Genomic DNA, 57671 nt, shown 5'->3' on the forward strand with positions numbered 1-57671 from the left:
ACTTCCATGCCGGTTATGAAACCGGAATTGATGATTTTGCCCAGTTTGTCGTGTAGCGTGGCGCCCGGATAGTCACTTTTGTCAACCACATCGATGATGGGCAGCTCAAAGGTCGTGGCGAATGCCTGGTCACGTTCGTCGTCACTCGGTACGGCCATGATGGCACCGGTGCCGTAATCCTTTAACACGTATTCGCCGATCCAGATGGGTATCTGTTCATTGGTGAATGGGTTCAAGGCGTAGGATCCTGTAAACGCTCCGGTGACTTTTTTTACTTCAGCCATGCGGTCTACCTCAGACCGGCTTGCAACATATTCCTGATATATTTTGATCGCTTCAGCCTGGTCAGGAGTGGTCAGTACCGGTACCAGGTCGTGCTCCGGTGCCAGGACCATAAAAGTGGCTCCAAAGATCGTGTCCGGACGGGTAGTGAATATTTCGATCCGGGCGTCAGAATTCTCCACTTGAAAAAACAATTGGGCACCTTCGGACCGCCCGATCCAATTCCGTTGCATGGCTTTCAGGGCATCAGACCAGTCCACCTGATCGATGTCGTTTAGGAGACGCTCTGCATAAGCCGTAATACGCAGGGACCACTGGAGCATTGGTTTCTTTTCGACGGGATAGCCTCCGCGCTCGGACACGCCGTCCTTGACCTCATCGTTGGCAAGAACGGTGCCCAGCGCCTCACACCAGTTGACATAGGTGACTGTCCGGTAAGCAAGCCGGTAATTCATCAATGCATCACTTTGTTCGCGGGCAGTGAATTGCTTCCAGGCGTCCGCTGTGAATTCCAGCCGTTCACTGCTAAATGCCCTGATTCCGGCGGTTCCTGATGTCTCGAAATGGCGGATCAAATCGGCAATTGGCACGGCCTTGTTGGCATCGAGATCATAATAGTGGCTGAATAATTGCAAAAAGATCCATTGGGTCCAGTGGTAAAAATCGGGCTCACTGGTGCTTACCTCGCGACTCCAGTCGTAGTTGAAACCCAGATTTTCCAGTTGACTCCGGTACCGGCTGATGTTATCGGCGGTAGAGACTGCCGGATGGATGCCGGTCTGTATGGCATATTGCTCTGCCGGAAGCCCAAAAGAATCGTATCCCATCGGGTGCAGAACATTGTAACCCTGCATGCGCTTGAAGCGAGCCAGGATGTCCGTGGCAATGTATCCCAGCGGGTGACCAACATGCAGTCCGGCTCCACTTGGGTAGGGAAACATGTCCAGGACATAGAATTTAGGCCGGTCACCGCCATTGGTGACCCGGTAGACCTGGTTGTCTTGCCAATATTTCTGCCATTTTTTCTCGATAGCTCCGGGCTGGTACATGATCAAATTTTTGATTTGAAGCGCAAAATTAAGGAGAATATTGATGGATCAACTGCTTTTGGGGATCATCAATGTGTCTCTGCAAGGGTATTTCTAATAAGGCATCAAGTTAATAACGCAGGAAGATGCCTGGTATCCAATCTTTTGCATGTTTTGTTTACATTTAAATGAGGTAAAAATCTTCTAAAAAACTCGATGGATGATCAAAGTCTACAGTTTCTACATCCTTGCCTTTTTGCCCGTTTTGATCTATGGACAGGATGGATCGACCAATCAGGCGCAGGCCGCCATAGAGCAATTCAGACAGGGATCAGCACTGGTAAATGCTTTTGATAACCGGTATGAGGGAGTTAAGGGCACTCCATTTTATGCAGATGAGTGGCTCCCGGGCAGATTGGAAGTTGCCGGTGCGAAAGATCTTATTTCCGGAGTGCATTTACAGCTGGATGTTTTCAATCAGGAAATTTATGTCAGACCGGATGCGATGCATTCCTTCTTTAAAATGGAAAATGAAATCCGGTCTTTTCAATTGGTGCAAAATGGGGATACCTTGCTTTTTTATCGCGTAAATGCCGATGACATCAATCAGTCCTTGCACAAGAATTATTACCTGAAGTCTGTATGGCAAGGCCATCATCTCGCATTATACCAGCTGCCTTTCAAGATACTGCACAAAGCGGACTACCAGGGCGCTTATGCGACCGGAGATCGGTTTGATGAATTTCAGCCCGGAGATATGTGGTTCTTGTTTGATGGCAAGGATTATCAAAAAGTAAAGCTGAACGCTAAAGCGCTGGTCAAACTATTTCCCGATCTGAAGTCCGATCTGAAAAACAGGGAGATAACCACCGAACAGGACTTCATTGATGTTCTCCAATGGATCGACTTGCAGTTGCACTGAACCAGGCAGGGAAGCGGCTCCGGATATCAGGCCCGGGGACAGGTTCGGATAGGTGATATGTTGTCGATGAGAATATTCCCGTTATGAGTATACTTTTTATCGGTATCGTAGTAAGCTTCAAAGATCAGGTAGCGGATGTTTTTCTCAGGAGTAAATTCAAAGGAGAATAGCTTCCAATCGGTATTCGTTATTGGATCGGTTTCTCCCAGCAGCTGCGCTTTCTCACAGCGCTCATTACCTCCCCACAGGCGGAATTTAATGGGCTCATTGTATCCGGCATATGCTGGAGAATAGGCCAGTTGAAGACTGATCTGATAACAATCATCCTTTTTTAAGGTAGCTTTCAGCCGCTGGCCAATGGCTTCCCAGCTACCATTACTTCTGGTGATCAAACCTATATATGTTTCTCCGTCATAAGGTTGCAGGTAGACACCCCAAAACCCGGGCAGGATGTCGGGCGTGGTGCCTCGTTCACATTCGAGCCAACCAATCGGGGTGGTAGCATCTTTGGGTTCTCCCTCAAAGGAAGGATTGTCTAAAAGGATCTGACTGAATCCTAAATGAGTGATACAAAGGGTGCCGATCAAGCCCCAAAAACGGAGTTGGTGCGTTATCTTCATGGCGGCTAAGCTAGCTGTTTACCATTATTCAATGCAAATGCACATTGAATTATTTGTGAAGATAGACGGCCGTATAAAAAATATAATTAATAAAGCACATATTAACAGGTATCCCGTACCTTTGTGCCACAATCGCAAGCAATGAGTAAAAAGAAAGTAGTAACTACCACCTCTGCATCTGCTGCCAAGGAAAAAATAAAACCTACTTCCTCAAAAGTAAGGACAACAGTCACCAGGCAAACGAACGTTGAACTCACTTTCCACAAAGAAAATTACAAATGGATGGCGATTGGGTTTGGTGTGTTGATGTTGGGTATGTTTCTTATGATGGGCGGAAGCATGCCAAGCGATGATGTATGGGAGCCAGGCCGTATCTATAGTTTTACCCGTACGGTCATTGCCCCGGTTTTCATACTGGCCGGCTTGATCATTGAGATCTATGCCATCTTCAAAGTAAAGTAATTTTCAAATGAATCAGATTTTGGAAGCGGTAGTCCTGGGCATTGTTCAGGGGATTACCGAGTTTCTGCCGGTGAGCAGCAGTGGCCATCTGGAAATTTTCAAGGCTATTTTTGGAGATAATCACCATGGAGAGGCTTCTTTGCTGATGACCGTCGCTTTGCATTTTGCGACGGCATTGAGTACCGTAATTGTATTCCGTAAAGATATTGCTGCAATCCTTCACGATACCTTTCTCAAGAGAGGCTGGGAAAGCAAGCGGCTTGCTGTGCTGATCATTATTTCGATGATCCCCGCAGCACTGGTAGGCATTTTATTCGAAGATCAGATTGAATCCCTCTTTACCGGCAATTTGCTGTGGGTTGGATGCGCTTTGCTGATCACGGGCCTGTTGTTGTGGTTGTCTGACCGGATCAGCCACAGTGATCACCTCGTGGATCCGGTTCGAGCCATAGTTATTGGCATAGCTCAGGCCATCGCCATTATCCCGGGCATCTCCCGCTCAGGAGCTACCATAACGACCGCATTGTTTATGCGTACACAGCGTTACAATGCCACCCGATTTTCGTTTCTGATGGTGATCCCGCTCATTTTTGGCAAAATGGCTAAAGATCTGCTGGACGGCACACTGGAGAAAGTTGCCAGCACCGAGTGGGTACCGATGACGATTGGGTTTGTTGCCGCATTCATTACCGGCATATGGGCCTGTACATCAATGTTGAAATGGGTGCAAAATGCCAGGCTGAGATACTTTGCCTGGTATTGTTTCGTTATTGGTGCAGTAGCTATCCTGTATCATCTATTGTAATATCATGCAAGAAACAGTAATCGAGCCATTGGTTCCTCTAACCTTTAGTGATCTGGAAGAAGGGTGTACTCTCCTGGTGGATAAACCCCTGGACTGGACATCATTCGATGTTTGCCAGAAGATACGGTCGGTTGCGAAATACAAGTTAGGCCTTGATAAATTGAAAGTTGGACACGCCGGTACACTGGATCCGCGTGCTACCGGTCTTTTGATCATATGTCTTGGCAAACATACCAAGCGGCTCTCCGCATTTCAAAACTACAATAAGGAATATACCGGTGCTATCTTTCTTGGTGCGACGACTCCGTCTTACGATACAGAGACAACGGTAGACCGTGTCTATCCAACGGACCACATTTCTACTGAACTGCTCGAGTCAGTACGTCAACAATTCGTTGGCGCGGTGGATCAGATACCTCCAGCCTATTCCGCGATAAAAAAGGATGGGGTAAGGGCATACCAGGCAGCCCGGAAAGGTGAACCGATGGCTCTTAAATCCCGGCTCATCACCATCCTTGAGTTTGATCTAACACGGATTAATTTACCAGTTGTAGAATTCAGAGTGTCCTGCAGCAAAGGAACCTATATCCGGTCTCTGGCTTATGATTTTGGAAGGGCACTGAAAACAGGTGCTTATTTAAAGTCGCTGTGCCGTACGCGGGTGGGGCCTTTTAAGCTGGAAAATGCCTGGAATTTGGAGAAATTAGTCGAGGCCATTGATAATCTTTCCTAGATTTTAGGCGTTAACCTGATAAATATCAATCTTTATATATTCGTTTTAATTTTAATATCTAATGAAAAAGGCATCCATCCTGTTGCTTGGATTATTTTGTTTTGTTCAATTTATTGCCGCACAATCCAAGCAGGATGCTACCACACAAGCTGCAGAAGTTAAACCTGAAATCAAAGACACCTGTAATCCTGCGGATGTCTGGAGTTTTAAGAAGTCCGTATCACTTTTCCTCGCTCAGAATGCATTCAGCCCCTATTTCAAGGGGGGAGGCATCAATTCCATCGCATTGGGGACGCATGATGAATTTCTGTGGGTCTACAAATGCCAGGATCGTTCCTGGGAAAATAAGTTTAACCTGAAGTACGGGATCATCAAATTAGGGGATTTTCCATTCCAGAAGAATGAAGACCTCATTGAAATTGATTCCAAATACAACCATCAGTTTAGCAAACACCTGCGTCTGACCGGGTTGTTCAATATACAGACCCGCATCCACGACCATTATGAGATCAAGAAAACCGGTGAAAGGGGAAAGCTGATCGGTAATTTTTTCGCTCCGGCATTTATCAACCTGGGCACCGGGTTGGATTATGTTCTCTGGAACAAGGCTTTCTCCATTTATTATACCCCGATCAACAGTAAAATTACCATCGTCCATGACCCCGGTTTAGCCGCACAATATTTGCCGGCCGAGTTTGTAAATCGGGGTGTACGTTATGAGCTAGGAACCCTGATCCGGGTTCAAATCAAGAAAGAGATCATGGAAAATGTGGTCTTTGAAACCATTGGGAACTTCTTTACGAATCATCTCAACAGCTTCGGCAATTTTGACGTGGATGTTGAGAACAAGCTGGATTTTAAAATCAATAAATTCCTTTCTGCCAACATCGTCACGAAGTTAGTCTATGACGAAGATATCCTCTTCGATATTGTTGATTCCGAAGGGGTGGAGACGGGAGTTAAAGGCCCGCGTACCCAGTTTCAGGAGCGATTTAATATCGGGTTGTCGCACACGTTTTAGGGACTCCAATTTCAATGCAGACCAACTCCCGATCTGCTACTTTTAACTGATAATATCTACTCTGGTTTACAGCATTGCGAGTAAACCGGATCCAAAAGATGAACCTTAAAATTGCATGGTTTAACACCATCTAACAGATCTTAAGCAGGATTCCTACTAAACACTCTGCCGAGCCTGCAAGATTTAGTTAATTTTTTATGTATAAAATGTTTAAATCAAGACGGTTAAATATTTTTTTGATGGCAAATTCTATTTAACAGGTTTCCTGAACAGGTTGTTTGTTTATATTTACTATTGAATTGTACAACCTCTAATTGGAACAACTGAAATCTGAGACATGACCTACCTGTACCTGATGCCCGTCAAGTGGTTCATTTTCACTTGCTTACTGTTGGTATCTTTGCCGACCCACGTAGGAACTGAAGTACATTCTGGAGATCAAAATGCACCGGAAATCACTAAGCCTACTGCGGAGCTACAAGAAAATAATCAATCTGGTGAACAATTACAATCCCTGGGTGACTGGCTTACCCCGGATGGTAAGCTTAACGTGCCGGAAGGGTTTTCCGGTAGTTTGGATCCGACCGGATTTAAGATGTCTTATGGGCTGGATGGAGCTCCGGTTTTTTTACCGGATGCGATGACGGATTGCCAAAGCGACACCTGTTGGAATGCACTAGGCGCTGGATTGACTAATTCAGTTTGGGCGATTGCGATATCAGGGAGTGATGTGTACGTGGGAGGCGAGTTCACGGATGCGGGGGGCGTAGCAGCTGCGGATTATATTGCCTGGTGGGATGGGAGTAATTGGAATGAACTGGGTACGGGATTAAATAATACGGTCTTAGCGATCGGAATTTCTGGCAGTGATGTGTACGTGGGAGGGCACTTCACGGATGCGGGCGGTGTGGCTGCTGCAGATTATGTAGCAAGATGGGATGGGAGTAGTTGGCAGGCGCTGGGCGCTGGATTAAATAATACTGTTTGGGCAATTGTAATTAATGGAAGTGATGTCTACGTGGGAGGTGAATTTGCAAATGCAGGAGGCGTAGCTGCAGCTGATCATATCGCTCGATGGAGTGGTAGTAATTGGTTTGCACTTGGTTCTGGATTGAACAATGTGGTTTTTTCAATTGCAATAAATGGGATTGATATCTATGTCGGGGGATCATTTACTAATGCAGGAGGGGTTGCAGCTGCAGATAATATTGCCCGTTGGGATGGGAGTTCCTGGAATGCACTGGGTACGGGATTAAATAATTTGGTCTTTGCGATAGCAATTAGCGGAAGTGATGTCTACGTGGGTGGTAAATTTACAAATGCAGGAGGAGTAGCTGCTGCGGATAATGTCGCCCGCTGGGATGGCAGCAACTGGAATGCCCTGGGACCTGGATTGAATAATGAAGTCCGTGCCATTGTGATCTCAGGGAGTGATGTGTACGTGGGAGGGCATTTCACGGATGCGGGCGGTGTGGCTGCTGCAGATTATGTAGCAAGATGGGATGGCAGCAATTGGCAGGCGCTGGGCGCTGGATTAAATAATACAGTCTTAGCGATCGGAATTTCAGGGAGTGATGTGTACGTGGGGGGGGACTTCACAGATGCAGGCGGTGTGGCTGAGGCAGATCGAGTCGCCCGTTGGTCTATTGGGTGTAATATGGATTATTGCAGTTGTTGGGAAACATTGGATTTGGGATTAAATAATGTGGTCAGAACGATCGCGATCTCTGGTAGTGATGTGTACGTGGGGGGGGACTTCACGGATGCCGGCGGTGTGGCTGCTGCAGATTATGTCGCCCGCTGGGATGGCAGCAACTGGAATGCCCTGGGACCTGGATTGAATGGTGGAGTCCGTGCCATTGTGATCTCAGGGAGTGATATATATGTGGGTGGGTATTTTACAAATGCAGGAGGAGTAGCTGCAGCTGATCATATTGCTCGGTGGAACGGTAGTAATTGGTTTGCCCTTGGTTCTGGATTGAACAGTTGGGTTTGGGCAATTGCAATTAATGGAAGTGATGTGTATGTAGGAGGGGTCTTCACGAATGCGGGCGGCGTGGCGGCTGCAGATCGGATCGCACGCTGGGATGGGAGCAATTGGAATGCGCTAGCTTCGGGATTAAATACTACGGTCGAAGCAATAGCAATTAGTGGAAATGATGTGTACGTGGGGGGGGGCTTCACGGATGCCGGAGGAGTAGCTGCTGCTGACTATATCGCCCGTTGGGATGGATCCAATTGGAATGCGCTGGGAAATGGTTTAAATGGTGGGGTCGCAGCAATAGCAATTAGTGGAAATGATGTGTACGTGGGGGGAGGCATTCAATCGATCAATTACATTGGACGATTCACTTGCGGAGGGGATATGGTGCCACCCTCCATCACCTGCCCGGGCGATCAGACGGTCTATGCAGATGGAGCATGCGGCGACATCCTGGGAGATTATACTTTCCTGGCTGTAGTAACCGATGATCAGGATCCCAGTCCGGTCGTTTCCCAGAAACCAATGGCCGGGTCAACCATAATTAGCGACACTGCGGTCACGCTTTATGCGACCGATGCATCGGGAAATGTGGATAGTTGTTCATTTATGGTCATCATGCAAGACACCACTGCACCCACTGCTGTTTGTCAGAATATTACCGTCTACCTGGATGGTAGCGGCAATGCGAGCATTACAGCAGCCGATGTGGACGGTGGCAGCAGCGATAATTGTTCGGTGAGTAACTTATCAGCTAGTTCGACTTCGTTCAATTGTGCAGACCTGGGTGGCAATTCGGTAACCCTGACGGTGACCGATGCCAGCGGAAATATGAAGTCCTGTATGGCCACGGTGACGGTTCAAGATACCACTTCACCGACCGCCGTATGCCAGAACATCACCGTCTACCTGGATGGCAGTGGCAATGCGAGCATCGCAGCAGGCGATGTGGACGGTGGTAGCACGGATAATTGTGGTGTGAGCAACCTATCGGCCAGTCTCACTTCGTTCACCTGTGCAGATCTGGGAGGCAATTCAGTGACATTGACGGTGTCCGATGCCAGCGGGAACATGAAGACGTGCATGGCGACGGTGACCGTCCAGGACACCACTGCACCGATAGCCGTTTGTCAGAACATTACCGTATTCTTGGATGGTAGCGGCAATGCGAGCATTACAGCATCCGATGTGGATGGTGGTAGTGCAGATAACTGTTCGGTGAGTAATTTATCAGCTAGTTCGACTGCGTTCACTTGTGCAGATCTGGGAGGGAATTCAGTGACCTTGACGGTGTCCGATGCCAGCGGGAATATGAAGTCCTGTATGGGCACGGTGACTGTCCAGGACACGACTTCACCAACCGCCGTATGCCAGAACATCACCGTCTACCTGGATGGCAGTGGCAATGCGAGCATCGCAGCAGGCGATGTGGACGGTGGTAGCACAGATAATTGTGCCGTGAGCAATCTATCGGCCAGTCCCACTTCGTTCACTTGTGCAGATCTGGGTGCCAATCCGGCGACCCTGACGGTGTCCGATGCCAGCGGGAACATGAAGACGTGCATGGCGACGGTGACCGTCCAGGACACCACTGCACCGATAGCCGTTTGTCAGAACATTACCGTATTCTTGGATGGTAGCGGCAATGCGAGCATAACAGCATCCGATGTGGATGGTGGTAGTGCAGATAACTGTTCGGTGATTAATCTATCGGCCAGTCCTACTTCGTTCACTTGTGCAGATCTGGGAGGCAATTCAGTGACATTGACGGTGTCCGATGCGAGCGGGAATATGAAGTCCTGTTTGGCGACGGTGACTGTCCAGGACACGACTGCACCGACCGCCGTTTGTCAGAACATCACGGTCTTTCTGGATGGTAGTGGTAGCGCGAGCATCACCGCTGCCGATGTGGATGGTGGTAGTAGCGATAACTGTTCGGTGAGTAATCTATCTGCCAGCTCCACTTCGTTCACCTGTGCAGATCTGGGAGGCAATTCAGTGACATTGACGGTGTCCGATGCCAGCGGGAACATGAAGACGTGCATGGCGACGGTGACCGTCCAGGACACCACTGCACCGATAGCCGTTTGTCAGAACATTACCGTATTCTTGGATGGTAGCGGCAATGCGAGCATTACAGCATCCGATGTGGATGGTGGTAGTGCAGATAACTGTTCGGTGAGTAATTTATCAGCTAGTTCGACTGCGTTCACCTGTGCAGACCTAGGAGGCAATTCAGTGACATTGACAGTGTCCGATGCCAGCGGGAACATGAAGTTCTGTATGGCCACGGTGACGGTCCAGGATACCACTTCACCGACCGCCGTATGCCAGAACATCACCGTCTACCTGGATGGCAGTGGCAATGCGAGCATCACCGCCGCCGATGTGGACGGTGGTAGCACAGATAATTGTGCCGTGAGCAATCTATCGGCTAGTCCCACTTCGTTCACCTGTGCAGATCTGGGAGGCAATTCAGTGACATTGACGGTGTCCGATGCCAGCGGGAACATGAAGACGTGCATGGCGACGGTGACCGTCCAGGACACCACTGCACCGATAGCCGTTTGTCAGAACATTACCGTATTCTTGGATGGTAGCGGCAATGCGAGCATTACAGCATCCGATGTGGATGGTGGTAGTGCAGATAACTGTTCGGTGAGTAATTTATCAGCTAGTTCGACTGCATTCACCTGTGCAGACCTAGGAGGCAATTCAGTGACATTGACAGTGTCCGATGCCAGCGGGAATATGAAGTCCTGTATGGGCACGGTGACTGTCCAGGACACCACTGCACCCACTGCCATTTGTCAGAACATCACCGTTTATCTGGATGGAAGTGGTAATGCGAGCATTACTGGAGCCGATGTGGATGGCGGCAGCAGCGATAATTGCATGGTGGCTAGCTTGTCAGCCAGTCCCACTTCGTTCACTTGCGCAGATCTGGGAGGCAATTCAGTGACCTTGACGGTGTCCGATGCCAGCGGGAACATGAAGTCCTGTATGGCCACGGTGACCGTCCAGGACACGACTTCACCCACTGCCGCTTGTCAGAACATCACCGTTTTCCTGGATGGTAGTGGTAATGCGAGCATTACAGGAGGCGATGTAGATGGAGGCAGCAGCGATAATTGCATGGTGGCTAGCTTGTCAGCCAGTCCAAGTGCCTTTACCTGTGCAGATATTGGAGCCAATTCGGTTATGTTGACGGTTGTTGATGTGAGTTCGAACAGCAATACGTGTATGGCGACGGTAACGGTGCAGGACTCTGTTGCGCCGGTAGCCATCTGTCAAAATATCACGGTCTTCCTGAATGGTGCAGGTACTGCAACGGTTTTTCCGAGTGATGTCGATGGTGGTAGCTCGGATAATTGCGGCATCGGAGGACAAAGCAGTTCACCGGCAGTCTTCAACTGTTCCGATACAGGACCAAATAATGTAACCCTTACCATAACCGATGTGAATGGAAACGATAAAAATTGTATCAGTGTAGTTACGGTACAAGACACGACTGCACCTACAGCAGTTTGTCAGGACATCACAGTATATTTGGATGGGGCCGGTAATGCCTCGATTACCGGAAGCGATGTGGATGGCGGCAGTTTTGACAACTGTTCGGTTAGTAGCACATCAGCAAGTCCTACCTCCTTTACCTGTGCAAACCTGGGAGCCAATTCGGTGACCCTAACGGTTACGGATGCGAGCTTGAACAGCAAGACTTGCACGGCAACGGTCGCGGTGCAGGACACAGTTGCGCCTACAGCAGTTTGCCAGAACATCACCGTCTATCCGAATGGAAGCGGTAATGCCAGCATTACCGGCAATGATGTGGATGGAGGCAGCACGGACAATTGTGCGGTGACTGGTAGAACAGTATCACCTAATAATTTCAATTGTGGGAATCTTACCCCCGTCCCGGTCACCCTTACCATAACCGATGCCAGTTCAAACTCCAGTTCTTGTACTGCGATCATTAGAGTTCTGGATACCACGGCTCCTACAGCTATTTGTAAGGATGTCACTTTAAATCTTGACCCCGGAGGAATCGTTGGTGTGGATGGGTATAACATTGTTAGCAGCAGTACGGACAACTGTTCATTGATCATACCACTTGAAGGTTTTATTATATTTAATTGCAGCGACATTGGAATAAACTCATTGCCATTCTCAGTACGTGATATTGCCGGTAATACCGACATGTGTACAGCCATGATAACTGTTCAGGACAATATCCCTCCTGTTGCTCAATGCAAGGATATTACCATTGAACTGGATGCCATGGGGCAGGCTGTTATTACCGGAGATGACATCGATAATGGCAGTACCGATAATTGTACAATAACGAACAGAACAGCTAGTCCGGATACCTTTACCTGTAGTGATATCGGATCCAATATGGTAACGTTAACCGTAATGGATCAAAGTGGAAATACTGATAATTGCATGAGTAGTGTCACGGTCCGGGATACGACGCCACCTACTCTTCTATGCCGTGATCTGACGATCGACCTGGATAATAGTGGGAATGCCAGCCTTAGTGTCAATGACCTCAATCCCATGGGTTCAACAACCTACACAGTAAATGCCATTACCTACAACCCGATTGATATTCCTTCTGGAACCCAGTTTACACTTGGCGATGATGCCGTTTCAGGTTATTTGCCGATTGGATTTGACTTTATTTTCTTTGGTGAAACGAAATCGCAATTCAGGCTTGGATCGAATGGATTCGTCACCTTTGCGTCCAGCACTGCTTCCGGGTGTTGTTCAGGACAATTCATACCAAACACGACATTTCCGAACGATCTGATTGCTTTGGCTTGGGAGGATCTTGATCCAGGAAACGGAGGCGCTCCTGGTGTTAATCTTCTCCGATACCAAACAGTTGGCACAGCACCTAACCGGGTCCTGGTTTTAGAATTGTATAATGTTGATCATTATCCATCCGGGGATCGTGTTTCGCTGCATTTGCAATTGTATGAAAGCACTAATGTGATTGAAATACATACTACTTCCCAACCGGCGACTTGTTGTAATCATACCCGGGGCATTGAAAATGCTACCGGCACGGAGGCTTATGCAGTACCGGGGAGGAATGCTACCACATGGACGGCAACCAATGATGCCTATTCCTTTAATCCGGTTAATAGTGATGTGGTGTCTGATGCTTGTGGCGTAAGTTCAAGTTATCTCAGTCAAACTGCATTTACCTGCCAGAATTTGGGGGCTAATATGGTTTATCTGATTGCTGTTGATAATAATGGAAATCAGGATTCTTGTTTGTCCAATGTGACCGTCGCTGACCCGAGCAATTTCTGTTGTGACACGCCGAGTATCACGTGTCCTGCGGATATCACGGTGACGGCTGATCCTTTTGCCTGCGAGGTTGCGGTGAGTTACGCGGATCCTACGGTGATGAGCAACTGTACACCAGTGATCACACAGTTTTCCGGCCCAATGATGGACAGCCTTTTAGCTTTTGGGATGTATACAGTTCAATTCGAGGCGAGTAATGGACCCACGTTGAAAGACACGTGCTCATTTACGATCACGGTGCTGGAGAACGGGCGGTCACAACCGTTGCAATCCACAGCGAAACGAGCGGCGGCAGGCCTGGCGTGCCAGGATCATGTGAACATCAGCCTGAGCAGTGACTGCCAGCGTGTGATCACCGCTCGTGATGTGCTGCTGACAGGTAGCGCCGGTTGTATCGACCGCTACAACTGCGAGGTGTTTATACCGGGATCACTGACACCCATCCCGGGAGCTACCCTGACTTACGAGCACGTCGGTCAGACCCTGACCTATGTGGTGGAAGACATCCAGTCGGGTGGCAAATGCTGGGGGACATTGAAACTGGAAGACAAACTGGGCCCACAAATTTATTGTCAGAACGATACGATCAGCTGCCTGCAGATGAGTGAGCGGGAAGACCTGGTCGTGATCACGGATCTGTGCCAGCCGTTCCCGACTACGACGGATATTCTGGAGAAGCAGTGGACGGATCTGGGTTGCGATGACCGCGAGTTCATCGGTTACCTGGCACGGAAAGTTAGAGCCACCGACGTTTGGGGCAACTACGCCGAATGCCGCGATACGCTCTTTGTACGCAAAGAGACGATCGACAGCCTGGTTTGCGGACCGGATACCCTGATCGAATGCACAACCGAAGTGGTCCGCAATGGCAAGACGGTCGAACTGTTGTGGAATGTTGGCAAGAACGGCGACACCTACCTGGATGCCCAGGGTTATGCGCACCCATGGCCGACGAAAGGGAACGGTTATTTCCCGGCTCCTTATCTGAAGAGCACTCAGCCAGGCCAGGCCCCCGGATATTTGATTCCGGTCAAAACCGATGCAGGTCCTGACTTCACCAATACCGGCAAATGCCAGATTGTATTTGATTACGAAGATCATATCGTACCGACCTGTGGCAAGTCTTATAAGATTCGCCGGACCTGGCACATCTATGATTGGTGTGGCCGGCGTGATACGACGTGTGTGCAGTGGTTTAAGATTACGGATACCGAGGCGCCGGTGATAAAAGAAGCATACCTCAACCCGATCGATGATCATGGAGGCACGAGCTGTGAAGAAGTGCCTGCATCCTTGAATCGCCTTGCCCGTGAGAAGGGCGCCCTGGTAGCCTGCGAAGTGTTGAAAGCAGAGGTGGATCCCCACGACTGTAAAGCGACGGTCATCCTGCCTGATCCACGGGCCTGGGTACTGAAAGATTGCGATGATGTGCTGGAGGTCTACTATGAGATCGAATACATCGATCCATCGCATCCCGGCAAGACACTGCTCGAATCGGGAAATATTGCAGAAGGGGAGACTGCTCATGTCTATCTCCCTGAAGGCTGGCATAATGTGTTGTACCACATCCGTGACCGCTGCTGGAACGAGACCTTGTTACTGCAGGGCATCAGCGTCTACGACAACACACCGCCGACGCCGGTGTGTGATGAGATCACGCAGGTGACGCTGGATCCGGAGAAATGCTGGGCCCGGGTTTATGCGAAGGACCTGGACGATGGCAGTCATGACAACTGCTGTGATCAGTTGCATTTTGCGGTGGCCAATATGGACAGTGTAATCTACTGGCGCAATTACTGGCACGAATACTTCCTTGACTGTGTGGGGCACAGCGACTATTATGCCAACCAGGACCGTTACGACACCTTCATTGAAGAGTGGATCAATACGTTTGTGTTTGACGATTACATCGATGTGACGGAATGCGGCAGCGAACAATTAATATTACGGGTCTATGAAGCTTGTGGAGTTCCAGCCTATGATCCACATACGTTTTATGGAGGAGAGCACGAATGGTACTGGTACAATAAATCCTTGTCATTTCAAGCGTTCTACCTGTGGAAGCTGGATGAGTTCATCAATCATGGTGACCCTCGATATAATTTTGGTTGTGTTGAAGGTTCTATAACCCTTGATTTACCATTGTTGGTTGTTGGCCTATTTGCAGAACATGGAGCAAATGATGCTGTTTTAACTGAAAATGGATATCTCGGATGTAATATTTCGCTTTCACCCAGCGCGTCATCTGTTGAATTATTTTTTCCCGAGCTCAGTAAATTGCACGCGCCTTCTCCATCGGCCATGTGTGTATGGCAAATTTTGACGCCTGAAGCTATTGCAGATTGGAAAAAACGCGTCTTTGAACCCTACCGGACCGAAGCAGAGATTACGAAAGCGTTAAATCTTACCAAGATTTATTACACACCGGTTAGGTATAACGACTGCATGATCGAAGTACGCAAGGATGACAAAACCCCTCCGGTGGTGGTAGCCCCTGAAGATGTCACGGTGTACTGTGATGGCGTACCTTACTGGTGGGAGCTGACGAAGAGCTATGCCGGAGGTACCAAAACCGCGACGGTGAAAGGGCATGGAGCCTCCTTTACGCATGATGTATGTGAAGGAGAAGATGCACTAGCTACCTATTGCGCAGATCCTTACATTTACCCGATAGGAAGAAACACTTCAGATGCACCGGTTGAAGTAGCGCAGGTATGCTGCGTGGAGATCCCCTGGGATGGAGGAGACTTCGGCTACTATGGTGGTTCGGTCTGCGGCGAGTACAGCTATGCCGGTGGCGTCAACTGCGATGAATACAGCTACTGGTACCACGATCACAACTGGCAGCCGATCTACTGCCGCTTGTGGCTGATGCTGGATAAATACGACAACCCGAACGGTGGACATCCGAACCCGCAAAGTTACTTTGACGAGACGGCGGAAGACTGGGTGATTACGGACAATTGCTGGGCGCCGGAAACGGAAGTGGAATACAGTGGCAGCCTGAACGAATGTGGGGTAGGGACGCTGACCAAGACGGTGACGGCTACCGACAAGTGTGGTAACACGGCATACGACACGCAGACCCTGTATGTGAAGCCACGCTCCGACTTTGAAGTGATCTTCCCGAAAGATGTGGTTGTGAACTGTACCGATGAAGCAAATCTTGCTGCAGACCGCACGGGAGCGGGTTATCCGGAGATCAGCGACGACGACTGTGAGCTGATCGGGGTGACGTACTCGGATGAGCGCTACGATGTGACGGAAGGCTGCTATAAGATCTTACGGACCTGGAAGCTGATCGACTGGTGTGTTTATTCACCGGACCTGCACAGCCGCTATCCGGATGTGATCGTCGACGACCGGTTGGTAGCGAGTGAGAGCAGATGCTGCATCCACCGCAACCTGAAAGATGATGGCGATGGTTACATGACCTATCTGCAGGTGATCAAAGTAATCGACGACGAAGCGCCGGTGATCGAATGCAATGAGCTGGCCGAAACCTGCATCCTGGACAACAACTGCGATGCAGCAACGGTACGGTACGAATTGCTGGCTTCGGGCACGGACAACTGCGCGGCACCCGAGGAGATCCAATACCGCTACACGGTATTGGCCGGAGAGACCACGCCGATAGCGTATGGACAAGGCCATGAATTAACAGCAGAACTGGCCGTAGGCACCTATGGTGTCTGGCTGGTGGGTAAGGACCGTTGTGGCAACGAGGACAGCTGCTACACGACATTTACGATAAGAGACTGCAAGAACCCTACACCCTATTGTTACCATGGCATCGCCACGGTGGTGATGAGTCCTACGGGCGAAGTAGAAGTATGGGCAACAGACTTCGATGCGGGCAGCTACGACAACTGTACGACAGCCGATAACCTGATCCTGAGCTTCACGGAAGACGGAGAAACACCAAGCATAACCTTCACCTGTGCCGATATTCCGGACGGACGTTCCCAGGAGATTGAGGTAGAGATCTGGGTCATCGATGAAGCCGGCAACAAGGATTTCTGCACGACGACGTTGTTGCTGCAGGACAACACCGGTAATGCCTGCCAGGACAGCAGTCCGTTAACGGAGTCGGGATCCGGAGTAGCATCACCGGGACAAAAGGTAAAAGGAGAAGGGATAAGGACCCCAGAACTCTATCAGAATACGCCGAACCCCTTCAGCGGAGAGACAAAGATTGGCTTCTGGTTGCCGGAGAGCATGACAGCCACGCTGCGGGTAATGGATGTGACGGGCAAGGAGTTGTACCGGCTGAGTGGAACCTATTCAGGTGGTAATCATCTGATCACGCTGGAAGCGGGCAGCATCCCTGAAGTAAAAGGGGTCTTGTTCTATCAGCTGGAAACGGAAAGAGGCGTATTGAATAAACGAATGGTCAAGGTGAATTAAATTCATGCTGACATTACACTAACTTTCGTCAATATGGGATGCTGACCGATGCTGACCGACCAAAGGGAGCGTCAGTAGAGCGTCAGTAGATGCTAATAACGCGCCAGCGTTCGTCAGCAAGTGCCTGGCTGTCCGTTTAGACGGACTATATAACGTAATGCTTTAGGTTCATTAAATCCTGACAATTGTATTTGTCTGGGTCCACCTATATAAAATTAATTTAATATGATTATTTATATATTAAAATAATTCATATCTTTAATCCATTGTAGCTTTCCTTCAATTGTGTTCTGGACTAAAATATTTAAAATAAGAATATTTTACCCCACGATATTTGACGTACCTTGTAGGAGGATTAATAGAGATTGGTCTATAACAACCTATCTAAAACCCTAAATGCCAAGATTATGGAGAGAATTTTTACTCCATTTTACAGAGGGATATGGATGTGTATTTTGCTTGTTACTGCACATGCAAGTATTGAGGCACAAAATTTTCCTTTTACGCTTCCTGAACTTCCTGCTGGAAAGAGTATTCGTATTTACTACCGGGTTAATACCAATGGTACCTTCTCTCCGGTGAATGCTACCTCGATCAGTGAACAAGCTTTAATAGGATTTACTGGTGGGACCCAAAATAGCGATGATCCAAATACTCCTGCTGCCAATGATCCGACACTAACGCCTGCATTTGCATTCGATTGTACCGATTTTGGCTCTACAGTTTATGTGGATAGCAGTGCGACTCCTGGAGGAGATGGCACTTCCTGGGCTACCGCTTTCAATGACTTACAGGCGGGACTTGTTGTTGCCCAGATGTGCCCCCGGGTTGATTCCGTTCTGGTTGCTAAAGGTACCTATTACCCTTCCGTGTCCGATCGGAATGCTTTTTTCAACATTCCCGACTCCAGCGTTGTTTTAGGTGGATTTCCCAGCGGCGGCAGTCCTCTTGCTGATCGGATGCCTGAGTGTAACCCGACCATTCTGAGTGGAGATATCAACATGTCCGGGGATAGTACCGGGAATTCATACCATGTCGTAAAGACAATAAATTATCTGGGTACCATTTATGTGGATGGTTTCATTATCGAAGCTGGTAATACCGTGGCTGACATGGATGATGGTGCCGGCTGGTGGGATGGATCCATCCATTCGACCGGGATCCTGGACATTAATCATGTGATCTTCAGAAATAATATTGGTGTCCGCGGTGCTGCATTTTATGGAGAAGGGCTAAGGAAATTGAACCTTGTCAATTCGATTTTTGAATACAATACAGCAACCGATCGAGGAGGTGCAGTCTACTTTACGCCTGCATCGGTCTTAGGCCCTCCGGTGCCTGTTGTATTGTTTGAGAACAATCTCTTTCACCACAATACAGCTACAATTAACGGTGGAGCCATTGCACTGACCTTTACGCCGGGAATTGATTTCTCGATTATTAACAATACGATAGCAGATAATAGTCCGGATGCATTTAACAATAATTCAGGAGGAAATGTGGTAGTGGGTAATACCATCTTTTGGAATAATGGGATGTCTGATATTACAGGAGCAGTTATTCCTACTGTTACCTATTCCTTGGTAAATAATGTGCCACATCCTACAAATACATCGGGTGATCCTTTATTTGGAGTGAACTATAGACCTGGTCTGGGATCATTTTTAACAATAGATAGAGGATCAAACGCATTTTCATCTCAAGCAACTGACTTAATTGGCTTTCCCCGTATCAATATTTCCATCATCGATATGGGAGTGTATGAAGTTCAAACATTTTTGTGTTTGGATTCGACTATTTATGTTGGAAATGATGTATTCAAGTGGCCGGTTGATTCCATATATGTGGGAGGATTTGCTCCGGGCACAGTACAATTAGTCAATGGGGTTCCCGGTATTGATACGTTGTATTTTGACTGCTCCATGCTGGGGGATTCTGTCATCCTGATATCTATAGTGGATACTTCCTGTGGCAAAAATAGTCCGGAATTTGGTTGCATGTTTACGGCAACTGTACGTGACGGTAGTGCTCCTATGGCCATGTGCAAAGATCTGACTGTTAACTTGTATTCTACAATGACAACGATTGCTTCCCGGGATCTGGATAATGGAAGTACCGATAATTGCGGGGTGGTCTCATGGGTCGCTTCGGATACGGTATTTGACTGCATGGATGTGGGAACTCAAATGATTAGTTTGACGGTCAGTGACGCTGGTGGCAATACTTCGATATGCACCAGTATGGTCACCGTGGTTGATGACAAGGCACCTGTTCCTAGTTGTGCAAATGGACCTACCTTCAATCTCATGCCGGGAATGCCGGATCCTTCGGTTACCATTACAGTTGATGATATTTTGACAAGCCCGGTTACGGATAATTGTGGAGTCGATACTGTTTATTTAAGTCAGTCGGTATTTACCTGTACAGATTTGGGTCAGAAGTTAATAACCCTGACTGCGGTGGATGTGAATGGAAACAGCGATTTCTGCTTGACTTATGTCACGATCGCCGACCCGATGATTCTCTGCTGCGACACCCCGAGCATTACCTGTCCTGCTGATATTCTGGTGACGGCTGATCCGTTTGCCTGTGAGGTAAAAATAAGTTACCCGGACCCCACAGTAATGAGCAATTGTACTCCGGTGATCACACAACTATCTGGCCCGGCATCGGACAGTATCCTGGACTTCGGGATGTATACAGTGCAGTTCGAAGCAAGTAATGGACCCACCAAAAACGATACGTGTTCGTTCACCATCACGGTACTGGAAAATGGGCAATCCCAACCTCTGCAATCCACCGCCAAGCGAGCGGCTGCAGGCCTGGCGTGTCACGATCATGTGAACATCAGCCTGAGCAGCGACTGTATGCGGGAGATTACTGCACGTGATGTCCTGGTGACCGGCAGTGCGGGTTGCATCGACCGGTATAACTGTGAGGTCTTTAAACCGGGTTCGCTTATCCCGATACCAGGTGCCACCCTCACCTATGAACATGTTGGCCAGACACTGACCTATGTGGTGGAAGACGTTCAGGATGGCGGAAAATGCTGGGGTACACTGAAGCTGGAAGACAAACTGGGCCCAGTCATCCGCTGTGAAAATGATACACTGACTTGCCTGGAAGCTGCCATTAGATCGACCGACGATTACTTTGAATCATTGGTGAGCGACTGCGGACCCTATCCGGTGCAGGTGGATATTGTGAATTCGATCTGGGAGGATTTCCAGTGTGAGGATTCATTGTTTAGTGGGAAGATTACGCGAACGATCCGGAGCAGTGACCCTTGGGGCAATCACAACGAATGCGTGCAAGAGATCTGGATCGAACGGATACGGATTGATAGCCTGATCTGCCCGGATACTATCGAATTTGAATGTACAACACTGGAACTTCTGAAAGTGATTTACGGAGACAACCTGGATTCCATCATCCACGTTCCGGGAGTTACATTGGATTTTGAGGCACTGGATCCGCTGACATTACAGATTGCAGGGCTATTACTAGGGTACCATGATGTCCTCACTTTTCCGGAAGTGAAGACGATGGATGGAGGCACGAGTCCGCTGTGGTTATCTGATTATTATTATCAATTGTTCCCGGGGTTGGCGAATGCCCATTGCAATGCATTTGCAGAATACGAGGACCAGGTGTTTGAGGTCTGCGGTAATGCCCGAAAGATCCGCAGGACGTGGACGATCTATGACTGGTGTGATCACCGTGATACGACCTGTGAACAGTGGATTATCGTGCGAGACACAACGCCGCCGTTGTTCAATATCTTCCCTTATCTGACCGGTATTATCGGTGACGATATGGAGATGGATACGACGACATTGCTGGGCCTGCTGGACCCGTTCAATGTGCTGGCCTATACAGAACCGCACGACTGTAAAGCACACGTACATCTGCCGGATTTAAAGAAATATTTCTTCGACTGCAGTCCGTTTGAGATGGGCTATGAAGTCGAGGTTGCCGATCCACATCATCCGGGTAAGACGACCGTGTTGAGCGGAACGTTGCCGGATGACATTTATCTGCCGGAAGGGGTGTTTACGGTGAAGTTCCGTTTGGTGGATGCCTGCTGGAACACGAGCTATGAAGCGTTTCCTGAAGACGCATTCGGTGGAATCGGTATATTTTCAAATTTCTTCAATACGCTGATCCCCGGTATCACGGTGCAGGTATTGGATGCCACACCGCCGACGCCGGTGTGCGACGAGATCACGCAGGTGACACTGGATCCGGCGAGCTGCTGGGCGCGGATCAACGCGGAGGACCTGGATGACGGCAGTCACGACAACTGCTGCGATCAGCTGTATTATGCGGTGGCACTGAAGGATAGCGTAGACTACTACGAAGCGAAGTTTCAGGATTTCCTGTCGTCGGTGACGGAAGAATATCTTGGAGTAGACCTGACGCTCGACGGCCTGGGGCTATATGAAGGAAAAGCTCCTAATCTGGTGTCGTTCATGCGGGTTGCCCATGAGGTATGGATGAACCTGTGTGCTTTTGATGTAGTTGAAGACCTGACGGAGTGTGGAGAAGACCAGGTGGTGCTGCGGGTGTATGAAGCCTGTGGATTACGACCTTACGACGAGCACATCAAGAAAAACGTGACGTGCATCCTGCCACCGATCTATCAGACGACACCGGGGGGTACACCTACGGCTGTCTACCAGTGGACGATCGATACGAAGCAGGAGCATTTCTTCTACGAGCTGATGAATGCGTGCTGGGATGATTATTTCCCATTGCTGGGCTGCATCACGAATGAGTCGCTGTACCTGCGTTACGTGTGGTGCCTGGTAGAATACTACAAAGATAAAGGTCAGTTTGTACAGCTGAATAAGATGACGCTGGAGCAGATCGAGCTGGAACTGCAGAACATCCTGAATGCAGACATTGGCGAGTGCATTGTAGATAACATACCGGAGATCCTGGTGGGCCTGAAGGTGAAACAAAACTTCATGTACACAGATCTGCTGAAGACGAAATACAATGACTGCTGGATCGAGGTGATCAAAGACGACAAGACGCCACCAGTGGTAGTAGCACCGGATGATGTGACAGTCTACTGTGATGGCGTTCCCTACTGGTGGACGCTGACGAAGCCCTATGCCGGAGGCACCAAAACCGCCACTGTGAAAGGCCATGGAGCCTCCTATACGCATGATGTGTGTGAAGGAGAGGATGCATTGCAAACCTATTGTTCCAGTCCTGAAGTTACTTTGGTTGGAATGAATACGTCGGCCGATCCGGTTGCAGGGTCGGTGTGCTGTGTGGAAATCCCATGGGATGGCGGTGACTTTGGATACTATGGCGGGTCAGTATGCGGCGAGTACAGCTATGCCGGCGGCGTCAACTGCGATGAATACAGCTACTGGTATCACGATCACAACTGGCAGCCGATCTATTGCAGATTGTGGCTGATGCTGGATCAATACGACAACCCGGATGGTGGACATCCCAATCCACAAAGTTACTTTGACGAAACAGCAGAAGACTGGGTTATCACAGACAACTGCTGGGCTCCGGATACACAAGTAGATATCAGCGGCAGCCTGAACGAATGCGGGGTAGGGACACTGACCAAGACGGTGACAGCCACCGACAAGTGTGGTAACACGGCACACGACACGCAGACCCTGTATGTGAAGCCACGCTCCGACTTTGAGGTGATCTTCCCGAAAGATGTGGTGGTGAACTGTACCGATGAAGCAAATCTTGCTGCGGACCGCACGGGAGCGGGCTATCCGGAGATCAGCGACGATGACTGTGAGCTGATCGGGGTGACGTACTCGGATGAGCGTTACGATGTGACGGAAGGCTGCTACAAGATCCTGCGGACCTGGAAGCTGATCGACTGGTGTGTTTATTCACCGGATCTGCACAGCCGCTATCCGGATGTGATCGTAGACGACCGTCTGGTAGCGAGCGAGAGCAGATGCTGCATCCACCGCAACCTGAAGGATGACGGTGATGGTTACATGACCTACCTGCAGGTGATCAAGGTAGTAGATAACGAAGCGCCTGTACTCGAATGTGCGGTGCTGGAAGATAAGTGTATCAACGATGGTTGCGGAGAGGCGACCGTGGTTTACAATCTGGTCAGCAGTGTGTCGGACAACTGCACCTTGCCGGTCGATATGTCTTATCGTTACAGCGTAGAAGATGAGGCTGGAGCGGAAGTGTTGCGCGGAGAAGGTCAGGTGCTGGTAGCGCCATCACCTGCCGGGTCTTACCAGGTGCGTTTGATCGCGTCCGACCGTTGTGGCAACGAAGACACGTGTTATACCACGTTTACCATCAGAGATTGCAAGAAACCTACACCCTATTGCTATCATGGCATCAGCACGGTGGTGATGAGTCCTTCGGGTGAAGTGGAGATCTGGGCTACGGACTTTGATGCGGGCAGCTATGACAATTGTACAAATGCGGATAAATTGATCTTCAGTTTTACCGAGGATGGCACCACACCGAGTTGGACCTATACCTGTGCAGATATTCCGGATGGACGGTCGCAAGAGATCGAAGTGGATATCTGGGTCATCGATGAAGCAGGTAATAAAGACTTCTGTACGACGACGCTGCTGCTACAGGATAACACCGGTAACGCATGCCAGGACAGCAGCCCGTTGACCGGGTCAGGAGCAGGATTGGCTACCGCGGGGCAGAAGGTGAAGGGAGAAGGGATAAGGACGCCAGAGCTGTACCAGAATACTCCGAACCCATTCAGCGGTGAGACGAAGATCGGCTTCTGGCTTCCGGAGAGCATGCAAGCTACGGTAAGAGTTATGGATGTGACGGGCAAGGAATTGTACCGCATTAGTGGGTTTTTTGCAGGTGGAATCCATCAGGTGAGCTTATTGCCCAAAGATTTACCTGCTATGAAAGGGGTATTGTTCTATCAGTTAGAAACAGTACACGGTGTTTTGAATAAACGCATGGTCCGGGTTGAATAAATGGTTATGGAAGAGAAGGTGCAAATAAACCAAAGAAGGCAATTGCTGAAATGGGTAGCGGCTGGAATAGCACTATCTCCATTTTTCGGTTTCACGAAATCGGCTTTTCGACCTGAAATACCGATCGAGGCGAAGGATAAATGGATGAAATGTAAAAGAGAATATGCTATAGGCTTGCCTGAGCATCCTGCTTTGGTTGATGACTATTTCAATCCGGTAAGCATCTCGTCCTGGGAATTAGATGACCATGGTTATCGCCTGAAATACATGAACAAATTTGGCCATCAATTATCCTTTGACCAATCTGAAAATTCTTTTGTCCACAGAATTTCGATCCAATGACTCCAAAATTATCCTATAAGCCAGATTTGCGTTTGAAGGGATACCATGACCTGAGCATAGTGGTCCTGATATTGTTCCTGTTTAGTGCAGCAACCAATCCGGGACAGATCAAACCATTCGGGAAGTTGCTTCTTGAACCTGCTGAAGTCATACCCATGACGGTAACCTTTGGCGGAGACTTTCAATCAGAACTGGGATGTGCCGGAGATTGGGATCCGGCCTGCAACATCACCCACCTGCAATTTGATCCAAACCAATCGTTGTGGATTGGCCATTTTGCCATCCCTGCCGGGAATTGGCAAGGGAAAATTGCCATTAATGACGGCTGGATAGAAAATTACGGACTGAACTGTGTGTTGAATGGAGCGAATATCTCATTCACAGCTTCAGCCAATACCATGGTCTATGTGGCATTTGATTACAATACCAAGTGTACGGTCATATCTTCACAACCTGCCAGCGTGACGGTCGGTGGTAGTTTTCAGTCGGATTTGGGATGTCCCGGAGATTGGGACCCGGCTTGCAGCATCACGCATCTGCAATTTGATGCGGTCAACCAGGTCTGGTATGGAGACTTCGATGGTATTCCTGCCGGTTATTATGAATATAAATTTGCCATCAATGACTCCTGGACTGAAAATTATGGTTTAAACTGTGTGCAGGGCGGAGCCAATCTCGCATTCACATTATTGAACACTACTCCGGTACATTTGATATTTGATTACAGTACCGGTTGCAGTCAGATTTCCTTCGGCAGTACCATGGTAACATTGGAAGGGACCATTACCCATGATGCAAATATGGATGGCATTGCGAATCCGGGAGATTCCATCAAATACGAACTTGAAATAAAGAATAACCAAAACAGTTCGCTGACTAACCTTACCATCAACAGAACCACCGATCCCAACACCACTTTGGATCCCAGCACCATTATGGCCACCCCGGTCGCGATCAATGACCAGTATTCTTATCCTGGTATGAACATTGTACAGGCTGCACCCGGAGTGTTAGCCAATGATGCCGACGTCAACGACCAGCTTCCTAACCCTCCTTATAATGAGAACCTCACTGTCATTTCTGTTCAGGGTGGTGCAGTTGGAATGGCTCAAATGACAGATTATGGGGCCACGGTCACCGTACAACCCAATGGTAGTTTTGTATATGATGGAACCGGTTTTTCCGGTACAACGGCGGATACATTTCATTATAAGATCATCGATACAGAAGGCTTCATGGACTCTGCGGTGGTATCCATTGCCTTTAACATGCCACCGGTCCTGGCAAATGTCGAGGCAGCGCCATTATCCTTCACGGAGAATATGGGTGCTACCATCATAACAATGAATATAACGGCTACCGACCCGGATGATGTCAACCTGGAAAGCGCCATCATCCAGATAACCAGTAATTATGTGGATGGACAAGATGTATTGGGAATTTCGGGTATGTTGCCCGTAGGTATCTCAGCAGGTGCTTTTAATTCATCCAATGGTTCGATAACCCTGACAGGTTCCGCAAGTGTTGCAGATTATCAGGCAGCACTCAGGCAATTTACTTACAACAATATCAGTGATAATCCAAGCTCCGCATCCCGAACGGTTAGTTTCACGGTGAATGATGGGGACTTGAACAGCAACATGGCAACTCGTATTATCAGCGTCATACCGGTTAATGATTGTCCAGTGGCTGTTAATGATGCTTTCATGACCGATGAACATACCACCGTTTCTTCCGGTAATGTATTGGCTAATGACGCCGACGTTGAAATGAACATGCTCTCTGTTTCGCAAGTCAACGGATCGGCAGCTTCGGTAGGAATGGCAATCAACCTGGGTTCAGGCGCCATCCTGACTCAAAACAACAATGGGAGTTATTCCTACAATCCCAACGGTCAGTTTGAGATGCTGGCACAGGGTCAGTCGGCTATGGACTCCTGGACGTACGCAGTCACCGATGGAGATATAGCCTGCAATCAAACGGCTACGGTGACCATGACCATTGACGGGGTTAATGACCCGCCGGTCGCCGTCACCGATAACTATACGATGGTATCCCAGACTTCACCGTTTACAACCAGTGCGCCTGGGATACTGAACAATGATACGGATATCGATAATGGGGCAACGAAAATGGTTGCTGAGGTCAATGGCCAGACTGCCAATGTAGGCGTCCAAATTACCCTGGCATCAGGTGCTAAATTAACGGTTAATGCTGATGGCAGTTTTACATTTATTGCTACCTGTACGGCTGGCGCCATTGATTCATTTTATTATAAGATTAAGGATGAACATAATGCAGTCTCGGTCGATTCGGCGGTAGTGTATTTAAATATTGCACTGCAATATGTGTTCGTCGATGACAATGGTGACCCAATGAACGGGGATGGCAGTTATGCCAATCCATTTACGACAATCCCACAAGCCATTACGGCCTCGAGTCCTGGCGGTTATATCTTTCTTTTTGCCGGAACGTATACGGCCGGTGGCACCTTATTGGATAATCAGAAGTTGATAGGAGAAGGTGTTGCCTGGAATTGCCCGACTGATGGAAGTCTTATTCAAAATGCTGGAAGCGCCCCGGTAATAAACGCTCCAATCCTTCTGGGGATGAACGATACCATTGCAGGCGTAATATTTGGCAGTTCGGCAAGTACGGCCCTTAACGGTTCTACCGTAGGAAACCTGCAGATAAAATCTTCCTCCATCAACAATACTTTGGGAGGAGGAATGATGATTATCGGCTCAGGAAATTTGGATGTCACTTTCTCAAGTATTTCCAGTTCCGGGGGGGCAGCTGGAATTAGTCTGACTTCTTGCACGGGTTCATTTACAGGTGGTTTTGGTAGTCTATCAAATGCATCGGGAGCCGTTGTTAATATCGTTGGAGGTACATTGGCTCTGACTTATAATGGGACTATAACCCAATCCAATAATTTTGCTGCAGTCAACGTACAGAACCATTCAACCGGAATAGTCACATTTTCTGGCGCCATAAATGCGACCAATGGAACAGGTCTGCAATTCAATAATGCGGATGGCAGTCAGTATAACTTTAATAATATGGTGACCTTGAATGGTGGGGATGCCGGTATAGATATTTTCGGAGGCAGTTCAGCATCATTCACGTTTTCCAATACCCAAATAACCAACCCGTCTGGAACAGGATTTCTGGTCGCTACCAGTGCTGCCACGATTACCTGGGGTGGATCATTAACACAAAATAACAATGCCAGAGGAATTGATATTACCAGCAATTCATCGGTTGTTAATATTGCCGCAACGCTTATACTGAATACCCAGGCTTCAACCGCCGTGAATGTCACGGGAGGAGGTACGGTCAATATTACCGGTAATACCAATACCATTGGAGCTACAACCGCACTGACCAAAATGGCTGTCAATATTGATGGATCAACCATTGGTGCCAATGGCGTCAAATTTCAGTCCATTTCAGTCAATCAGGGATCCACCAGCCCGGATGTCACGGCAATCAATTTGAACAACACAGGAACCGGTGTATTCTCCGTAACCGGCAACGGCGCAGCTAATTCAGGAGGAACCATCCAAAACATTACGGATGCGGATGCGATCAGGATAAGCAATACCGGTGGATTGGTCAGCCTGAGCTATATGAATATCCAGGATATCGCTGCCTCTGGTGATGCGTCAGCTGCGAACGGTACGAATAGTTTTATAGATGGAATACAAGGCCAGTCGGTTTTGGGAGGACTCACCCTTCGCAATGTGAGCATGAGGCGGTTTAGTGACAATGCGATCAATGGGGCCTTATTTAGTAATAACGCAGCCACTGAATGGCACGGATTGAAACTGATCAATTGCCTGATCGAAAATTCGAATCGCTATCATATTACTGGAAAAGGTGATGACATCTCCGAAGGTATGATTCGCATCAACGGTATCATCGACAGTGTGGTGGTTACCAATTCGACCTTGCAAAATGGTGCAACCTTCCTGGAATTATTTACCCATACGACAGGAAAATTAACCCTTGTTGCCCAATCCAATAGTTTCAATACAACTATTAAAGAATTCGGGTGTACATCACCCATAAACGTAGGAAAGACCGGCATCCTCGTGTTTGCCCAGGGATCAGCTGATGCGACAGTCATTCTGGGCGATAAAGCCAGGGTGAATGCATCTATGGGGAATATTTTCACCAATTGTGCCACCGCCTCCGTAGTTGTTGCCCATCAAACGTCTGCCACCGGGACAATTGGCGCAATATTATATAAAAATCAATTTATTGTAAACGATCACCTTACCGGCCCTCCTGGATGCCCAGGCGGAACCATGCAATTTAACTTCCCTCAGGGAGGAGTGAGTCTTAATCCGGGTGCTGGTACCTTCAATGCGATTGTGGATAACAATACCTTTAACCAGGTCATGCATGCCAATGGGGGTTTCGGTCAGTTGACCATCACTGCCAGCGCTAACGGTACCTCGCAGTTTGAAATTGTGAACAATAATTTTACCCTGCCCTGGGATGCTCCAGTTCAGATAACTGCTGACGGAAATGCAAGTTCAAAGATTCGCTGCATGAACAACATTACGGTTGGGGGAAATATCGGCAGTGCAGCGGATGACCTGGGCGGTCTCTTCCGGTCCCCTTACAATCCGTTCCTTGTATTTGTTCGCAATGGAGGCCATTTGGATTTGACCTTAAACAGCGAAACACTGGCTTCCCCGGATCAGGTATCGGGTGGCAATTACAGCACGGCCAGCTTTTATGCCCGGGTCCAGCCACAGGCAAACACTACCCTGAACCTGGCTTTACAGAACACCACCGGAGGCACAGGATACCATTTTATTCAATCTGCGCCGGGAGTGTTTAACTTATACAATGGCGGGTCAATGTCCATGTCGATACCACCGGTATTGGCCAGTCAGGGAACGACTGGAGGGATTCAGGCCGGAACGCCAAATCCTGCAAAGTCTCCACCGGATGTGATTTCATCCGGGACCATTACCTTGGTAGGTACCGCTCCTGCCTTGCCTTCCATCACCATCAATTAATTCTTTATGGCAGAACCATTTCTCTCCGAGATACGCATGATGAGCTTTAACTTCCCTCCCAAGGGATGGGCCCTTTGTAACGGCCAGCAATTGCCCATCAACCAAAACCAGGGCCTGTTTTCACTCCTGGGCACGACCTATGGAGGTGATGGCCGGGTCAATTTTAACTTGCCTGATCTACAGGGAAGAGTTCCGATACATATAGGAAGTGGCCATACACTGGGAGAGCGGGGAGGGGAACAAAACCATACGCTCTCTACCGCAGAATTACCTACTCATGGCCACAATGTACTTGGTACCAATGAAGATGCCTTAAGTGGTTCTCCTGCCTCCAATTTACCAGCTACGGCAGGGACCGCAGTCGGAAGCATTTATTCTGCGACAGGCGATCCACTTAATGGTGCATTGAATTCCGGCACGGTGGTGAACACCGGAGGAAATCAGGCACATCTGAATATGCAACCTTATTTAACCATCTCATTCTGTATTGCGCTCCAGGGTATTTTCCCAAGTCCAACTTAATTTAAGATTATGGCTCAACCTTATGTAGGCGAAATACGCATGTTTGCCGGTAATTTCGCACCTGCCGGATGGATGTTGTGTGAAGGTCAACTATTGCCCATATCAGAAAATGAAACGTTATTTAATCTGATTGGCACGACGTATGGTGGTGATGGGCAAAGCACATTTGCTTTGCCAGATCTGCGCGGCAGGCTCGCTGTCCATCAGGGCAGTGGTTTTACCCTGGCACAAACCGGAGGAACAGAAGAGGTAACACTGACCATCAATCAAATTCCGTCCCACAATCATTTATGGCCGGTTACTGCCCAGAATGCTTCCAATCGGAGCCCACAAAATAACGCCTATGCCAATACGCTCAATTCGGATATCTACGATGATTCTGCGGTGACCTTCACTCCGATGGCAAATAATATGGTTGTTGCCACCGGAGGTTCACAACCGCACACCAATCTGATGCCTTATCTCTGCATCAACTACATCATTTCATTGTTTGGCATCTTTCCTTCACAAACTTAATATCCTTTCCTATGGCAGATCCTTTTGTTGCTGAGATCCGTATTGTCCCATTCAATTTTGCACCGAAGGGATGGGCATTTTGTGACGGACAATTATTACCCTTATCTCAAAATACTGCATTATTCTCCTTGCTGGGTACCACTTACGGGGGGAATGGTAAATCAAACTTCGCTTTACCGGACTTACAAGGCCGGGCGTCCATGCAACCTGGACAAGGTCCGGGACTGTCACTGCATGATCTGGGTGAATCGGGTGGCAGTGATACGGTGTCACTGCTGGAGTCGGAGATACCGTCGCATAATCATCAGATAAGGGCATCGACATCCGGCGGGAACCAACGTACCCCGGTAAATTATTATCCTGCTGCCGGTGGCGGTAGGGGATCCAATTTGTATAAAGCCAATCCCTCGGCTACCGTGAATATGCAATCCCTGTCACCCGCAGGAGGCGATCAGCCACACAATAATATGCAACCCTATCTGGTGATGAATTTTGTGATTGCATTGCAGGGGGTATTTCCACCACGGAGTTGATGATGGATTTGGTTTTATCAGATACGTATTGGAAATGTCAGCTACCTCCCGGATCATCCGGAGATGTTACGATTGAAAAATTTGAAGTCAAAGCCGTTGCAGAACAGGAGCTGAATCAGGATCCCAATCCGGTGCCCGGCTGGGCCAGACGGCAGCCCGGGTGGTATACCCGACTGATCATTGGGACAACCATTATGATGACTGATCTCTATGAGGAATGGTGGTCACAGCGCCAAGCCATCCACGAAGCACGCACCAGGGGTGGAAATGTGTTAATTTCGGGATTGGGACTGGGACTCATTCTGGACGCGATCTTAAAACCGGAGGATTCATTGGTCACCAGGGTCACCGTCCTCGAAAAGAACCCCGATGTAATTCAATTGGTAGCTCCTTACTTTCTTCAGAAATATCCGGACAAACTTACCATCATCCAGAGCGATGCACTGGCATGGTCTCCTCCTGAAAACGCACATTATCAGGTGGTCTGGCATGACATCTGGCCTTATCCCCTGCTTGTTCCCCAGGAAGAAATAGACTGCCTGCATGATAAGTTTGCGGGTCGTTCGGAATGGCAGGGGTTCTGGACCGAAGCATCTTTTGAGTAATGAAATTAGATTTATCCGGTTCAGCCTACTTTTTAAGACCGATAACCCCTGACGATCAGCCTGTATTGCTCGATATCTATGCCTGCACCCGGCAAAGCGAGATGGATTTATTACACGACTGGACCCAGCAACAAAAGCAGGTTTTCATCCGGCAGCAGTTCGATGCACAGCATACTCACTATCAAAAGCATTATTCCGGAGCCTTGTTTCAGTTGATTCTCCAGGACTCACGACCCATTGGAAGATTGTATTGGATTCAATATCCGGATGACATTCGTATCATTGATATTGCTTTACTTCCGAACCATCAGGGTAAGGGTATCGGTACCATGTTGTTGTCATCCATACAAAAAATTGCCGGTGAAGCTAATAAATCCGTTAGTATCCATGTTGAGATCTTCAATCCGGCCTTGAAGCTTTACGAACGATTGGGGTTCAAACGGATTGAAGTTCATGGAGTATATCATTTTATGGTTTGGAAACCGAATACTTGAATCATCAGATTGTTATGGATTACGAATACTTTAATGCGCTGCTGGAGCATGATTTAATAATCGAGTTTGCGACCGGACATGAACATGCGGCGCGGCTGGTGGAAGTCACCAAACTGCCGGATGTACCCGGGCAGAAAAGAGTTCCATTCAGTCTTCTATTTTTAACAGACCTCAGGGACCAATATTTCGAACAGGGGATCTTTACAATAAAAAACGAGGACGAAGATATGTCCATCTTTCTCGTTCCGGTAGGCTTCGATCCGAAAACCGGTGGAGTCCTTTATCAGGCGATCTTCAATTGACGCCTGATCCTGATATCGCATCCGAATAAGCGTTTTCCATCCAGAGCGCTGATCCATGGTTTCATTCTGTACTTCAAGAATCTTTACGACTAAGTGGGGTAAGGTTGGGTTAATCCGTACAGGTTTGCGTAATTTCCCTTCAAATCAGGGCTATGTTGAAAAGACTCAATCTGGTCAATGAATGGGTTGGGAAATCGGTATCCTGGATCAGCACCATTCTGGTTGTCCTTATTTTTGTGGAGGTCATCCTCAGAAAGCTGTTCAGTCTGGACAGGATCTGGGTTTCGGAATTGTCGTGGCATTTATTTGCAGCGCTGTTTCTTCTAAGCGCAGGCTTTACCTTACGCGCCGACCAACATGTAAGGGTTGATGTTTTCTACCAGAAAATGACCGCGAAGCGACAGGCGTGGGTCAATCTTATGGGAAGTCTTTTGTTTCTGGTGCCATGGTGTTTACTCATCATTTATACTTCCTATAATTATGGCATGAATTCCTGGCTTATCCATGAAAAATCACCGGATCCCGGAGGATTACCGGCACGTTACATCATAAAATTTACCATCACCCTGGGATTTATCCTACTGCTCTACCAGGCGATGATCCTTATTATCGAGTCCATCAATACCATCCGGAGTAAAGAAGAATAACCATGGAGATCCTGGCCCTGATCCTTTTCCTATGCATATTTATTCTGATCCTGATCGGATTTCCGGTAGCATTTACTTTGGGAGGCATATCGGTGCTTTTTGGGTATTTCGCACTTGGTCCTGAATTCTTTAATTTCCTTCCTTCCCGCATCATGGGTGTCATGGGCAATGTGGTACTGCTTGCCGTTCCCTTGTTCATCTACATGGGAATCATGCTGGAAAAATCAGGCCTGGCAGAGAATCTCCTTGAGTCCATGGCTATGCTTTTTGGGAAGGTGAAGGGCGGACTCGCGATTTCAGTGGTGATAGTAGGTGCAATGCTTGCTGCTTCTACGGGCATCGTAGGGGCGACCGTTATCACCATGGGTCTTATCAGTTTGCCGACGATGCTTAAGCGTAATTACAGCATCGAACTTTCAACTGGGATCATCGCTTCATCCGGTACCCTTGGCCAGATCATCCCACCCTCCGTGGTACTCGTATTACTGGGCAGTGTGATGAATGTATCCGTTGGTGAGTTGTTTAAAGCTGCCTTACTGCCCGGATTGACTTTAGTGGTATTATATATCCTCTATGTATTGATTTACGCCCGGATTTATCCTCATAAAGCTCCGGCGATTCCAGCCGAAGAAATTGCTGAATTTAAGCAGGGCAATTATGCCGGAAAGTTGATTAAGGCATTTGTTTTACCCTTCCTCCTTATCCTTGCTGTGCTGGGTTCCATCTTCGGTGGCTGGGCTACACCAACCGAAGCCGCGGCGGTGGGAGCAATGGGTGCGACCATACTTACGATTGTACAGGGCCGGTTTAATGTAAAAGTGCTTAAAGAGGTCATGATCGGTACCACCCATCTGACGACGATGGTCTTCATTATATTACTGGGAGCAACCACTTTTGCACTGGTTTTCCGCGGATTAGGCGGAGATCGCTATCTGGTAGACCTGATCCAATCCTCTAATCTGGAACCGCACCACTTTCTACTCATCGTCATGATCGTAGTATTCGTGGCGGGATTTTTCATTGATTTCATAGAGATTGTATTCATCATCGTGCCGGTGGTACTTCCCATCTTTACGGCGATGAAGGTGGATCTGATCTGGATAGGGATATTGTTGGCCCTTAACCTGCAAACATCCTTTCTGACACCGCCCTTTGGATTCTCGTTGTTCTACTTGAAAGGTGTCGCGCCCCCAAGGGTGACAACGGCTCATCTCTATCGTGGTATCGTACCTTTTGTCGTCATCCAGCTCGTCTTTCTGTTGATTGTGGCTTTATTCCCGGATGTTCTGCACTGGTTGTAATCAGGCGCTGATCAGATTGTAATAAGCCTTCTCGGTGTAGTTCATCCAGTCGTCCATTCGCTTTTTGTATTGACTGAAGGATTCATAGACTTTGGCACTGAAGGGATCCCTGCTGATCAGGTCCTGTACGATCTCTTTTGTTGCACTCCTGAGTCCATCCATGACATCCTTGGGCAGGAACCTGACCTCAACCTTGGTTTCATTCTTTATTTTCTCCATGTAGATGGCATTCTGCTTGTCAAACTCCGCCAGTGACAGCATATTCAGCCGAAGCGCAGCCGCTTCCAGAATGCGTTGGAGGTTATTGGGCAGGGAATCGTACTTCTGTTTGTTTACGATCAGCTCCAGGGTGGATCCGGGCTCATGCCATCCGGGTGCATAGTAATATTTGGCGATCTCATGGAAGCCCATCAGGTAATCATGGTAGGGGCCAATCCATTCGGTAGCATCAATTACGCCTCGCTCCAGGCTGGTATATAGATCACCACCCGGCAGGTTGATTGCTGTTCCGCCTACCTGGGACAAGACCTTGCCCCCCAAGCCCGGGATTCGCATTTTTAAACCTTTGAAATCCGCCAGGGAGTTTATTTCCCGGTTGAACCATCCGGCCATCTGAACACCGGTGTTCCCGGCAAGAAAGGGATGCAGGTTAAAACCCGAATACAGTTCACGCCACAACTCCACACCGCCACCGTAAAGCATCCATGAATTCATCTCCTGGGCATTCATTCCGAAAGGGATTGTAGAAAACAGCTGAGTTGCTTCAGCTTTCCCGGCCCAGTAATAGGACCCTGCATGACCCAGCTCGGCAGTCCCGGAACTTACTGCGTCGAATACCTCCAGGGCCGGGATCAATTCTCCGCCGCCATATACGTTGATTTTCAGCTGTCCTTCAGACGCTTCTTCCACAAATTTGGCCAAAGCATTGCAGCCTTCTCCAAGAACCGGGAAGTTAGGTGGCCAGGTGGTCACCATGTTCCACCGGTAGGTTTTCCGGGTTTGAATGGCAGGGCCTCCACTGGAATTTTGCGGATCTTTGCAGCCTGCTATCAAGGCGGATGTTCCGGCAACGGCAGCGACCGCTGCCTTTTTAATGAATTTCTGACGGGTAAGCGAGCCAGGCTTTTCTTGCGGATTATCTTCCATGTTTCTTTCTGTACTTGCACCCAAAATACAAGATATCGGCGTAATAACGCAGTTGCAAACGAATTCAGCAAAAGGCTTATTGACCGGCTATTTGAGTCAGTCGGCCTAGCCTGCCATTTCGGCCTACACACCAGAGTGCATTCGGGGAAGACATGCATACATAATAACCGGTGAGTTGTTCAAAAGGCTGCCAGTGTATCCCGTCAGTACTCCAGTCCAGACCGGTACGGCCCGTGGTGAACCAAAGTTGCCACCCTGGATGCCAGGCGACGCAACTTCGGTAACCTCCCGGACCATCGGATTCCGGAATTAATTCCCAACTGTTGCCACCATCTCTGGTCATACATGCTACACTGTCGTTTCGAGTACTGTCCTGAAAGTTGCCGCCCACGGCAATACCCAATTGATCATCACGGAAGGCAACACTGTAGGCGCCTGCAACAGGTCCTGCCTGCAAGGGTAACCGCACAGCACTCCATTGACCAGCTTCCAGTTTCAGAAATCTTGGAAACTGTCCGGCCCCGGTCACCACACCTGTCCGGCCTGGTTGGGTGACCACATTGGTGCCGGAAGCAGCAAATGCACCTTCAGACCCTACCGGTACCGGTAGTTGCGAAGGCGGAACCCTGCTCCAGCTCTGACCTGAATCGACGGTAGTTAAGAGGTACAAACTACCTCCGATGGGATCGCCATAGCACCAGCCGGTACGACCATCCAATGCGATATCATCTAAAAATACCCCCGCAGTAACGTCCAGGTAAACGGTGTCCCAGGATAATCCTCCATTTTTCGTACCCAGGATCAGCCCGGTGTCTCCAACGGCCATTGCTACGGCATTTTGCGAATTCCAGGCATGGATAGCCCGAAAGTCGCGATGGATATTGCCTGCTGGATTCGCCTTTTTCCAGGTCTGTCCGGCATCCTCGGTGACCAGAATCGTTCCACGGTTTCCAGAAACCCACAAAATAGAATCATTCACAATGGACATACCACGGAATGATACATCCTCAGGCAAACCGCTCATGAGATCCCAGATCCACCGTTGCCCGTCCTGTCCGGCAGGAACTGCATGATGACAACTGATCCATACAATTGCGATGACGAACATCCATCCCAGTTTGGGTAACCTGATCATGTCTCTTATATTTGTCAATTAAATATATGAAATCCTGATCTATGGAGCGATTTGAAGAACCACAAGCCCTGAATGACGTCCAGGCATTCCATCATACATTTGATCTTCCCGTGTTGGCCGAGCCATCGATTCCTTCCGTCCAGCGATGTACGTTACGGGTCAATTTATTGGAAGAGGAGTTAAGGGAATTGAAAGAAGCCATCGAAGATAAGGATCTGGTGGCCATTGCCGATGCCCTATGTGATCTGCAGTATGTATTGTCGGGTGCCATTCTCGAGTTTGGGCTGGGAGAACCTTTTCATCAGCTTTTTTCCGAGGTTCAGAGATCCAATATGAGTAAGCGGTGTTTGACCCTGGAAGAGGCTCACCAAACGCAGGCTCATTACGAGGCAAAGGATGGCACTGAGAGCTTTGTGGTTGCCAAGGATGAAGCTTTTTTGGTTTATCGCAAGCACGATAAGAAGGTCTTGAAATCGGTGAATTATTCACCGGCCGATCTAGAGTCCATTATTCCGGGTGGTAAGTCCAAACCATAAAACCGGGATTGCGATAAACACGTTGCATTTGTGAGGTGTCCGGCAGATCCACATCCCGGGTAATGATCAATGGTGTAGCTTCTTCGATCGAACCCGCTATGGCGGTGATATTGCCAGTCATTTGGAAAGTGTCCAGTTGCATCTGGCGCTGATACCAGGGATAGATCTTTTCGGTACCTGCTGGCACAAATTTCCATTCCACCCAGGGATCTCTGCTGCTGAGCAAACCCAGCGTGATCCTTTCATTTTCTGGAATACGGTAAGGGATCAGGACAGACCGCTCAGGAGTGTTTTCCGAGATCCAGTTCGTCAATGCATAGTATTCAGGCCGGTTGACAAATCGTTGGTTGCGGTGAATATTGTTGTTGGTTTGCGCGATGGTAAGGATCAACAGTAACACTGGTGTAAGAGCGAGATAATGCAACCATTTGCGTTCCTGCAAATATCGAAAGGCCCAGAAAGCGAACAGAAGTAAAGTAAAAAACTTGAACAATGCATCCTGCCGGAAAGGGTAGGACTTCAATAACAGACCACCGGCGTGATCCCGGTAGGTGGCATCTACCCAGGCTACGATGATGAACAGCATAATAAAGAGCCCCATGACCGTATGGATCTGTTGTAAAAGATTCCATGGCCGGGATCCTTGCCATACCTGGCGTTTTGCCCAGATAAGGATCCACCAGAACAGGGTCCATAATACACCGGTCAGGTGGGTATGAATAAAGTAAGGCATCGTCTTGAAAAGTCCCAGGTGATGCGGGAGCCGGTAATACACATAGATCCAGTCTCCACGGATACCGTCTTCTTCGGCGGGCACATTGGCAACCACGCTATAGAGGTAGAGTAATAAAGGTGCAATCCCAATGGCATACCAGATGATCATGCGAATGGTTTTACGACTTTTACGTTGGAAAAAGGAAACGATCCCAAGGGTAAGCATGAACCACCCGCCCACAAGAAAGTGGAAATAAGTCGCCAGCGTAAGCCACCACGCACTGGTCCGCCACGAACCTTTTAACCAGCTTAGCAGGCCGGCGAAAAGGCAGGCGTATGCCATGGTCTTGGGTTCAAAGCTGATAAATAACCATTCGGACGCAAAAAAGCATTGCGTGGTAACCAGGTATATTTCAAAAACAATAAAGGTGATCCAGTTGGGGATACCCAGAAAACGTACCAGATTTCCCAGGATAATGGAATAGATCAGAAAATTGAAAAGCCGGAATAATCCTACCTGGGTACTCCAGTCAAAAAAGCGTGCCAGGGTGCCAAATACCAACTGAAATAACATGCGGGATCCCGGCTCTTCCGAAAATGTGAAGGAACCGGGGATCCATTCCGGATCCATATAGTGCTTTGCATAGGAAAGGTAATGTGCTTCACCGCCGGAAATATCTATTCCCCATTTGTGCGATACCAGGAGGACAAAAAGGATGAGCCAGATGGGCAGACGTTGCCAGAATGCAAACCATTTTTCAGAAAACGGACTGGCTGTATGGTGGTTATCCATAAGGGATCTCGGTTCAAAAAACGTCGCTGCAAGTTAGGGGAATTTCTTACGAACTTCTTTCCATTTGCTGTACATTTAAAGGGAATTTAGAAAACCAACCTGATATCTAAATATAAATGGATATCCATAGGCAGCATGTAAAACACATGTTGCCTTTTTTGCATATAACTTGTCTGATATCCGGATTAATTGTACATTAGTCGGTTAATCAGGCGCGAATATGACGAATAAATCGACAATGTTGTTTGAGCTGCCGGTGATCCAGAAGGGCAGGGGAGCACAGGTTTTATTACCTAATCGGTTTTCTGCTGAGCAGAAGGTCGCGGAATTATCGGTTGATGGTGTCCGGACAAAGTACATCAACATCTATCCAAAGACCATTGTGAATGAGGTGAGTAGTCCGGACATCCCTTATGACCTCTCACTGAATCCCTATCAGGGATGCGAACATGGCTGTGTCTATTGTTATGCACGTCCAACCCACAATTATTGGGGCTACGATGCAGGTATCAGTTTTGAATCCGTTATCCTGGTCAAACGCGACGCACCAGCGCTCTTTAGTCATGCACTTTCCAGACGGTCATGGAAGCCTAAACCTGTCATGTTCTCGGGAAACACCGATTGTTATCAGCCCATAGAAAAAAAACTGAAGATAACCCGGAAGCTTCTGGAAGTGGCATGGAAATACCGGCAGCCGGTATCTATTATCACTAAAAACAGCCTGATCCTTCGCGATCTTGATATCCTGCAAGACATGGCTTGCCATCGACTGGTTAAAGTGGCCATATCAATCACTGGCGTGGATGAATCCTTGCGCCAGGTGCTGGAACCAAGGACCGCCACCTATCGCAAGCGGTTTGAGACTGTAAAAGAGTTAAGTGGGGCGGGGATTCCTGTCAACGTCATCATGGGGCCCGTCATTCCATCCATGAATGATCATGAGCTTTTTGATGTCGCGCGGCATGCAGCAGAAAATGGAGCCTACGACATCCGCTTCATCCTTATCCGGCTGAATCAGGAAGTTGAACCGGTATTCAAAGACTGGCTGGAGCGGCATTTTCCGGATCGCTACGATAAAGTAATCAATAAAATTGCCTCAATCCACGGCGGCCAGGTAAATGACAGCCGTTTTGGAGTGCGCATTCGGGGTGAAGGTAAATACGCCGATATCATTCATGAACAAATGGCTTTGGCCCGCAAAAAATATTTTACCAACCATGAAGCAGTTAATTACGATTTTGATCTCTCACTCTATGGAAAATTCAAAGATCCGCAGTTGAGTTTGTTTTGAAAATGGGGAGACGGACAACCATGGTCAGGGCAGTTAATGGAATTCTCCTGTTCCGGTGGCCTCTGTAAGCCTTCACACCCCGATACATTTATTACCTTTGGATGAATCGGAAAAATCAACAGCATGGAATACCGGATACTGGGGCAGACAGGCCTTAATGTTTCGAAGATCTGTTTGGGCACGATGACCTGGGGAGAGCAGAATTCAGAATCGGATGCACATGAACAACTGAATTATGCGCTTGAACGCGGGATTAACTTTATTGATACAGCTGAACTGTATGCCATTCCCAGCCGTGATTACAATCAGGGATTGACTGAAAAATACCTTGGTACCTGGCTTAAAAATAGAGGAAAAAGAGACGACCTGATCCTTGCCAGTAAGATAGTAGGCCCACGGGAAGGGATCGAATACATTCGACCGGACATCAATTTCAGCAGCGAATCGATTCGCACAGCCATCAATGGGAGCCTGCAGAGGCTGAATACAGATTACCTGGACCTTTATCAGCTGCACTGGCCAGAGCGAAAAGCAAATTATTTTGGACGCCTGGGATTTGATTTAGTCAGGGCTGATCCCTGGCAGGATAATTTCCTGGAGATCCTGCACACCATGGATCTGATGATCAAAGAAGGCAAAATCCGCTACTGGGGTGTCTCGAATGAAACAGCCTGGGGAGTGATGCACTTTTTGCATTTGTCTGAGATGCATGACTTGCCCCGCTGCGTATCTGTTCAGAATCCGTACAGTTTACTGAATCGTTCTTATGAAGTGGGTTTGGCGGAAGTGAGCATCCGGGAGAAAGTGCCCCTGCTGGCCTATTCGCCAATGGCTTTCGGTTTGTTAAGTGGAAAATATCACAAGGGTACGGCAAGTAAGCAAAGCCGGATCAATCAATTCCAGGAGATGAGCCGGTATAACAGCCAGGAAGCCTATAATGCCACGAGTCAGTACGTACAGATAGCCGAGGAGAATGGCCTTTCACCGGCTCAGCTGGCGCTGGCATTTGTCAATGAAAGACCATTTTTGTGCAGCAACATTATCGGAGCTACCAGCATGGCCCAGCTGAAAGAAAATATCGATTCGGCCGATGTGAAACTATCACCGGAGATCCTGAATGCCATTAACCAGGTTCACCGCCGCATATCCAATCCTGCTCCTTAATCTGACTTTACATTACCATTTGCGATGAGTCCGGTTGATCAAATATTGGAATGGATAGCAGCTATCAGCGGAATTCTTTGCGTGTTTCTTTTAACCAGAGAGAATATCTGGGCCTGGATATTTGGCCTGCTTTCGGTCGCGATCTATGTCTATATCTTTTGGATCAACAAATTGTATTCAGATACGATTCTTCACGTTGTTTACGTCTTGCTGAATGCCTATGGGCTGTATGTATGGACCAGAAGATCAAAGAATCCAGGACCCTCACAGTCGGAATTATTGCCGATCACCTGGCTTCCTGACATCCAGCGATGGGGATATCTGATTTTGATAGTCATTGGCAGCTTACTCTGGGGGTACGGGATGCATCGTTATACGGACGCTTCCTATCCGTACCCGGATGCATTTACCACCGTAGCCAGTTTGGTAGCCCAATACCTGATCGCCCGAAAACGATTGGAGAACTGGATGATCTGGATCGTTGTGGACATCGTGGCCATTGTTATTTATGGACTGAAGGGAATATGGGTTACCTCCGGACTCTATGTGGTATACCTGGTGCTCTCTGTGATGGGCTATCGCGAATGGAAAAGAAAGATGGCAGGTGTGCAATAATTCTGCTTCAACGGTGGTATTCCGTGACATAATCAGGAACTTCTACCTGCATGGTTCCACCTGTATCCGTCACTGGAGGCTGCCAGGTCATAACGACTGGCATTACTCCGGCCCACACCGGTAAATCAAGATCGCTCTCGTCATCGCCAACACCGTGCTCCCGGCATTTTACGGACCATTCATCAATAGCAACCGCGATAAATGTTGTTTTTTGCATTTCCTTGTCGGTAGGTTGCCGCGCATCTTCCCAGCGTCCGGGTATGATATGGTCTACAAAAGCCTGGGTCGCGGCCTTCAATTCCTTTTCATCGGTAACCAGACGTGTTGTTCCGAAAAGCACAGTGGAACGGTAGTTCATGGAGTGATTCATGACAGACCTGGCCAGAACCAGCGCATCCAGATGAGTGACGGTGATGCATAGTTTAATACCTTTAGCCATATCCATGAAAAAATGACTGCCTACCGATCCGTGTAAATAGATGATATCGTCGATGCGGCAATAGGCAATCGGAATGACAAACGGGTTTTCGTCGCGGATAAAGCCCACATGACATACCAGCCCTTCATCCAGGATGGCATTTCTTTTCTCAATAGAAAAGTCATAACGTTTAGGGTAATACCGGCTGCCCTGGGCAATGCTGTTCTTTTTCATAATTCCAATTTAATGGTTTAAAAATAAACTGAGTCTGGACTATGAAGGTCATCCATTTTTGAGATATTTGATCATCCACCTGGATCGACTATGGAAAGTATCGCATCGCTGATTTCATTCAGCCGGACTGAACATCCGGCGGTCTATATTCAGATAAGTAACCGGTTTATTCATCTGATCCAACAAGGTGTCCTGCAACCAGGCACCCGCTTACCCGGATCCAGAAGCCTGGCTCTGCTTATCGGGGTGAACCGGCTAACTGTGACCAAAGCTTATGATGAGCTGGTCATTCAGGGGTGGATAGAGGGTAAAGGCAGCAAGGGAATGTTCGTTTGCAGTGAAATTCCGACCATCCAGGCTAACGCATTGATATCCGCAGGAGGTGCGTCCAACGCCATGCCCGGTTATGACTGGCAACCCGAATCATTTCTCACCAAGCCACGTATTTCAGCCGGTTTTGACACGGTTATTGATGAAGGATTACCGGATATCCGGCTTCTGCCTGCCATAGAGATAGCCCGGGCTTACCGGGCAGCACTGCGCAAGAGTTCATTCAGGGTTACATTGACCTATGGAGAAATATTTGGATCACGGCAGCTTCGTACTTTATTGACTGAATTTATCCGTGGTACCCGTGGCATTCCGCTTACCGAATCACAATGCCTGATCACCCGTGGAAGCACGATGGGCATCTATTTATCCGCAAAAACTGTATTGGGCCCGGGAGATACCGTTGTAACTGGCAGTTTATCCTATCCAACAGCAGATTTGATTTTCAGACATTGTGGTGCCCGGATCCTGCGGATACCGATCGATGAGGGAGGCATCCGCATCGATGCCTTGCAGAACATTTGTTCAGAACAGCAGGTGCGTATGATCTATGTGACACCACACCATCATTACCCGACAACAGCCACCATGCCTGCGGAACGCAGGGTCCAATTGTTGCAATTGGCGAGAGAGCACCAGTTTTGTATTCTGGAAGATGACTACGACTATGACTTTCAGTATGACTCTAACCCGGTCATGCCCTTGGCCAGTGCAGATACCGGAGGGCATGTGATCTACGTGGGTTCTTTCAGTAAATCCATTGCGCCCGCCTTGCGGATCGGATTTGTGGTTGCGCCAAGCCTGGTAATAGAGTCCATGGGTAAGCTTCGACGGATCATCGACAGGCAGGGAGATCAATTACTAGAATCGGTCTTTATACGCTTATTCCGTGATGGAGAGATACAGCGACACCTGCGCAAGGCACAGAAGGTTTACCATCAACGCAGGGACTATTTTTGTGGTCGTCTGCGAGCTGATTTCGAGGATGTCATATCTTTTCAGCGACCTGCCGGAGGTATGGCCGTCTGGGCCAACTTCACCGATGCAATACCCCTGCGTAGGATGGTTCAGGATGCTTCTAAAGAAGGATTTTATCTGCCGGATCCACAAAACTATTCAGACCATCTGAACGCCACCCGGTTGGGATTTGCCTCCCAGTCCGAAAGGGAGATGGATGTTTCATTATCGCGATTGCGTGAACTGATCCGGCGATTTGTTCCTTGACCTGCATTCATTAACTTGGTTCAAAATTAGAGATGAAAGTTTTCCGCCACCTCCTGGTTCAGTTCTTGTTCCTTGTTGGGATAAGCAGTTGGATGATGAGTTGTTATCCGGCCCGTGTGCCAATCGTTCAGAAGCCCATCGTCTGGGATAGCACCCGGGTTCAGCTGTCCCTGCAATACCTGCACGAAAGGCATGGTCTGGATGCGCATACTCCGAACATTGATCCGCGCATGATTGTGGTTCACTGGACGGCAATACCTACTTTCGAAGGATCCTACCGGGCATTTTATCCAAGCGTTCTACCCGGCCGGCCTCAGCTCCAGGCGGCCAGTTCCCTGAATGTAGGGATCCATTTTCTGGTAGATCAGGATGGGACCGTCTATCAGTTATTACCGGAAAACTATTTCGCCCGACACGTAATCGGGTTGAATTATTGTGCCCTGGGAATAGAAAACGTTGGTGATAATGCGGATCATCCACTGACAGAAGCCCAGCTAAGAGCCAACATACGACTGATTAAATACCTGCTCAGAAAATACCCGGAAGTGAAGTACGTCATAGGTCACCATGAATACCGCGAATTCGCCGGTACACCATTGTACAAGGAAACCAACCCGGACTATTTCACGGAAAAGATTGATCCGGGTGATGCCTTTCTGGAAGCCATTTACCGGCATCTGCCCAAAAACCGGGTGATGAGGAGGTATGAGGTCAAATCTTAAGCATGCATTTGGATGGTTTAAGGATATAAGCTACCTTTTTTCAAGCGATTATATAGTAGATATTCTATTACTCTATCAATTATAATTGCAGTAATACCATCCATTTGCTAAATTTAATTAGCCTCAAATGGGCAGAATCTAACGTTGTACTATCAGAAATACATACCATGCCTGCCACTCCGGCCGTATATCGAATGCTATTTTGTCTGGAGGACGAAAGCACAACAGTCCGATAAGTGGCTGGATAGTCCCCCCAATGCTTTCACGGCCATCCTGTTTAATCTGGACGGTGATTTGCACGTTTCATTGGAACCAAATGCCTCTACCAGACTTTCCTCGTCTTACATTTCCGGCCAGTGCATTCGCAATTATGGACTTAAGGTGAATGGACCCCTGAACCAGATTGGAGTTGTTTTTAAACCTACCGGATTGTTTCAGTTTTTTGGCATACCTATGTATGAACTCACGCACACCCGGTATGCATTGTGTGATGTTTTCCCTGGTAATTTTGAGTTATTGGAAGAGAAAATCCAGCTGGCAAAAACCGATCAGGTTCGGATTGCCCTATTGGATGATACATTCCTCAAACTGCTTGATCATCGGGACCAGACCTGGTCAGGGGTTGATCGTGCAGCTAATTTGATTATTTCCTCAACCGACAATTTATCCGTTCAGGACCTTATTAAAGATTCCTACATGAGCAGAAGGACCTTTGAACGGCATTTCCTGGAGCGGGTGGGGCTGAGTCCAAAATTTTATGCCCGTATCCGCCGGTACGGGAGCCTGTGTGCCGAGATAGCCGGGCAACGAAGTCATATCGACTGGGATGAACTGGTTTTTAAATATGGTTATTTTGATCAGAGTCATCTGATCAAGGACTTCAAGGAATTCTCCGGCAAAGCACCCAGCCAATATTTACTGGAAAATAATGAGGTAGCCCACCATATACAGCCTGAAGAATAGATTGACGCATTTTTACAATCAAAGCGACTGGAGTCAAATTACATTTGTAGTAACAAACGAAATTATATGGAGCCACTATCAAAACAAGCATCAAGTTGGCAGGTATGGAAAAACCAGTGCCTGGGTTTTCTGAATGCCTATAACGAAAAGGATGTACCGGCTATGCTTTCCTATTTCTCGGAAGATGCCACTTGTCATTTTATTCCCCTCGGGGATGCGGGTAAGGGGAACGTTCATGATCTCGGCCAATCCATTTGGACATCCATTATTGATTGTTTTCCCAATGTGGAAAATACGGTTGACTCCATTATCTCTGAGGACGGGGGAATTCGGGCACAGGTTTCAATCAGAGGTAAGCAAGCTAAAGATTTTCTTGGTTTACCCAATAAAGGTCTCTCCTTCGAGAGTGGACATATATTCGTTTTTAAGTTGTCTCCTGTTCACAATATAGAGCACATCGATATCCACTGGGACCACGAAGATTTTGTCCGGCAACTCGGAAGCTGATCAATCTTTAAATATTCGGAAATACAATTTAACCGGAGTAAGCACCTGCTTATTCATAACAAGCTATGCCATAAATCTAAAAAAAATGAAAACCATCGCCGTAAGTCTGCTTTCCGTTCTTCTCACTTTAGGGAGTAGTGCCTGGATTTCCAGGTCAAATGATCTTTTGAAAAGCAGAGGATTAAATGATGAAAAACAAGCCATTATGCAATTGATTGACAAGGAATCGAGCGCATTCTGGGAAAAGGATTTTGAAGCCTTTGCTTCCTGCTGGGCACATGAGGATTATATCCGCACCATGGGGTGGTGGGCTGCAGGAGGCATCACGGTCGTGGAAGGGTGGAAAGAGCGGGGCGGCAGGACAAAAAAATTCATGGAGGATTTTCCGGAAAAAAACCCTCAGAATCCTGTTCGGAAAAATATCAATGTCCGGATTTCCGAAGACATGGCCTGGGTGACATTTGACCAATACGGTAGTGACACCGGGGATCCTACCTTTGACATGCCAGGGCTCAGTCGCGAAACCCGCATAGTTGAAAAGATTGATGGAGCCTGGAAGATTGTGTATACCGGCTGGTTGTTGCAGGGAGAATAATGTAGCAATGGTGAAAATCCCTACAGACATGGAAGCCAACAATCGGCAGATAATACTTCATGGACTCATATGTCTGGGCAAATTGAAGATGTAAGTCTATTTGACTGACGTTTAAGAATCATTGCATTTCATTCCAATAAAATTTCAACAATAAAATAATCAATACATGGCTATTAAACCAAAAACATCCGGAATACACCATCTTACCCTGCGGAGTACCGATTACGAGCGCTCGAAGGATTTTTACATCAACAAGCTTGGCTTTGATCTCATTTTGGAAATACCCAACTTATTCATCTTTTTGGCCGGTCAATCCGCCATCGCAGTAAGGGGACCTGAAGCAAGGACTCCTGCCGGAGATCGGTTTAATCCATTCCGTGCAGGAATGGATCATGTAGCGCTTGGTTGCAGCGACCTTGATGAACTGAACCGCGTCGCTACTGAATTAACGGAAAATTCCATTGAAAATACCGGTGTCAAGAAAGATGAGACACTGGGTAAAATGTATGTGGCCTTTAAAGATCCTGACCGGATCTCGTGGGAATTCTATATGGTGTGATCAAAGTGGATCAGGGTTGCTATTTCTGGGTACTGTAAGGCCGGGAAAACAAAGAGCGGCAAACGGGATTCGAACCCGCGACCCTCAGCTTGGGAAGCTGATGCTCTACCAACTGAGCTACTGCCGCTTGACGTGTTTACGTGTTGGTGGAATAGGCATGAAGTTACGATGGGTAGATGAATTTCACAATCCAATTTTTCTCACCATCAGATATCTCCTGAGTACGTAAACACCTAAACATAGTTACCACCCGATCCCGTAATCTTCTCCATGGTTGCTGGAGCCGCCCCACATGGATCCGTTTTTCCAGTCAAAATAAATGGCATTGATCGGTCCGGAAGTCCGGTCGTCGGTTTCAAGCCGGTACCCCATCTCCCGTAATTTCTTGCGGGTCCACGGTGGTGTATCATCACGTATCAGCATTACTCCGGGGCGGGTTTCATGCTCTCCGAAGGAACCGCGCATCTGGAAAGAGTTGATATTGGCCGCTTCAGCTGCTTCCTGTACATTCATCCCAAATTCAACAACATTCAGGAAGAACTGCAGTAAATTCTGATCCTGTGAATCACCTCCCTGGACCGCAAATGATAAATAGGGCTTTCCATCTTTCAATGCCAGGGTAGGGGTAAGCGTAGCACGTGGACGCTTGCCGGGAGCTACTACATTGAATGGATTTTCTTCTTCCTTTAACACAAAACTTTGCATCCGCTGACTCAAGCCAACGCCGGTATGACCAGCCACCACAGCAGGTATCCAGCCGCCACTGGGCGTAACGGATACGACCCATCCTTCTTCGTCAGCAGCTTGGACGGAAGTCGTTCCTGCGTAGAATGATGAGTCCGGGAATTCACCTGTCGGGCGAAGGGGTTTAGCATCTGAGACTGCACCTCCCCATTTTTTCAACAGATCGAGGTAGGGGTTGATGCCACCCTGAAATGGATATGGATCTCCCGGAGCTACCTTTGCATCGTTTTTATCCCAGTTGATCTGTTTCACCCGTTCTTTAGCATATTCTTTGGACAATAAGCCATTGATAGGTTCTACCGGAGGGAAATAAGGATCACCATAGTAGAAGTCCCGGTCGGCGAAGCTCATGTTCATCACCTGATAAAGCATGTGCATGTATTTCGCCGTATTGTATTCGAGACAGCCGATATCGACCTGTTCGATCATATTTAGTGCCTGAAGCATCACCGGACTTTGCACCCAATGGGTCAGCTTGTACACTTCGATGCCTTTGTAATTGGTAGACAAAGGTTCTTCGATGTACACCTTCCAGTTAGCCAGATCTTCTTTGGTGATCAGGCCGCCTTCTTCTTTTACCCCCCGGACAAATTCATCGGCAATGTCCCCTTTATAAAAACGGTCGTAAGCGGCGTAAATGGCCTCTTTCCGGGATTTGCCCATTTTAAGTGCATTGGCTTCTGCATCGACCATCTTTTGCAGGGTGGCCAGTAGGTCGAGTTGTTTGAATATTTCACCAGGATAAGGTGCCTCCCGGTCTTCGCCCTGGTGGGTCAGGAAGATCTCCTTGGAGTATTTCCAGTCCTTGATGCGTTTCTTTTGCCTTTCAATACCATCTGCGGTTTGTTTTTCAATGGGGTACCCAGAGGCAAGCGTCATAGCCGGTGCTAAAACTTGTTTCAAGCTCATGGTGCCGTATTCGGCCAGCATGGTGCATATTCCACCGGGAGTGCCTGGAGTGACGGCTGCCAGAGGTCCATATTCAGGTGGATAGCTCATGCCCTTGTCCAGGAAGAATTCCGGTGTGGCACCGGTTGGGGCAACTCCTAATGCATTAATCCCAATGACCTTTCCGGTGTGGGGGTTGTAAATCAAAGCTTGGGTTTCACCGCCCCAACTCAGGACATCCCACATGGTACTGGTTGCGGCAATCATGGCACAAGCAGCATCTATGGCATTACCCCCTTGTTGGAAAATCGACGCACCGGCAGTTGCAGCTAATGGTTTACCGGTTATTGCCATCCAGTGTTTAGCATGTAATGCGGGTTTTTGCGTCGTCTGTGCGCACAGGTTCATTAATAAGGCCAGACCAAAGAACACAGCAATTGAAATTCGTTTTAACATAATATGGAGTTCCTTTAAAATGATTGTTAATTCAGGATTGGGAAGTTAAGCATTTTCAGAAATTATCCGGTTCATCCAGTCCGCGGCATTCTGAGCCAGCAAATCCAGCGTCTCCTCCTGAGTGTAACCGCTTTTCTTGGGACGTTTGAATGAGTGATCAGCCATTGGATATTCCAGCAAAGTCGCTTTTGGCAAGGAGTTGCAGACCTGCCGGATCAACGGTATCTCAGCGAGGGTATCGCGTTCTCCCTGTAAAAAGAGTTGTGGCACTGGGACATCCGGCAAATGTTTGCTCCGGTCCAGAGAGGGTTTACCGGCGGGGTGTAGAGGATAACCCAGATAGACCAGTCCTTTGATGGGTGGTGAAGGCTGTTCGGCGGCATACATGGATGACATTCGGGCACCGAACGATTTACCCGCTGCGAACACCGGTAGGCCGGGATAGGATTGCAGGAGGTGGTCCACCACAGCCTTAATAGTCGCTATGGCAACCGGAGGCCGATCCGTACGGGGTGATTTAGCCTCCATATAGGGAAACTGGAAACGCAAAACATGAAATCCCAAAGCCGCCCACCGTTCTGCTATCGATTGCATGAAAGCATGATGCATACCTGCCCCAGCACCATGGGCTAAAGATATTAAGGCCCGGGGCGCGGTGGCCAGATTCCATAAAATATGGACCGATCCAATGGGCGGCGATATTTCCAGTAATTGCTCCTGCTCCATAATTTGGCTTTTATATCTTTGAGATAAAGATAATGCTTCATGAGCACCATACAGGAACAGCTGCAAAAAACAATTGAAGCACAACACCAGCTGGAAAAAGTAGCTACGTATGTGACTAGTCTGGAAGATCGCATTGATGGTGCTCATCGTCAACTCCAGGAGCTATCCCAGATCGTGGATAAAGAACAGGCAGAATACGAACGGCTTGAAAAGCTTAGTCTCAAGTCGGTCTTCCATCAGGTATTGGGGAATAAGGAACAGCAAGTGGAGAAAGAACGCCAGGATTATTTACAGGCCTTTCTTCGTTTCAATGAAGCACGTAAAGCGTTGGAATTGCTCAATTTTGAACGAGAGACCCTGGTGAAAAAGCTGGATGGGAAATCACAGCTGGACGCGGAGTTGGAGCGTTTGATCGCATTACGAGAACAAGAGATTCTCACACTGAATAATCAGTCTGCTCAAAGATTGAGGGGAATCGACCGCGATATGGATAAACTGATCAGGGTTCGGGTGGAGGTCAATGAAGCCATCGCCGCTGGTGAGGTTGCCTTGAATTCGCTGAGTCAGATGATAGGCTATCTGAACCAGGCTCGCAACTGGGGCAACTGGGATATGACTTCACGCGGCCCGGCTCCTTCATTCATGAAAAAGTCAAGCATCGATAAGGCCCGGACCATTTCATACAATGTACAGATGGAGTTGAAGCGTTTTGGGGATGAATTGCGTGACGTGTATCACCGGGAGTTTATTTTTCCGTTCCAGTTGGAATCATTTTCCGGATTTTTGGATATGTTTTTTGATAACCTCATTTCCGATTGGATTATCCAGAGCAAGATCAAGAATTCGCTGGCCAATTGTATCGCCGTCCGGGATACAGTCCTACGACTGCATGGATCTTTGAGGGCTGAGTTGCCATCCTTAGAAAAAGAAAAAGCAGATTTGGAACAAAAAAGGAAGAAACTGATTATTAATGCATAACTAAGTCAACCTAACATGAATAAAATATTATTGTATAGTCTTTTGTTCGTAGCCAGCTTTGGATATTCTCAATCCGAGTTGCAGATCAAAGTCGATGTGGTTTACCTTTCCTCAGACTTGTTACTGGGTAGAGAGACCGGCACAGAAGGGGAGTCACGGGCAGCCGAATATGTCGCGGACCGGTTTGAGCAGATCGGACTTAAACCGGCGGGCACTGAAGGATATTTCCAACCTTTCACTTTTGAGGAAAGGCCCAATCCTCACGCCGCAGATCCCATTAAAGAACCACGGATTGTAAACGGGAAAAATGTGGTCGGATACCTGGACAGGGGTTCAAATCAGACCATTGTGATTGGTGCGCATTATGACCACCTGGGTTTCGGACACACCGGTAGCCTTTATACGGGCGAGCCTTCTATTCACAACGGGGCCGATGACAATGCCAGTGGAGTATCAGCACTCCTTTATTTAGCCGCCACACTAAAGGAAGATGCCGCTCTGAAGGAAAATGTATTGTTTATTGCCTTTTCCGGCGAAGAATATGGGCTGTTCGGCTCCAAGCATTTTGTTGCCAATCCGACCATCGACCTGGATAAAGTGAATTATATGATGAATATGGATATGGTAGGCCGCCTGAATGACCAGCATGTGCTGGTGGTTAACGGCGCCGGTACATCACCGGTTTGGAAGGATCTTCTGGAGCAGGAAAAAGGCGACCTGACGATCCAGACCACCGATAGTGGAGTAGGGCCTTCCGATCATACTTCCTTCTACCTGGAAGATATGCCGGTATTGCATTTTTTTACCGGACAGCACATGGATTACCACAAGCCATCCGATGATTCGGAGCTGATCAACTACGACGGAATCAAAGATGTCTCGGATTATATGATGCGCTTGATCACATCCCTGGATGATCAGCCCAGGCTGGCATTTACCAAAACCAAAGATGACAGCGGTAAAAAGGCCTCTTCCTTTAAAGTTACCCTGGGTGTTATGCCGGATTATACCTATACTGCCGGTGATGGAATGCGTATTGATGGTGTGTTATCCGACCGTCCGGCAGAAAAAGCCGGGATGTTAAAAGGTGATGTCATTACAAAACTTGGGGAAACAGAAGTGAAAGACATCTATGGTTATATGGATGCTCTGGGTAAGTTCAACAGCGGTGATAAAGCGATCATAGAATATATAAGGGATGGTAAGAAGCAAACCTCAGAAATTGTCTTCTAGCCGGTTTGATGGTTGGTTCTGGCAGTTTATCCTGGTTTGCGTCATCCACCTTTTCGCTGTCCAGTTTTCTGCCGGAGCATTGGCAGTCATCACCAAATCGGTTCTGATACCAGCATTGATGATCTGGTATTGGCAACAGTCAAAGCTACAATTGGTATGGGTCTATCTCGCGCTTGGAGCCAGTTGGGTAGGAGATATCCTATTAACCCAGGCCGGATTATTCTATTTCATTGCAGGCCTGCTGGCATTTTTGATGACGCATTTGGTGTATTTGTATTATTTCTACCGTCAGCGAAGTGCTTTGAAGTATTGGCAGGTAAATCTGATTTTATTTCTCTGGTGTTTTCTAATCATTTACGGCTGGTACCTGACCCCTCATCTGGGACCATTAAAAATTCCGGTGTACGTTTACATGCTGATCATCACTTTGATGGCTTCATTTGCAATCGCACGCAACCGGAAATTACCGGGACATGGAACCGTCTGGCAAGGTGCCTTGTTTTTTATGGCATCGGATAGTTTATTAGCCTACGACAAGTTTGTTTCGCCACTTCCGGCGGCACATTGGTGGATCATGATCACCTATCTGGCTGCACAGTTTCTGATCGTATGGGGAATTCTTAAGGATGAGGAACTGCAGCGTGAAGGTTAGCCGGGCAAATGCTATCTTTGAAATCAGACTGCACTAGTATATCTCGTTGGCGTGAATAAGGAATTGATCCAAAAAATAGAGGCATTATTTGAACTCCGGCAATTGCCCTGGTTATTGGGTCAAGCTGAAGGATTGGAAGTTGACCTTAATGATTTCCACCAACGACTGATCGGGCTGCAATACCACATTTATCAGCTGGACAAATACCTGGAAGAAACCTGGCATCCTGACCCATCTGTATTGTCTGACCTGTGGGCAACCTGCGAAATTCAACTGGCTGGATTTGGATATAGTCCCGGACAGACAGAACAGTTGTTGCATTCTTTCTACGTCTATATGCAACGGGAGCTGGCCATCCGGGCAGGCAGAACTCCTGACAGACTGAACATCAGGGCTTTTTACTGGCACAAGTCCTGCGACGTGAAATTAATGCGTCAGCTGATCTATGACCGCTATCCGGAAGTTGCTGAGACTTTTCCCAAACGGTGCTGGATTGCATTTGACTACATGACAGAGATCATGGATGACGTGGAGGACCTACAGGAGGATCTTCATGTTTATAATGGGAATCGACTGCTCTTCGCTTTACGGGAACAAAGCGTTAAAGAAGTCCGGGAAGAGTATCTGGCATTTTTGGATTGGATCGTAAACAGGTCCTTTCCAGATCGCAGGAAATGGCCGGAATGGATGATCGAATCCTTCGACCAAAATGTCAGAACCCTAAGGCAGGAACTCAGGCAGGTAAACCTTCCTAAGCCGGTACTTCAGAAATGAGATTGGAGATCGTATAACAAGCGATTCCTAAGTTCGCCATGTCGACTCCCGGCATTAACTTGACTGCAAATCGCAGGTTAATGGCCTCATCGCAGAACAACCGGATCGGTGTCTCCCTGGCAGTAGCCGGGGCACTATGCTTTTCGACAAAGGCTGTTTTCGTAAAATTGGCTTATCGCCTGGAAGTGGATACCGTCACCCTGCTCTTGTTGCGTATGGGGCTGGCACTCCCTTTTTATCTGATAACCTGGTGGTTGTCTTCCCGGAAAGGGACGGTAAAACAATGGGGTACACCCAGGTCGTGGTTGTTACTGGTTATCAGCGCCGTATTGGGCTATTATCTGTCAAGCCTGCTGGATTTTGCCGGGTTGCAATACATTGATGCCAGTCTTGAGCGATTAATCCTTTTCATTTATCCATCCCTGGTAGCGATCATGGCTCATTTTTGGATCGGAACCAAAGTCAAAGGCCGTGAATGGATAACGATAGGGATATCGTATCTGGGATTGATCCTGCTTTTCGGAAAGCAATTGGCTACACTGACCTGGACTCCGGGATTCTGGACGGGCGTAGTTCTGGTCCTGGGATGTGCATTCACTTTTGCCCTTTACCTTATTCTGAGTCAACAATTGATTCCCGTGTTCGGGGTGATGGGATTTACCAGCATGTCCATGATCATCGCCTGCCTCTCTGTAATAGTACACTATGGTATTCAGCATGGAGGTTCATTTCATCTGCAGCACTATCCCTGGCAGGTGTGGGCGATAGCTTTGGCGATGGCTTTTATTGCAACGGTAATTCCATCTTATCTCGTCAATATGGCCATTGCGCGTATCGGAGCTGCGAAAGCAGCCATCATTGCCAGTGTGGGCCCTTTGTCTACCATTACACTGGCTCACTGGTTGCTGGGTGAACGCCTTGGATTGTTGCAAATTGTCGGCGGTCTGTGCATCGTGGCCAGCATTACCTTCTTAAGCTGGCAATCCAAAAAGAAACCGGTCTATGAAAAAAATCCGGACTGAAATGACAGCCCGGATTTTCTGTTTGTCCCTCGGAGGATCAGTTGCAGTTTTGCAAAATATGCAGGTCAATAGGTCATTCCACCTGTGACATCTATTCTGAATACTGCAATGCCTCCATCATGGTCTGCTACATAAATTTTTCCGTCGTTGATTTGTACATCCCGGACACTGCCAGGAGTGTTGTAATAGCCAACCAATTTAGGACTGGCCGGATTCTGGACATCCATGACAGCCAGACCCCGGTAATCTAAAGCAACAATTACGAAATGATTGAAATGCAGGATACGTTCTGATTTGCCAAGAATAAACAAAGAGCCGGCTTCTACCGGATCGGTTGGGTTGGCAATGTCAATCACGTGCATGCCGTTGGTGTAGTCAGCCAGGTAGGCATAATGATCGTTGATGACAACGTCGCGGACATTACGTGTATCCGTATACAAACCTGCCATTTTGGGATTTCCCGGTTTATTGATGTCCAGAACGATCATTCCTGCGTCTCCATTCGCGAGATACAGGTAATGATCAACCTGATCAATGCCGGCAACTTTTGTCCGGGTATCGTAATTGCCTATTAGTTTTACGTTTTGTGGATTCTTCACTTCAGCGATATAGACGCCCCGGCTTTGCTGGGCAATATAAGCCATGCCGTCTTTTACCAGAAAGTCGGCTGTGCCATCCGGTAAATCAAGACTTCCCAGTTCCTTAGGCTGCATCAGATTGGAAACATCATAAATGTGGAAGTCTGCATCACCGTCAGCCACATACAGCAAATTACCATCTATGGCTACTTTGGAAACTTCGTCATAAGCAGGAATGGTACTGATTGGCTTGATTGCCTGTGGGTTGCTGACATCCAGGATTTGGACGCCTGATTTCATCTGGGCTACGAAAGCTATCTGGTCACGGATCGCTATACCTTCGCTGTTTCCTTTAGCGGCAAATGTAGTGATAACGGCCGGATTGGACGGGTTGGTCACGTCAATGAGCGTCAATCCCTCACCCCCCTTAGCCTGGAAGGCTACATTGTCGGCGACGGTAAGTTCGTAAACAGGATCTTCTACCTGTGCTGGCGTTGTACCCAGTGGGGTGACATTGTATTGAGCATCCAGAGCATAGGTTTGCAGATTTCCATGTACTCCGCTTGCAAAGAGCGTACCCTTGTCCACAGCAACATGCGTAATCTCACCGAAGCCACCGATGGATTTGTAGAGTTTACAGTCTTCCGGATTATTAATATCCAGCAGGTGCAGCGTGTCTGACGAGAGGAAGGCCAGCATCTGATCATCCAGCAACGTCAGATCACCAACGTAATCACACACATAATTGTGGACAACTTTCGGGATTTTTGGATTGGCAACATCGATTCCCATTAACCCTGAAAAACCGCCGGCCAGGTAAATGATCTCATGATTCAGAATCATTTGGTCCGGTTTGAATCCCAGCAGGAATTTGTTCATTTCTGCGGGCTTGGCAGGATTGCTGACGTCAATGATAAACATCCGCTGGAATCCATCGGATACAAAAGCAAAAGAACCCCTGACAACCAATTCTCCATCATAGCAATACAGCGGCAGGGAACCGGCCATCTGCGGGTTGTTGATGTCTTTAAGGTTGTAAATAACCAACCCATTTTCATCCATGATGGTATACAATAGGTCACCCACCCGCTGCATGTCACGAACCGTACCTACGGTTTCAAATTCTTTAAGTAATATTGGATCTGAAGGCTTCTTAATATCCAGGATAGCCAGTTTGGATCCCATATTATAATAGGCCATCTGGCCATCAACGTACACGGTGGTAACCGGACCATCGGTCCAGCGTCCCAGTAAAGTCATCCCTTCGTTTTCTTGCGCATTCACGTATGGTAGGGCCATAAACATCCAGAACACGAACGAAAGGAAAGGCAGAAGTATTGATAATTTTTTCATAGCAGATCATGTTTTGGATCACTGCTATTATCGCCCGGATCAGGCCGGAAGTCCATGACAATTGTCATAACCATATATGATCATGGCAACCCCAACCAATGAGCATTGTTGGATACCGGATGGGCGGATGAAAATTGCCTGGTACGGAGTTTACGAGCCTAAAATCTGCTGGCAATATAGTAGGGCAACATATCCCTCCAGGTCGGCCAGTCGTGCGGCATGTCTGCGCCCCAGATATCCAGTTCGTGTGGAATTCCTTTGCTGTTCAATATTCCGGACAGCTGGTGTGAAGCATCTGGTCTTTCATAATTTCCGGCGCCACTGAGAATATGAATGTGATTGGCATATTGCAACTTGGGTAAGTAATAATCATCACCGAGATTTGGAAGGTAATGGACCGGTGAATTGAAATAAACTTGCTCGTCCCAGTAACCCCGCGTATAGGTCGTAAGATCGTATACCCCACTCATGGCAATCACCC

At 48.1% G+C, this 57671-nt stretch carries 42 protein-coding genes and 1 tRNA gene (2 of these 43 cut by a window edge); 32 read left to right on the plus strand and 11 right to left on the minus strand.

Going from position 1 to position 57671, the window contains the following annotated elements; all coding sequences use genetic code 11:
• Window positions 1-1331 carry the start of a leucine--tRNA ligase gene (locus tag H6570_08335; GenBank protein ID MCB9319275.1) on the minus strand. 1525 nt of this gene lie to the left of the window's left edge, so the window shows 1331 of its 2856 coding nt (coding positions 1-1331); its start codon is at window positions 1329-1331; its stop codon lies off the left edge, out of view.
• 199 nt (window positions 1332-1530) lie between these two features.
• On the opposite strand from H6570_08335, the gene H6570_08340 reads away from it, so the two are divergent.
• Window positions 1531-2232 (plus strand): hypothetical protein, encoded by a 702-nt coding sequence (locus H6570_08340; GenBank protein ID MCB9319276.1) that lies wholly within the window; start codon window positions 1531-1533, stop codon window positions 2230-2232.
• 26 nt (window positions 2233-2258) lie between these two features.
• Here H6570_08340 and H6570_08345 read toward each other — a convergent pair whose 3' ends face one another.
• Window positions 2259-2852 carry a hypothetical protein gene (locus H6570_08345; GenBank protein ID MCB9319277.1) on the minus strand — a complete coding sequence of 198 codons (594 nt, stop codon included), beginning with the start codon at window positions 2850-2852 and terminating at the stop codon, window positions 2259-2261.
• A 141-nt stretch (window positions 2853-2993) separates the two neighbouring features.
• Between H6570_08345 and H6570_08350 the strand changes: the two genes are divergently transcribed.
• From H6570_08350 to H6570_08425, 16 genes are all read left to right on the plus strand, one after another.
• Window positions 2994-3314, plus strand: a complete 321-nt coding sequence (locus H6570_08350; GenBank protein ID MCB9319278.1) for a DUF3098 domain-containing protein — start codon at window positions 2994-2996, stop codon at window positions 3312-3314.
• A gap of 7 nt (window positions 3315-3321) precedes the next feature.
• The gene (locus tag H6570_08355) at window positions 3322-4119 is read left to right on the plus strand and encodes an undecaprenyl-diphosphate phosphatase (protein ID MCB9319279.1); all 798 of its coding nucleotides are present in this window, start codon (window positions 3322-3324) and stop codon (window positions 4117-4119) included.
• Window positions 4120-4123: 4 nt separating this feature from the next.
• Window positions 4124-4852, plus strand: a complete 729-nt coding sequence (truB, locus tag H6570_08360; GenBank protein MCB9319280.1) for a tRNA pseudouridine(55) synthase TruB — start codon at window positions 4124-4126, stop codon at window positions 4850-4852.
• Between the two features lie 61 nt (window positions 4853-4913).
• Window positions 4914-5873 carry a DUF3078 domain-containing protein gene (locus H6570_08365; protein ID MCB9319281.1) on the plus strand — a complete coding sequence of 320 codons (960 nt, stop codon included), beginning with the start codon at window positions 4914-4916 and terminating at the stop codon, window positions 5871-5873.
• Window positions 5874-6210: 337 nt separating this feature from the next.
• Window positions 6211-17577, plus strand: coding sequence for a hypothetical protein (locus H6570_08370; protein ID MCB9319282.1), 11367 nt, complete (start codon window positions 6211-6213; stop codon window positions 17575-17577).
• A gap of 407 nt (window positions 17578-17984) precedes the next feature.
• Window positions 17985-24542, plus strand: coding sequence for a hypothetical protein (locus tag H6570_08375; GenBank protein MCB9319283.1), 6558 nt, complete (start codon window positions 17985-17987; stop codon window positions 24540-24542).
• Between the two features lie 6 nt (window positions 24543-24548).
• On the plus strand, window positions 24549-24884 hold the full coding sequence (locus H6570_08380) for a hypothetical protein (GenBank protein MCB9319284.1): 336 nt from the start codon (window positions 24549-24551) through the stop codon (window positions 24882-24884).
• Window positions 24881-29920, plus strand: coding sequence for a cadherin-like domain-containing protein (locus H6570_08385; protein MCB9319285.1), 5040 nt, complete (start codon window positions 24881-24883; stop codon window positions 29918-29920). Before H6570_08380 ends, H6570_08385 begins: the two co-directional genes overlap by 4 nt.
• Before the next feature lie 6 nt (window positions 29921-29926).
• Window positions 29927-30442, plus strand: coding sequence for a phage tail protein (locus tag H6570_08390; GenBank protein ID MCB9319286.1), 516 nt, complete (start codon window positions 29927-29929; stop codon window positions 30440-30442).
• A gap of 9 nt (window positions 30443-30451) precedes the next feature.
• Window positions 30452-30958 carry a phage tail protein gene (locus H6570_08395; GenBank protein ID MCB9319287.1) on the plus strand — a complete coding sequence of 169 codons (507 nt, stop codon included), beginning with the start codon at window positions 30452-30454 and terminating at the stop codon, window positions 30956-30958.
• 11 nt (window positions 30959-30969) lie between these two features.
• Entirely contained in the window at window positions 30970-31491 is a 522-nt protein-coding gene (locus H6570_08400; GenBank protein MCB9319288.1) for a phage tail protein, read from the plus strand.
• Window positions 31491-32096: a hypothetical protein gene (locus H6570_08405; protein MCB9319289.1), complete on the plus strand. Its 606-nt coding sequence runs from the start codon at window positions 31491-31493 to the stop codon at window positions 32094-32096. Before H6570_08400 ends, H6570_08405 begins: the two co-directional genes overlap by 1 nt.
• The gene (locus H6570_08410) at window positions 32096-32590 is read left to right on the plus strand and encodes a GNAT family N-acetyltransferase (GenBank protein MCB9319290.1); all 495 of its coding nucleotides are present in this window, start codon (window positions 32096-32098) and stop codon (window positions 32588-32590) included. The genes H6570_08405 and H6570_08410 overlap by 1 nt, the downstream gene beginning before the upstream one ends.
• A 14-nt stretch (window positions 32591-32604) precedes the next feature.
• Complete coding sequence (locus H6570_08415) at window positions 32605-32892, plus strand: hypothetical protein (GenBank protein ID MCB9319291.1); 288 nt, start codon at window positions 32605-32607, stop codon at window positions 32890-32892.
• A 152-nt stretch (window positions 32893-33044) separates the two neighbouring features.
• Window positions 33045-33539: a TRAP transporter small permease subunit gene (locus tag H6570_08420; protein MCB9319292.1), complete on the plus strand. Its 495-nt coding sequence runs from the start codon at window positions 33045-33047 to the stop codon at window positions 33537-33539.
• 2 nt (window positions 33540-33541) lie between these two features.
• Entirely contained in the window at window positions 33542-34840 is a 1299-nt protein-coding gene (locus H6570_08425) for a TRAP transporter large permease subunit (protein MCB9319293.1), read from the plus strand.
• Here the strand turns inward: H6570_08425 and H6570_08430 are convergent, their stop codons facing one another.
• Together H6570_08430 and H6570_08435 are read right to left on the minus strand one after the other, a co-directional pair.
• Window positions 34841-35986, minus strand: coding sequence for a TRAP transporter substrate-binding protein (locus tag H6570_08430; GenBank protein ID MCB9319294.1), 1146 nt, complete (start codon window positions 35984-35986; stop codon window positions 34841-34843).
• 76 nt (window positions 35987-36062) lie between these two features.
• Entirely contained in the window at window positions 36063-37121 is a 1059-nt protein-coding gene (locus tag H6570_08435; protein ID MCB9319295.1) for a hypothetical protein, read from the minus strand.
• A gap of 41 nt (window positions 37122-37162) precedes the next feature.
• On the opposite strand from H6570_08435, the gene H6570_08440 reads away from it, so the two are divergent.
• Complete coding sequence (locus H6570_08440) at window positions 37163-37657, plus strand: nucleoside triphosphate pyrophosphohydrolase family protein (GenBank protein MCB9319296.1); 495 nt, start codon at window positions 37163-37165, stop codon at window positions 37655-37657.
• On the opposite strand, the gene H6570_08445 is transcribed toward H6570_08440, so the two are convergent.
• Complete coding sequence (locus tag H6570_08445) at window positions 37629-39164, minus strand: hypothetical protein (GenBank protein MCB9319297.1); 1536 nt, start codon at window positions 39162-39164, stop codon at window positions 37629-37631. The genes H6570_08440 and H6570_08445 overlap by 29 nt on opposite strands.
• Before the next feature lie 238 nt (window positions 39165-39402).
• Here H6570_08445 and H6570_08450 point away from each other — a divergent pair, with 238 nt between their 5' ends.
• From H6570_08450 to H6570_08460, 3 genes are all read left to right on the plus strand, one after another.
• Window positions 39403-40455 carry a PA0069 family radical SAM protein gene (locus H6570_08450; GenBank protein ID MCB9319298.1) on the plus strand — a complete coding sequence of 351 codons (1053 nt, stop codon included), beginning with the start codon at window positions 39403-39405 and terminating at the stop codon, window positions 40453-40455.
• A 123-nt stretch (window positions 40456-40578) separates the two neighbouring features.
• Entirely contained in the window at window positions 40579-41619 is a 1041-nt protein-coding gene (locus H6570_08455; protein MCB9319299.1) for an NADP(H)-dependent aldo-keto reductase, read from the plus strand.
• A 24-nt stretch (window positions 41620-41643) separates the two neighbouring features.
• The gene (locus H6570_08460) at window positions 41644-42234 is read left to right on the plus strand and encodes a nicotinamide mononucleotide transporter (GenBank protein ID MCB9319300.1); all 591 of its coding nucleotides are present in this window, start codon (window positions 41644-41646) and stop codon (window positions 42232-42234) included.
• Window positions 42235-42241: 7 nt separating this feature from the next.
• Here H6570_08460 and H6570_08465 read toward each other — a convergent pair whose 3' ends face one another.
• Entirely contained in the window at window positions 42242-42886 is a 645-nt protein-coding gene (locus H6570_08465) for a pyridoxamine 5'-phosphate oxidase family protein (GenBank protein ID MCB9319301.1), read from the minus strand.
• A 90-nt stretch (window positions 42887-42976) separates the two neighbouring features.
• On the opposite strand from H6570_08465, the gene H6570_08470 reads away from it, so the two are divergent.
• The 6 genes from H6570_08470 to H6570_08495 all read left to right on the plus strand — a co-directional run bounded on the left by H6570_08470 (window position 42977) and on the right by H6570_08495 (window position 47786).
• Window positions 42977-44440 carry a PLP-dependent aminotransferase family protein gene (locus H6570_08470; protein ID MCB9319302.1) on the plus strand — a complete coding sequence of 488 codons (1464 nt, stop codon included), beginning with the start codon at window positions 42977-42979 and terminating at the stop codon, window positions 44438-44440.
• 92 nt (window positions 44441-44532) lie between these two features.
• Window positions 44533-45162 carry an N-acetylmuramoyl-L-alanine amidase gene (locus H6570_08475; GenBank protein ID MCB9319303.1) on the plus strand — a complete coding sequence of 210 codons (630 nt, stop codon included), beginning with the start codon at window positions 44533-44535 and terminating at the stop codon, window positions 45160-45162.
• 144 nt (window positions 45163-45306) lie between these two features.
• Window positions 45307-46125, plus strand: coding sequence for an AraC family transcriptional regulator (locus H6570_08480; protein MCB9319304.1), 819 nt, complete (start codon window positions 45307-45309; stop codon window positions 46123-46125).
• 66 nt (window positions 46126-46191) lie between these two features.
• On the plus strand, window positions 46192-46632 hold the full coding sequence (locus H6570_08485) for a nuclear transport factor 2 family protein (protein ID MCB9319305.1): 441 nt from the start codon (window positions 46192-46194) through the stop codon (window positions 46630-46632).
• Between the two features lie 85 nt (window positions 46633-46717).
• Entirely contained in the window at window positions 46718-47227 is a 510-nt protein-coding gene (locus H6570_08490; GenBank protein ID MCB9319306.1) for a nuclear transport factor 2 family protein, read from the plus strand.
• A 166-nt stretch (window positions 47228-47393) separates the two neighbouring features.
• Window positions 47394-47786, plus strand: a complete 393-nt coding sequence (locus H6570_08495) for a VOC family protein (GenBank protein ID MCB9319307.1) — start codon at window positions 47394-47396, stop codon at window positions 47784-47786.
• 54 nt (window positions 47787-47840) lie between these two features.
• Here the strand turns inward: H6570_08495 and H6570_08500 are convergent.
• The 3 genes from H6570_08500 to H6570_08510 all read right to left on the minus strand — a co-directional run bounded on the left by H6570_08500 (window position 47841) and on the right by H6570_08510 (window position 50513).
• A tRNA-Gly gene (locus tag H6570_08500) sits at window positions 47841-47913 on the minus strand.
• Window positions 47914-48029: 116 nt separating this feature from the next.
• Window positions 48030-49874, minus strand: coding sequence for a gamma-glutamyltransferase (locus H6570_08505; GenBank protein MCB9319308.1), 1845 nt, complete (start codon window positions 49872-49874; stop codon window positions 48030-48032).
• A 45-nt stretch (window positions 49875-49919) separates the two neighbouring features.
• Window positions 49920-50513 (minus strand): alpha/beta fold hydrolase, encoded by a 594-nt coding sequence (locus H6570_08510; GenBank protein ID MCB9319309.1) that lies wholly within the window; start codon window positions 50511-50513, stop codon window positions 49920-49922.
• A gap of 126 nt (window positions 50514-50639) precedes the next feature.
• Between H6570_08510 and H6570_08515 the strand changes: the two genes are divergently transcribed.
• The 5 genes from H6570_08515 (at window position 50640) to H6570_08535 (ending at window position 55259) form a co-directional block, all read left to right on the plus strand.
• Window positions 50640-51578 carry a hypothetical protein gene (locus H6570_08515; protein ID MCB9319310.1) on the plus strand — a complete coding sequence of 313 codons (939 nt, stop codon included), beginning with the start codon at window positions 50640-50642 and terminating at the stop codon, window positions 51576-51578.
• A gap of 15 nt (window positions 51579-51593) precedes the next feature.
• A complete protein-coding gene (locus H6570_08520) occupies window positions 51594-52811 on the plus strand; it encodes a M28 family peptidase (protein ID MCB9319311.1) in 1218 nt (405 codons plus the stop codon).
• Window positions 52801-53463, plus strand: a complete 663-nt coding sequence (locus tag H6570_08525; protein ID MCB9319312.1) for a lysoplasmalogenase — start codon at window positions 52801-52803, stop codon at window positions 53461-53463. The genes H6570_08520 and H6570_08525 overlap by 11 nt, the downstream gene beginning before the upstream one ends.
• A gap of 51 nt (window positions 53464-53514) precedes the next feature.
• Window positions 53515-54237, plus strand: coding sequence for a hypothetical protein (locus H6570_08530; protein MCB9319313.1), 723 nt, complete (start codon window positions 53515-53517; stop codon window positions 54235-54237).
• An 80-nt stretch (window positions 54238-54317) separates the two neighbouring features.
• Entirely contained in the window at window positions 54318-55259 is a 942-nt protein-coding gene (locus H6570_08535) for a DMT family transporter (GenBank protein MCB9319314.1), read from the plus strand.
• A gap of 65 nt (window positions 55260-55324) precedes the next feature.
• Here the strand turns inward: H6570_08535 and H6570_08540 are convergent, their stop codons facing one another.
• The gene (locus H6570_08540) at window positions 55325-57190 is read right to left on the minus strand and encodes a hypothetical protein (protein MCB9319315.1); all 1866 of its coding nucleotides are present in this window, start codon (window positions 57188-57190) and stop codon (window positions 55325-55327) included.
• Window positions 57191-57348: 158 nt separating this feature from the next.
• Window positions 57349-57671, minus strand: partial view of an esterase family protein gene (locus tag H6570_08545; protein ID MCB9319316.1) — the final stretch only. 409 nt of this gene lie beyond the right edge of the window; only the last 323 of its 732 coding nucleotides appear in the window; its start codon lies beyond the right edge, outside the window — the gene reads right to left on this strand; the stop codon is at window positions 57349-57351.

It is taken from the genome of Lewinellaceae bacterium (assembly GCA_020636135.1).
Classification (GTDB): domain Bacteria; phylum Bacteroidota; class Bacteroidia; order Chitinophagales; family Saprospiraceae; genus JAGQXC01.

Excerpts from the sequence above, each read along its gene's own strand:
- H6570_08430 (MCB9319294.1), bottom strand. The coding sequence starts at position 35,986 with ATGGAAGATAATCCGCAAGAAAAGCCTGGCTCGCTTACCCGTCAGAAA.
- H6570_08375 (MCB9319283.1), top strand. The coding sequence starts at position 17,985 with ATGGAGAGAATTTTTACTCCATTTTACAGAGGGATATGGATGTGTATT.
- H6570_08485 (MCB9319305.1), top strand. The coding sequence starts at position 46,192 with ATGGAGCCACTATCAAAACAAGCATCAAGTTGGCAGGTATGGAAAAAC.
- H6570_08435 (MCB9319295.1), bottom strand. The coding sequence starts at position 37,121 with ATGATCAGGTTACCCAAACTGGGATGGATGTTCGTCATCGCAATTGTA.
- H6570_08440 (MCB9319296.1), top strand. The coding sequence starts at position 37,163 with ATGGAGCGATTTGAAGAACCACAAGCCCTGAATGACGTCCAGGCATTC.
- H6570_08450 (MCB9319298.1), top strand. The coding sequence starts at position 39,403 with ATGTTGTTTGAGCTGCCGGTGATCCAGAAGGGCAGGGGAGCACAGGTT.
- H6570_08340 (MCB9319276.1), top strand. The coding sequence starts at position 1,531 with ATGATCAAAGTCTACAGTTTCTACATCCTTGCCTTTTTGCCCGTTTTG.
- H6570_08355 (MCB9319279.1), top strand. The coding sequence starts at position 3,322 with ATGAATCAGATTTTGGAAGCGGTAGTCCTGGGCATTGTTCAGGGGATT.
- H6570_08405 (MCB9319289.1), top strand. The coding sequence starts at position 31,491 with ATGATGGATTTGGTTTTATCAGATACGTATTGGAAATGTCAGCTACCT.
- H6570_08535 (MCB9319314.1), top strand. The coding sequence starts at position 54,318 with ATGGCCTCATCGCAGAACAACCGGATCGGTGTCTCCCTGGCAGTAGCC.
- H6570_08445 (MCB9319297.1), bottom strand. The coding sequence starts at position 39,164 with ATGGATAACCACCATACAGCCAGTCCGTTTTCTGAAAAATGGTTTGCA.
- H6570_08365 (MCB9319281.1), top strand. The coding sequence starts at position 4,914 with ATGAAAAAGGCATCCATCCTGTTGCTTGGATTATTTTGTTTTGTTCAA.
- H6570_08400 (MCB9319288.1), top strand. The coding sequence starts at position 30,970 with ATGGCAGATCCTTTTGTTGCTGAGATCCGTATTGTCCCATTCAATTTT.
- H6570_08415 (MCB9319291.1), top strand. The coding sequence starts at position 32,605 with ATGGATTACGAATACTTTAATGCGCTGCTGGAGCATGATTTAATAATC.
- H6570_08515 (MCB9319310.1), top strand. The coding sequence starts at position 50,640 with ATGAGCACCATACAGGAACAGCTGCAAAAAACAATTGAAGCACAACAC.
- H6570_08350 (MCB9319278.1), top strand. The coding sequence starts at position 2,994 with ATGAGTAAAAAGAAAGTAGTAACTACCACCTCTGCATCTGCTGCCAAG.
- H6570_08490 (MCB9319306.1), top strand. The coding sequence starts at position 46,718 with ATGAAAACCATCGCCGTAAGTCTGCTTTCCGTTCTTCTCACTTTAGGG.
- H6570_08395 (MCB9319287.1), top strand. The coding sequence starts at position 30,452 with ATGGCTCAACCTTATGTAGGCGAAATACGCATGTTTGCCGGTAATTTC.
- H6570_08390 (MCB9319286.1), top strand. The coding sequence starts at position 29,927 with ATGGCAGAACCATTTCTCTCCGAGATACGCATGATGAGCTTTAACTTC.
- H6570_08420 (MCB9319292.1), top strand. The coding sequence starts at position 33,045 with ATGTTGAAAAGACTCAATCTGGTCAATGAATGGGTTGGGAAATCGGTA.
- H6570_08540 (MCB9319315.1), bottom strand. The coding sequence starts at position 57,190 with ATGAAAAAATTATCAATACTTCTGCCTTTCCTTTCGTTCGTGTTCTGG.
- H6570_08410 (MCB9319290.1), top strand. The coding sequence starts at position 32,096 with ATGAAATTAGATTTATCCGGTTCAGCCTACTTTTTAAGACCGATAACC.
- H6570_08520 (MCB9319311.1), top strand. The coding sequence starts at position 51,594 with ATGAATAAAATATTATTGTATAGTCTTTTGTTCGTAGCCAGCTTTGGA.
- H6570_08425 (MCB9319293.1), top strand. The coding sequence starts at position 33,542 with ATGGAGATCCTGGCCCTGATCCTTTTCCTATGCATATTTATTCTGATC.
- H6570_08380 (MCB9319284.1), top strand. The coding sequence starts at position 24,549 with ATGGAAGAGAAGGTGCAAATAAACCAAAGAAGGCAATTGCTGAAATGG.
- H6570_08470 (MCB9319302.1), top strand. The coding sequence starts at position 42,977 with ATGGAAAGTATCGCATCGCTGATTTCATTCAGCCGGACTGAACATCCG.
- truB (MCB9319280.1), top strand. The coding sequence starts at position 4,124 with ATGCAAGAAACAGTAATCGAGCCATTGGTTCCTCTAACCTTTAGTGAT.
- H6570_08455 (MCB9319299.1), top strand. The coding sequence starts at position 40,579 with ATGGAATACCGGATACTGGGGCAGACAGGCCTTAATGTTTCGAAGATC.
- H6570_08345 (MCB9319277.1), bottom strand. The coding sequence starts at position 2,852 with ATGAAGATAACGCACCAACTCCGTTTTTGGGGCTTGATCGGCACCCTT.
- H6570_08385 (MCB9319285.1), top strand. The coding sequence starts at position 24,881 with ATGACTCCAAAATTATCCTATAAGCCAGATTTGCGTTTGAAGGGATAC.
- H6570_08370 (MCB9319282.1), top strand. The coding sequence starts at position 6,211 with ATGACCTACCTGTACCTGATGCCCGTCAAGTGGTTCATTTTCACTTGC.
- H6570_08475 (MCB9319303.1), top strand. The coding sequence starts at position 44,533 with ATGATGAGTTGTTATCCGGCCCGTGTGCCAATCGTTCAGAAGCCCATC.
- H6570_08495 (MCB9319307.1), top strand. The coding sequence starts at position 47,394 with ATGGCTATTAAACCAAAAACATCCGGAATACACCATCTTACCCTGCGG.
- H6570_08505 (MCB9319308.1), bottom strand. The coding sequence starts at position 49,874 with ATGTTAAAACGAATTTCAATTGCTGTGTTCTTTGGTCTGGCCTTATTA.
- H6570_08460 (MCB9319300.1), top strand. The coding sequence starts at position 41,644 with ATGAGTCCGGTTGATCAAATATTGGAATGGATAGCAGCTATCAGCGGA.
- H6570_08465 (MCB9319301.1), bottom strand. The coding sequence starts at position 42,886 with ATGAAAAAGAACAGCATTGCCCAGGGCAGCCGGTATTACCCTAAACGT.